Origin of the sequence: Streptomyces sp. NPDC020422, from assembly GCF_044386705.1 — a bacterium.
GTDB lineage: Bacteria > Actinomycetota > Actinomycetes > Streptomycetales > Streptomycetaceae > Streptomyces.
The window spans coordinates 171,767-227,474 of record NZ_JBIRVJ010000004.1 but is presented as its reverse complement, the minus strand read 5'-3'; the positions used below and the strand labels follow the sequence as shown (position 1 = coordinate 227,474).

Sequence of the window (55,708 nt, the reverse complement as noted above, 5' to 3'; positions counted from 1 at the left end):
GATCAGGGTCCAGGCCTTCTTCGCGGTGCTGTCGCCGGTGAGGGTGATGTCCTCCAGCAGCCAGATGGCGACTGCCAGGGCCCCCGCGTTCGCGAGCGTCTTGACTACGAAATTCTTCATGTGTCAGATCGTGGCAGACAAGATCGAGCCAAGGCAGGGGCGTACCAACCATGAAGGCATTCCGACTGGACGAGCTGGAGGCGGAGCGCGCCGCGAACGAGGGCGCGTACCTCCAGTTCCTGCGGGAGCGGAACATGTCCGTCGGCCTGTACGCGCTCGACGCGGGGCAGCTCGACCCGCAGCAGCCGCACGGGCAGGACGAGGTGTACTTCGTGGTGAGCGGCCGGGCCGCGATCACGGTCGGGGAGGAGACGACCCCGGTGGCGCGGGGCAGCGTCGTCTATGTGCCGGCCGGGGTGCCGCACAGGTTCCACCACATCACCGAGGACCTGCGGGTGATGGTGGTCTTCTCGCCGCCGGAGTCCTGACCCCGAGCCGGGAGCGGGAATCCGCCCTGACCCCCTAGGGGTCGGATCAGGGAAGAGCGGGGGCCCTGAGGCCCCCGTTCGCTTGGGTCGCGCACCTAGCATCGAGGGTGTCGGGCGCACCGGGCGCCTACAGCTCTTCGGGAGATGAGGTAAGCGCAATGGCGGTGAAGGAGATTCTCGCGGGGATGCCGTGGTGGGTGAAGTGGGTGGCCATACCCGTTCTCGCCCTCGTCGTCTTCGGTGGACTGATCACCAGCGTCCTGACCTTCGTGGTCGGCCTGCTGTTCAAGCTGCTGCTGTTCGTGGCGCTCGTCGCTGGTCTGATCTACGTCGTACGGAAGTTCACCTCGTCGTCCTCCTCGCGTGGGGACTGGTAGCACAAGTTACCCATCGGTATGAGCCGGTGGCCTGGGATTAGCCCGCCCGGGGGAACGCACCTGTTGAAACCCGGTGCGGCCGCAGGAGCTGCCATTAGAGTGGAAAACCTCTGCCGCCCCAGGAGCAACAGGCGTATACCTCCGCATCGAGCATGGTGGTAGGCCCTGTCCCGGACGGGTCCGCCAACCGGACCCCACTGGTCCAGGTCGCGGTGGGCGCGCGGGGGCGGCCCCCGCGGGCGGGTGTGCGTCACCCGTCGACTCGCCTGGGGGTGACCTTTGGCCACGGCTTCGCGGACCGCTGCTCCTACCCTGATCGGCTCGGTGCAGCGGGCGCTGAGACTACTGGAGGCCGTGGGCTCCCACGAGGACGGAGCCCCCGCCAAGCAGCTCGCCCGTGAAGCGGGGCTCCCGCTGCCCACCGCGTACCACCTGCTCCGCACCCTGACGCACGAAGGCTATCTACGCCGCGAGAAGGGTGTGTTCGTCTTCGGCGACGCCGCCGGCCGTCTGGTCGGCGGCGGAGTTCTGCAGAATCGTCGCACCAAGATCGAAGACTCTCTCGCGCACTGGCGCGACGCCATCGGCGTCCCCGTCTACTTCGCCATCTACCGCGAAGGCGAGATCGAGCTGGTCGCCGTCGCCGACACCCCCTCGTCCCCCGCCGTCGAGGAGTGGGCCGACTTCCGCGAGACCGGACACGCGCACGCCATCGGGCAGTGCCTGCTGAGTCAACTCGATCTGAAGAGCCGTCAAGACCACCTGAGGCGTCACCCGGTAGAAGCCATCACGCCGTATACGGTGCGTAATCAACGGTCCCTTTTGGACCGTTTGAGCGCTATGGGGCGAATGGAGCCCCTGGTAGAGCGGCAGGAATATGCGCTTGGCACGGTCTGTGCCGCCATCCCCATCACGGCGGGGTCCACGGCGGCCGCGATGGCCATTTCCCTCCCTCTTCACCAGGAAGAACGGTTGCTGCCAGCGATCGGTCAGCTACAGAACGAGATCGGAAGGCTCTTCAGCTCGCTCGCGTTCTCTATCAGTATCTGAAAAATCACTCCTTGTGATCTGCTAGCGCGTACAGCACGATTGCGTCAAGAGGGCCATGGGGGCTCATTCCTGGCCGTTTCGACCACAGCTTTCAGCAGCGTGTTTGCACAGCTGCTCATCTACTGCGGGGTACATGATGCGAGAGACGGTTCAGGCCGAGGTCCTGATGAGCTTCCTCGTCTCCGAGGAGCTCTCCTTCAGGATCCCGGTGGAACTGCGATACGAGGCCCGCGACCCCTATGCGGTGCGGATGACCTTCCACCTGCCCGGCGACGCGCCCGTGACCTGGGCGTTCGGCCGGGAACTGCTGCTCGACGGAATCAACCGGCCCAGCGGGGACGGCGACGTGCACATCGCGCCGACCGACCCGGACGGGCTCTCCGACGTGATCATCCGGCTTCAGGTCGGCGGCGACCGCGCGCTGTTCCGGGCGAGCGCGCCACCGTTGGTGGCCTTCCTCGACCGCACGGACAAGATCGTTCCGCTCGGTCAGGAACGGACCCTGGGCGACTTCGAGGACCACCTCGAGGCCGAACTCGGCCGGATCCTCGCGGAGGAGAACGCCGGCTGAGGGTACGGGTGCCGAGCTCGGCTCCCGTACCCCGCGGACCCGTCGGTCACTTGGCCCGTCGGCGGCGTCCGCCCCTGCCCGGGCGGCGACCAGCGGCCTCCGCCGGTCCCGGCCGGTCGGCGGAGACCACCAGGGCCGCGAGGCCGGTGGTGACCGGCACCGAGGCGACCAGGCCGATCGACCCGACGAGCATGCGCACGATCTCCTCCGCGACCAGCTCGCTGTTGGCCACCGTCCCCACGCTGCTCTGGGCGATCGAGAAGAGCAGCAGCAGCGGCAGGGCCGCACCGGCGTAGGCGAGGACAAGGGTGTTCACGACCGACGCGATGTGGTCGCGGCCGATCCGGATCGCGGCCCGGTAGAGCGCCCGCGGACCCATCCGCGGGTCGGCCTGGTGCAGTTCCCAGACCGCCGAGGTCTGAGTGACCGTCACGTCGTCGAGCACACCGAGCGAGCCGATGATGACGCCGGCCAGCAGCAGACCGGACATGTCGATGTTCGGGTAGAGGCCGTGGATCAGGCCGGTGTTGTCGTCCGTGTTGCCGGTCAGCGAGGCCCAGCCGATGAAGAGCGAGCCGAGCAGGCCGATCAGCAGCAGCGAGACCAGCGTGCCCAGCACCGCGACCGAGGTGCGGGCCGAGAGCCCATGGCACATGTAGAGCGCGATGAGCATGATCGCGCTCGATCCGACGATGGCGACCAGCAGGGGATTGGAGCCCTGGATGATCGCCGGGAGGATGAAGAAGGTCAGCACCAGGAAGCTGATGGCCAGCGCGATGAGCGCCATCACCCCGCGCATCCTGCCGACGGCCACGACCACCAGCGCGAAGATGCCGGCGAGCAGGGCGAGCGGCAGCTTACGGTTCACGTCGGTGACCGAGTACTGGAGGTCGCGCGGTGCGTCCGGCGCGTAGGCGACCACGACGCCCTGCCCCTCGTGGAGCTGACGCGGAGCGTCCGGCTGCACGATCTCGGTGAAGGTGCGGCCCTTGTCGGGGCCGGTGGTGACCTCGATCGTCGCCTTCTCGCACTGACCCTGCTGCGCGTTGACCGCCTCGCGCCCCTCCGGTGTCGAGGTGTCGCCGGTCGGCGGGACCTGGGCGGCGTTCACCTCCTTGCAGTCGACGCGCTCGACGGCGACGACCCGGCCCTGCTCGGTCTGCCGGTCGAAGCCGACCCCGGTGCGCTGGTGGCCCGGCGTGCCACCGGGCCACAGCACCAGGAGCCCGACCACCACGGCGGCGGCGAAGGGGATCAGGACCGCGGCGATGACCTTGCGCAGATGACGCGAGACGGGCGCGGCCGGTCCATGGCCATGGGCGTGCGCATGGCCGTGGCCGCCGCCACCGCCGTGACCGGAGCCGTGACCGGAGTCGTCACCGGTGCCGTGGCCGTCGCCGCCATGGCCCTCGTGGCCGCCGTGGCCGTGCTGTTCGGGGGTCTGCTGCGTGGGAGTCACCGACCGATCATCGCAAGAACGCCGGGGGACCCACTGTTCAGCACGCCAGCGATGGCGCTAGCGTGGTGACACCTTTGCACACGCGGGAGCTCGGAGCACCGGGCTGAGAGGGCGCTGATCACCGTACGCGCGTACTGGACGTACGTACGGGAGGAGGCTGCGCCGACCGCCGAACCTGTTACCGGGTAATGCCGGCGTAGGGAGATTCGGTCTCATGACCATTCAGGATGCACGCACGCCTGCCTCCGACCAGAACGGCCCGCAGGAGCGCACGCCGGGCTGGCACAAGGGATACGTCGAGGGCTCCCGCCCCGACCTCCGGGTGCCCGTCCGCCAGGTGCACCTCACCAACGGCAAGGACGTGACGCTGTACGACACGTCCGGGCCGTACACCGACCCCACCGTCGAGACCGACGTCCGCCGCGGCCTGCCGCCGCTGCGCGAGAACTGGATCATCGCGCGCGGGGACACCGAGGAGTACGCGGGCCGCCCGGTCCGCCCCGAGGACGACGGCATCAAGCACACCTCGCCGCGCGGCGGTGGCCTCAAGAACCTCGACGCGGTCTTCCCCGGCCGCCCGCGGCTGCCCCGCAGGGGGCGTTCCGGCCAGGCGGTGACGCAGCTCGCGTACGCGCGCCGGGGCGAGATCACCCCGGAGATGGAGTACGTCGCGATCCGCGAGAACGTCTCCCCCGAGGTGGTCCGGGAGGAGATCGCGGCGGGTCGCGCGGTGCTGCCGGCCAACGTCAACCACCCGGAGATCGAGCCGATGATCATCGGCAAGCGGTTCCTGGTGAAGGTCAACGCCAACATCGGCAACTCCGCGGTCACCTCCTCCATCGAGGAGGAGGTGGAGAAGATGACCTGGGCGACCAAGTGGGGCGCCGACACGGTCATGGACCTCTCCACCGGCCGCAACATCCACACCACCCGCGAGTGGGTGCTGCGCAACTCCCCCGTCCCGATCGGCACCGTGCCGCTCTACCAGGCCCTGGAGAAGGTCGACGGCAAGGCCGAGGAGCTGACCTGGGAGATCTACAAGGACACGGTCATCGAGCAGGCCGAGCAGGGCGTCGACTACATGACCGTCCATGCCGGCGTGCTGCTGCCGTACGTGCCGCTGACCGCCCGCCGCAAGACCGGCATCGTCTCGCGCGGCGGCTCGATCATGGCCGCCTGGTGCCTCGCGCACCACAAGGAGAACTTCCTCTACACGAACTTCGAGGAGCTCTGCGAGATCCTCGCGGCGTACGACGTGACCTACTCGCTCGGTGACGGCCTGCGGCCCGGCTCGATCGCGGACGCCAACGACGCGGCGCAGTTCGCGGAGCTGAAGACGCTCGGCGAGCTGAACACGATCGCCAAGCGGCACAACGTCCAGACGATGATCGAGGGCCCGGGGCACGTCCCGATGCACAAGATCAAGGAGAACATCGACCTCCAGCAGGAGATCTGCGAGGAGGCGCCGTTCTACACGCTCGGCCCGCTGACCACCGACGTGGCCCCGGCGTACGACCACATCACCTCGGGCATCGGCGCGGCGATGATCGCCTGGTGGGGCACGGCGATGCTCTGCTACGTGACGCCGAAGGAGCACCTGGGCCTGCCCAACAAGGACGACGTGAAGACCGGCGTGATCACCTACAAGATCGCGGCCCACGCGGCGGACCTCGCGAAGGGACACCCGGGCGCGCAGGAGTGGGACGACGCCCTGTCGGACGCGCGCTTCGAGTTCCGCTGGGAGGACCAGTTCAACCTGGCGATGGACCCGGACACCGCGCGGGAGTTCCACGACGAGACGCTGCCCGCGGAGCCCGCGAAGACGGCGCACTTCTGCTCGATGTGCGGGCCGAAGTTCTGCTCGATGAAGATCTCCCAGGACATCCGGCGCGAGCACGGCGGAGACCTGAAGGCCGAGGAGATCGAGGCGGGCATGGCGGAGAAGTCGGCCGAGTTCGCGGCGGCCGGCAACCGCGTCTACCTGCCGCTGGCGGAGTAGCCGCCCACCTGCAGGGACCGGCCCGCGACCCATGGGGGGAGCCGCGGGCCGGTTCCCTTCTCCCCGTCTACTCCGGGCGGTGGTCCGGGGATCCGAAGTCCGGGCCGGTGAAGTCGGGACTGGAGTACGTCGGGCGCGGGGACGGGACGCCCTCGGACGGGCTGGTGAAGTCCGGGCCGCTGTAGCCGACCTTGGGGATCCGCCCGGCCGGCGGCTGGGGCCGCGGGACGCGCGGGGGCGGCGGGGCGGCGAGGGCGTCGCGGAGGAACGGAAGGATGCCGCGGTCCAGGAGGGCGCGACACCAGGCCTGGCGCGCGCGGGACAGCTCGTCGTCGGGGGCCTCGGCCGGGACCTCCGTGGCGCTGTTGCGCAGGGCGGTCACCAGCAGTCCCGCGGCCGCGCAGAGCAGCCCGGCCGCGGCGACGGCGCCGAACACGAGGCCGGCGGTCAGCAGGGTGTCGGCGAAGGCGGGCGCCGGGTCGAGCATCTTCAGGATGGCGCCGACCAGGAGCAGGATCACGGCCGAGGTGCCCGCGAGGATCGGCGCCAGGACGGTGACGATCGCTATGACTCCCGCGCCGCCCGCGCCGCCCAGGTCGGCCGCCGCCTCGCCCGTACCGCTGCCGGCGGCGCCGGCGCTCGCCGCGCGGAGCTGCTCGCGGACCTTCACGAAGTGGTCGTACTCGACCGCGGCGGCCGTGGTGATGAGCGCTGTCGCGTTCAGCGCCATCGAGCGCAGCTGTTCGGTCGTGAGCCGCTCGCCGAGCGCGGCGAGTTCCGGCCGGTCGTGCGCGGTGCGCAGTGCCTCGTCGAGGACGCGCTCGAACTCGGCGCGGTCCTCGGTCAGCAGGTGCGGAGCCACGTTCATGTGCATCCCCCGATGCTCCGTAGGGCCGCAACGGCCGTGGTGAGGCGGCCGATTGGGCGGAAACGGAGGAGAGCCTGCTACGGATGAGCCGATGGTATTGCGCTTACGGCACGCGGTGACAGGGTGTTTCGGGAAATCGACTTCCCCGGATGCGTACGGTTATGCGTCAGGCGGGCAGCGGGAGTTGCACGACCAGCAGTTTTCCGGCCATGGTCACTCCGCCGTCCATCGCGATCGCCAGTCCGTCCGCGTAGACGTGCGGACCCTCGACGGCCGGGCGCTCGCCCTCCTCCGCGTCCTCCGTGCCGACCTGGCCGAGGAGGTACGGGATGGGGCTGTGACCGTGCACGATCCGGCGGCCGCCGTAGGTGCCGAGCAGCTCCTGGACGGCCTGGGGGCCGGCGGCCTCGTCGCGGAAGGCGAAGCGCTTGGTGAACTTGCGGAAGAGGTCCCAGACCTCGTCCGCGTCGTTCCGGTTGAGGATCTCGTGGACGGTGTCGTTGACGTCCTCGATCGTGCCGCCGTACTCCAGATACGCGGTGGTGTCCGAGTGCAGCAGGAGGTGTCCGTCCTCCTCCACCACGGCGTCGAGCCGGGACATCCACTGCAGGTGGACGTCCTGGAGGCGGTCCATGTCGTGCTTCTGTCCGCCGTTGAGCAGCCAGGCGGCCTGGAAGGTGGCGGTGCCGGCGCCCGAGCTGACGGGGGTGTCGCCGAAGCGCTTGGCGCCGATGAGCAGCAGCTCGTGGTTGCCCATGAGGGCCTTGCAGTAGCCGCCGGCGGCGGCGGCCTCGGCGGACAGGCGCATCACGAGGTCGATGACGCCGATGCCGTCGGGACCGCGGTCGGTGAAGTCGCCGAGGAACCACAGGCGGGCGTTGCCCGCGGCCCAGCCGCCGTTCTCGTCGATGAGGCCCTGGGCGCGCAGGGCCTCGAGGAGCTCGTCGAGATAGCCGTGGACGTCGCCCACGACGAAGAGCGGGCCGGGGCCGTCGCCGGTGGCGGCGACGGGCTGCGGGACCGGGGTGACGTGCACCTGGAGCGTGTCGCCGCGGTTGATGACCGGGAGGTCGCGCTCGGTGGGGGTGTAGCCCTCGGGCGGCTCGGTCTCGGGGTAGGCGTTGCCGGGATGGCCGGTGGCCACGGCGACGATCGAGGAGCCCGCGTCGGCGCCCAGCTGGAGGGTGGCGTCGGCGGGCATCGGCTCGGGCGCGTCGCCCTGGACGGGCACCCGGGCGTACGGGGGTACACGGAAGTCACGCAACGTCGCCGTGCGCACCACGGGTTCCTGACCGGCCCCCTGTGTCATCGACCCCTCCACCACCGTCGCGATGCCCTGCACATCGCGGACCGTTCTGGTCGGGGCGGTCCGCGGTGTCGTCCGCCCATCATAGGAATGAGGGTCCTCCTGTGTGACGCACCAGGGGTGGTGAATCGGGGTCCACTCCGGGTTCACCGGTTGTTTCGCCCGAATTGGGAAGGTCCAGGCCAGGGAAGAGGCCGGGCCGCCCCGAGGTTTTCCCTCGAAGCGGCCCTCAAGGGCCGGGTGAACCGCTCGCCTCCCCTCCGGCCGGCGGTTCCCCGGGATCCCCCGGAATCAGTCCTTCGAGGGAGACCTGGGCGGGCTGACCGTCGTCCGCGGCGACCTTCGCTGGGAGGAGGTCCTGACGATCAGTTCCGTCGGTATCACCCGCTCGACCGGTCCGTCCGTCTCGATCCCCTCGATGGCGTCGATGAGGAGCTGGACGACGGCGGTGCCGATGCGGCGCGGCTTGAGCGAGAGCGTGGTGATGGGCGGTTCGGTGTTGGCGTAGACGGTCGACTCGCTGCAGCAGACCAGCAGCAGGTCGTCCGGCACCCGCAGCCCGTAGCGGCGGGCGGCCGCCAGGAGGTCGGTGCCGTTGGGGTCGAAGAGTCCGTACACGGCGTCGGGCCGGTCCGGGCGGGCGAGCAGCCGGTCGGCCGCGACGGCGCCCGCGCACGGATCGTGCGCCGGATAGGCCTCGTAGACGGGGTCCTGGCCGACCCGCTCGCACCAGTTGAGGTAGGCGGTGGTGGACAGGCGGGTGTAGGTGTCGGTGGTGGTGCCGGTGAGCAGGCCGATCCTGCGGGCGCCGGCGGCGGCGAGGTGGTCGAGCAGATCGAGGACGGCCGCCTCGTGGTCGTTGTCGACCCAGGCGGTGACCGGCAGGGTGCCGGCCGGGCGTCCGTCGGAGACGACGGGCAGCCCTTGGCGGACGAGTTCGGTGACGACGGGGTCGTGGTCGGAGGGGTCGATGACGACGGTCCCGTCCAGGGCGACGTTCGACCAGACGTCGTGGCGGGAGGTGGCGGGCAGGATGACCAGGGCATAGCCGCGCGCGAGCGCGGCCGAGGTGGCGGCTCTGGCCATCTCCGCGAAGTACGCGAATTCGGTGAAGGTGAAAGGTTCATCCCCGTACGTGGTCACGGTCAGGCCGATGAGTCCCGACTTGCCGGTACGGAGCGTGCGGGCCGCTGCGGACGGGCGATAGCCCAGCCGGTCTGCGACCTCGCGGACGTGACGGCGGGTGGCGTCCGGGAGCCGGCCCTTGCCGTTGAGCGCGTCGGAGACAGTCGTGATGGAGACCCCGGCGGCGGCGGCCACGTCCCGGATGCCCGCTCGGCCCTGCCGGCTTCCCCGGGTCTGTGCCCGGCTCACCTGGTGCTTCCCTGCTGCTGTCATGGCGAGCCGATAGTAGGGCGAGGGTGGTGGGTTGGGCCGGTCGCATATGCACGCGTTGACAGACACGTTTCTGCATGATCAAAAGAGCTCAACACCCTGGGAAACTAAGGGTGTTTGGCTTGAGGGCATGAGACCTATCGGTCCCGGTACCCATGAGCCTGTCGAGAGGGTCAGGTCTCGAAGAGGTCTCAACTCACCTCTACGGGGGATGCGCGCCACGGCGCTCGCCACCGGCGCGCGCCACCCCGAGGCGCGCTCCCCCCGTTTCCGCACCGTTGTCCACAGGCCATTCGCAGGCGGGCCGAATCCTCATAAGGTGAGGAGTATTGGCGGTACGGACGGTCGAGGAGGCCACACTGTGAGCGAGACCAGCGGGACGAGCACCGGCAGCCCGAAGCTGCGCGCCGAGCTGGACGGCATCCCCACCTACAAGCCGGGCAAGCCGGCCGCCACCGGCGGACCGGTCGCCTTCAAGCTCTCGTCCAACGAGAACCCCTACCCGCCGCTGCCGGGGGTCATGGAGAGCGCGGTGGCCGCGGCCGCCGCATTCAACCGCTACCCGGACATGGCGTGCACGGCGCTGACGGCCGAGCTCGCCGACCGCTTCGGCGTCCCGGTCTCCCACATCGCCACCGGCACCGGCTCGGTCGGCGTCGCCCAGTCGCTGATCCAGTCCACCGCGGGCCCGGGCGACGAGGTCATCTACGCCTGGCGCTCCTTCGAGGCGTACCCGATCATCACGCAGATCAGCGGCGCGACCTCGGTGCAGGTGCCGCTGACCGAGGGCGATGTGCACGACCTCGACGCGATGGCCGAGGCGATCACCGACCGGACCCGGCTGATCTTCGTCTGCAACCCCAACAACCCCACGGGCACCGCGGTGCGCCGGGCGGAGCTGGAGCGCTTCCTGGACCGGGTGCCCTCCGACATCCTCGTGGTGATCGACGAGGCGTACCGGGAGTTCGTCCGCGACACCGAGATCCCGGACGGCGTGGAGCTCTACCGCGACCGGCCGAACGTGGCGGTGCTGCGCACCTTCTCGAAGGCGTACGGCCTGGCCGGGCTGCGGGTCGGTTTCGCGATCGCCCACGAGCCGGTGGCCGCGGCGCTGCGCAAGACGGCGGTGCCGTTCGGCGTCAGCCAGCTCGCCCAGGACGCGGCGGTGGCCTCGCTGCGCGCGGAGGACGAGCTGCTGGGGCGGGTCGGCTCGCTGGTGGCCGAGCGCGAGCGGGTCCATGCGGGGCTCGTGGCCCAGGGCTGGACCGTGCCGGACACCCAGGCGAACTTCGTCTGGCTGCGGCTCGGTGAGCGGACGATGGACTTCGCGGCGGAGTGCGAGCGGCACGGCGTGGTGGTGCGTCCGTTCGCGGGTGAGGGCGTCCGCGTCACGATCGGTGAGTGCGAGGCGAACGACCTGTTCCTGAAGACGGCGGAGTACTTCCGCGGCCGGATCTAGGGCACAGGAGCCCGTCCGGTCCTAGCCGGCGAGTTCCACCCGGATCGGGTCGCCGTCCCGCACGGTGGCCAGGATCCGGGGGTCCCCGTCCAGCGCGCCCAGGATGTTGCACGGGCTGGCGAGCCGCGGCTCGTCGCCCTGCGAGATCGGGGTCGGGCCGTAGGGGAGGGCGAGTGCGTCGCCCTCCGTCCAGAAGGCCACCGTGCCCGGCGCGACCACCTGGCGCGCGCCGGACTCGACGGCCACGGAGACCGGAGTGTCGAAGTAGACCTCCTCGCCCCAGGTACGGGCGGTGGAGACGATCGGGAGAGCCCCCGCGAGCGCCTTGCTCGTGGGGGTTTCCTCGATGGTGGCGGTGGTGTGCCCGGCGGGCCAGGAGATGCGTATCCGAAGGGTCATGGCCGGGATTCAACAATATGTTGAAGGTCTTGGGAAGGGGTGACCTTCGGTAGGGGGACCCCCCGACTGACGGTACGGATTTCGTATGAGCCATAATGCTTGTGAATGTGAACGCGTTCACAAGCGTGTCCCTATTCCTCCCGAGATTGGTGGGATTAAAGGGGCAAACTGCCGTTGTGACCACGGCGATGTAAGGAGAAGACGACGTGGACCTCGCTTTGGCGCCGGAGACGCTGGCGCGCTGGCAGTTCGGCATCACCACCGTCTACCACTTTCTCTTCGTCCCGCTGACGATCTCCCTCGCCGCCCTGACGGCCGGTCTCCAGACCGCCTGGGTGCGCACCGAGAAGGAGAAGTACCTCAAGGCGACGAAGTTCTGGGGCAAGCTCTTCCTGATCAACATCGCGATGGGCGTCGTCACCGGCATCGTGCAGGAGTTCCAGTTCGGCATGAACTGGTCGGACTACTCCCGCTTCGTCGGTGACATCTTCGGCGCGCCCCTGGCCTTCGAGGCGCTGATCGCGTTCTTCTTCGAGTCCACCTTCATCGGCCTGTGGATCTTCGGCTGGGACAAGCTCCCGAAGAAGATCCACCTGGCCTGCATCTGGATGGTGTCGATCGGCACGGTCCTGTCCGCGTACTTCATCCTCGCGGCCAACTCCTGGATGCAGCACCCGGTCGGCTACAAGATCAACGCCGAGCGTGGCCGGGCCGAGCTCACCGACTTCTGGCTGGTCCTCACCCAGAACACCGCGCTCACCCAGTTCTTCCACACCATCACGGCGGCGTTCCTGGTCGGCGGCGCCTTCATGGTGGGCATCTCCGCCTTCCACCTGGCGCGCAAGCGGCACATCTCCGTGATGCGGACCTCGCTGCGGCTCGGCCTGGTCACCCTGATCATCGCCGGCCTCGGCACCGCGATCAGCGGTGACCTGCTCGGCAAGGTCATGTTCAAGCAGCAGCCGATGAAGATGGCCGCGGCCGAGGCGCTCTGGGACGGCCAGGCACCCGCACCCTTCTCCGTGTTCGCCTACGGCGACGTCGAGAAGGGCCACAACACGGTGGCCATAGAGATCCCCGGCCTGCTGTCCTTCCTCGCGAACGACGACTTCAGCTCGTACGTCCCGGGCATCAACGACGTCAACAAGGCGGAGCAGGAGAAGTTCGGCCCCGGCGACTACCGGCCGAACATCCCCGTCGCCTACTGGGGCTTCCGCTGGATGATCGGCTTCGGCATGGCCTCGCTGGCCGTCGGGGTCGTGGGTCTCTGGCTGACCCGCAAGAAGTTCATGCTGGCGCCGGGGCTGCGCACCGGGGACGACGAGGTGCCGCATCTGGTGCTGTTCCGGCGGAAGGCGCTCAGCCCCCGGCTGGGCAAGTGGTACTGGCTCGTCGCCCTGTGGACGATGGCCTTCCCGCTGATCGCCAACTCCTGGGGCTGGATCTTCACCGAGATGGGGCGGCAGCCGTGGGTCGTGTACGGCGTGCTGCGCACCCGTGACGCCGTCTCCCCCGGGGTCTCCCAGGGCGAGGTGCTCACCTCGATGATCGTGTTCACCCTGCTCTACGCCGTCCTCGCCGTGATCGAGGTGAAGCTGCTCGTCAAGTACGTCAAGGCAGGCCCGCCCGAGCTCACCGAGGACGACCTCAACCCGCCCACCAAGATCGGCGGGGACCGCGACCCCGACCGGCCCATGGCCTTCTCGTACTGAGGCTCAGGAGATCGAGGCATGGAACTCCACGACGTCTGGTTCGTACTCATCGCCGTCCTCTGGATCGGCTACTTCTTCCTCGAAGGCTTCGACTTCGGGGTCGGTGTCCTGACCAAGCTGCTCGCCCGTGACCGGACCGAGAAGCGGGTCCTCATCAACACCATCGGGCCCGTCTGGGACGGCAACGAGGTCTGGCTGCTGACCGCGGGCGGTGCGACCTTCGCCGCCTTCCCCGAGTGGTACGCGACGCTCTTCTCCGGCTTCTACCTGCCACTGCTGATCATCCTGGTCTGTCTGATCATCCGCGGTGTCGCGTTCGAGTACCGGGCGAAGCGGCCCGAGGAGAACTGGCAGCGCAACTGGGAGCAGGCCATCTTCTGGACCTCCCTCATCCCCGCGTTCCTGTGGGGCGTGGCCTTCGGCAACATCGTGCGCGGGGTGAAGATCGACCGCGAGATGGAGTACGTGGGCAACTTCTGGGACCTGCTCAACCCGTACGCCCTGCTCGGCGGCCTGGTCACGCTCACCCTGTTCACCTTCCACGGGGCGGTCTTCGCCTCGCTCAAGACGCTCGGTGACATCCGCACCCGGGCCCGGGCGCTCGCGCTCAGGCTGGGTCTGGTCACCGCGGTGCTCGCGCTGGTCTTCCTCATCTGGACCCAGGTGGACAAGGGAGACGGCTGGAGCCTGCTCGCCATGGTGATCGCCGCGGTCTCCCTGGTCGGTGCGATCGGGGCGATCAGGATCGGACGCGAGGGCTGGTCGTTCGCGCTCTCGGGCGTGGCGATCGCCGCCGCGGTGGCCATGCTCTTCCTGGCGCTGTTCCCGAACGTCATGCCGTCCTCGCTCGACCCCGCGTGGAGCCTCACCGTGACGAACGCGTCGTCGAGCCCGTACACGCTCAAGATCATGACGTGGTGCGCGGCGATCGCCACCCCGCTGGTGCTGCTCTACCAGAGCTGGACCTACTGGGTGTTCCGCAAGCGGATCGGCACGCAGAACATCGCCCAGGCCCACTAGCCGGACCCGCACCGGCCTTCTCAGGGGAGCATGTTTCACGTGAAACCGATCGACCCGCGCCTGCTCCACCACGCCCGCGCCACCCGGTTCTTCCTCATGGCGGTGGTCGGACTCGGCCTCGTCGGTGCGGTGCTGGTCATCACCCAGGCGATGCTCATCGCCGAGGTCGTGGTGGGGGCCTTCCAGAAGGGTCTGTCGGTCTCCGGGCTCACCACGCCCCTGCTGCTGCTCGCGGGAGTGGCGGCGGGGCGGGGGCTGGTCGCCTGGCTGACCGAGCTCGCCGCCCACCGGGCGAGCGCGGCGGTCAAGTCCGAGCTGCGCGGCCGGCTGCTGCGGCACGCGGCCGGCCTCGGGCCCGGCTGGCTCAGCGGGCAGAAGGCCGGTTCGCTGGCCGCGCTCGCGACCCGGGGCGTGGACGCGCTCGACGACTACTTCGCCCGCTATCTGCCGCAGCTGGGCCTCGCGGTGGTGGTCCCGGTGGCGGTCCTCGCCAGGATCGTCACCGAGGACTGGGTCTCGGCCGCGATCATCGTGGTGACGCTGCCGCTCATCCCGGTCTTCATGATCCTCATCGGCTGGTACACCCAGGCCCGGATGGACCGTCAGTGGAAGCTGCTCTCCCGGCTCTCGGGACACTTCCTGGACGTGGTGGCCGGCCTTCCCACGCTCAAGGTCTTCGGCCGGGCCAAGGCCCAGGCCGAGAACATCCGGTCGATCACCGCCCAGTACCGGCGGGCGACCATGCGGACACTGCGAATCGCGTTCCTCTCCTCGTTCGCCCTCGAACTGCTCGCGACCCTCTCGGTCGCCCTGGTCGCGGTCACCATCGGCATGCGGCTCGTCCACGGCGAGCTCGACCTGTACACCGGCCTGGTCATCCTGATCCTGGCGCCGGAGGCCTATCTGCCGCTGCGGCAGGTGGGCGCGCAGTACCACGCGGCCGCCGAGGGGCTGGCCGCCGCCGAGGAGATCTTCGAGGTCCTGCAGAACCCGCCGCCGCGCGGCGGCACGGGGCCGGTGCCCGACTCCCCGCGGCTGGAGCTCGACCGGGTGACGGTACGGCACGCGGGGCGCGCCGAGCCCTCGCTGGACGCGGCCACCCTGACCGTGGAGCCCGGCGAGACGGTGGCTCTGGTGGGGCCGAGCGGGGCCGGGAAGTCGACCCTCCTCGACGTGGTGCTCGGTTTCGTCGCTCCCGAGGAGGGCGGTTCGGTCCGGGTCGGCGGCAGCGATCTGGCCTCCCTGGACCTGGAGGAGTGGCGGTCCAGGATCGCCTGGGTGCCGCAGCGCCCGTATCTGTTCGCCGGGACGATCGCCGAGAACGTGCGCCTGGCCCGGCCGGACGCCTCCGACGAGGCGGTGCGCCGGGCCCTGCGGGACGCCGGCGCCGAGGACTTCGTCGCCGAACTGCCGGAAGGAACGGCCACCGTCCTGGGCGAGGACGGCGCCGGTCTTTCGGCCGGACAGCGCCAGCGTCTCGCCCTCGCCCGGGCGTTCCTGGCCGACCGCCCGCTGCTGCTCCTGGACGAGCCGACGGCCGCGCTGGACGGCGAGACCGAGGCGGCCGTCGTGGACGCCGTCCGGCGCCTCGCGGCCGGCCGCACGGTCCTGCTGGTCGTCCACCGGCCGGCGCTGCTCGCCGTCGCCGACCGGGTGGTGCGGATCGCCGGTGCCCCGGTCGCCGACGCGGTCCCCGCCGCCGGCTCCCCCGTCGCCGCGGGCCGGCTCACCGACGGGCTCGGCGAGCCGCTCCCGGCGGGCGGGGGCGACGCGGCCGGGGCCACCGCCGCGGTGGCCCCGGACACCGCCACGGCCGCCGGCTCCCCCGCGCGCCCGGTCCTCGGCCGGGTGCGGGCCATGGCCGGGGAGCTCCGGGGGCGGATGGCACTCGCCCTGCTGCTCGGCAGCCTGGCGCTGGGCTCCGCCGTCGGGCTCATGGCGGTCTCCGGCTGGCTCATCTCCCGGGCCTCCGAACAGCCGCCCGTGCTCTATCTGATGGTCGCCGTCACCGCGACCCGCGCCTTCGGCATCGGGCGGGCCGTCTTCCGCTACGCCGAGCGGCTCGTCTCGCACGACGCCGTGCTGCGCATGCTGGCCGACCTGCGGGTGGCGGTCTACCGGCGCCTGGAGCGGATCGCCCCGGCCGGGCTGCGCCGCACCCGCCGCGGCGATCTGCTGGCCCGGCTCGTCCAGGACGTCGACGCCCTGCAGGACTACTGGCTGCGCTGGCTGCTGCCGGCGGGCGCCGCCCTCCTCGTGGGCGCCGGCTCCGTCGGGTTCACCACCTGGCTGCTGCCCGAGGCCGGGGCGGTGCTCGCGGCGGGCCTGCTGCTCGCCGGAGTGGCCGTGCCGCTGCTGGGCGGTCTGCTCGCCCGGCGGGCCGAGCGGCAGCTCGCCCCCGCGCGCGGCGCGCTCGGCACCGCCGTGGTCGACCTGCTGCGAGGCTGCGCGGAACTCACCGTCGCCGGCGCCCTGAAGGGCCGCGTCGAGCGGGCCGACGAGGCCGACCGGGAGCTCACCGGCATCGCCTCGCGGCAGTCCGCGGCGACCGCGCTCAGCGCCGGGCTCTCCGCCCTGGTCTGCGGCCTCAGCGTCGCCGGGGCCGCGCTCGTGGGCGTCCAGGCGGTGCGGGACGGGCGCCTGGACGGCGTCGTGCTCGCGGTCCTCGTGCTCACCCCGCTCGCCGCCTTCGAGGCCGTCACCGGGCTGCCGCTGGCCGTCCAGTACCGCCAGCGGGTGCGCCGCAGCGCCGAGCGGGTCTTCGACGTGCTCGACGCGCCCGTGCCCGTACACGAGCCGGAGTCCCCCGCGACGCCGCCGGCGGGACCGTTCCCGCTGGAGCTCGCGGGGCTCGGCGCCCGGCACGCCGGGCAGGACCGGCCGGCGCTCGACGGCTTCGGGCTGACCCTGGAGGCGGGCCGGCGGGTCGCCGTGGTCGGCGGCTCCGGCTCCGGCAAGACCACGCTCGCCCAGGTGCTGCTGCGCTTCCTGGACGCGGAGTCGGGCACGTACCGGCTCGGCGGCACCGAGGCGGCCGCCCTCGACGGCGACGAGGTCCGGCGCTTCGTCGGCCTGTGCGCCCAGGACGCCCACCTCTTCGACAGCACCATCCGCGAGAACCTGCGGCTGGCCAGGACCGGCGCGTCCGACGAGGAGCTGCGCGGGGCGCTCGGCCGGGCCCGGCTCCTGGAGTGGGTGGAGGGGCTGCCGGACGGGCTCGACACGCTGGTGGGCGAGCACGGTTCGCGGCTCTCCGGCGGCCAGCGCCAGCGTCTCGCGCTGGCCCGGGCGCTGCTCGCCGACTTCCCCGTCCTCGTCCTCGACGAGCCGGCCGAGCACCTGGACCTGGCCACCGCCGACGCGCTCACCGACGACCTGTTGCGGGCGACCGAGGGCCGCACGACGGTCCTGATCACCCACCGGCTGCACGGCCTCGAAGCCGTCGACGAGGTCCTGGTCCTGGACCGGGGCCGGACCGTGCAGCGCGGGGCGTACGCGGAGCTCGCGGCGGCCGAGGGGCCGCTGCGGCGGATGCTGGAGCAGGAGCGGGAGAGCGATCTGCTGCTGATCCCGGCCCCCGCACCCGGCCCAGCCCCGACTTTTCTCTCCAAATAGGACTTACTAGGCTCAGCCCATGACCGCCGCCGTGCCCGACGCCCCGGACCCGCTCGAAGCCGCGACCCAGGCCACGCGCAGCCTGCACGGCCTCTCCACGGAGCTCACCGCCCGGGTGCCCCAACTGCTGGAAGCCATGCGCTCGGTCGGCACCGGCCTGGAACTGCACTCCACGCTCGACCGGATCTGCGAGACCGCGGCCGAGCTGGCCGACGCCCGCTACGCCGCCATCGGGGTGGTCGACGAGGAGGGCGAAGGCCTCTCCGACTTCGTCACCTTCGGTGTCGGCGACGAGGTCGCCCGCCGGATCGGGCACCGTCCCGACGGGCACGCCGGGCTGCTGGGCGCGCTCATCCGGGACCCGCAGACGATCCGGCTCGCCGATCTGTCGGCCGACCCGCGGGCGGCCGGCTTCCCGCCGGGGCATCCTCCGATGCGGACCTTCCTCGGCGTTCCGATCCGGGTCCAGGGCGAGATCTTCGGCAATCTCTACCTCGCCGAGAAGAACGGCGGCGGCGAGTTCAACGACTACGACGTCCACATGGTCCGGGTGCTGGCCACCGAGGCCGGGATCGCGATCGGCAACGCGCGCCTGTACGAGGCCGCCCGGCAGCGCGAGCGCTGGATCGACGGCTCGGTCGCCGTCACCACCGCGCTGCTTTCCGGCGGCGACGCGGACGACGCCCTCACCGTCGTCGCCGAGCAGGCCCGACGGCTCGCCGACGCGGCCGCCGGCATCGTGCTGCTGCCCGCGGAGGAGGGCGGTCTGGAGATCGTCGCCGTCTCCTCGCCGCACCAGACGAAGTCGCTGGGGGTGGTGATCCCGCCGGAGAGCCCGGTGGTGGAGCGGCTGATGGAGGGCGAGGCGGTCTTCGTCGCGGACGCCTCCACGGACGTACGGATGGTCCACCGGCTCTCCGCCCAGTACGGGCCCGCCATGCTGCTGCCGCTGCAGAGCGGCGGCCGGGTCCTGGGCGCGCTCGCCACCCCGCGGGGCCGCGGTGCCCGGCAGTTCACGGAGGCCGAGCGGACCCTGGCCACCCAGTTCGCCTCCCAGGCGGCGCTCGCCCTGATGATGGCCGAGGCGCAGCGGGACCGGGAGCGGCTCGCCGTCTACGAGGACCGCGACCGGATCGCGCGCGATCTGCACGACCTCGTCATCCAGCGGCTGTTCGCCACCGGGATGATGCTGGAGAGCGCCCAGCGCAAGTCGGTCGTGCCGGCCGTGCAGGAGGGCGTCGGCAAGGCGGTGGAGGAGCTGGACGTGACGATCCAGGAGATCCGCACCGCGATCTTCGCGCTCCAGCAGGGTCCGGCCGAGGCCCCGTCGGGGCTGCGCACCCGGGTGCTGCGGGAGATCAACATGGCGGCCGTGCCACTGGGCTTCAAGCCCGCCCACCGCTTCCTCGGCGCGATCGACGCGACGGTGGGCGAGCTCACCGGCAAGAACCTCATCGCCGCTCTGCGCGAGGCGCTCTCGAACGCCTTCCGGCACGCGGAGGCCACCCGGATCGAGGTGGTCGTGGACGCCACCGTCACGCTGCCGGACGGCAGCCCGGGCGTGCGGCTCTCGGTCGCCGACGACGGCGTCGGCATCCCCGAGGGCGGCCGGCGCAGCGGCCTGCGCAACCTGGCCCGCCGGGCCGAGTCGCTGGGCGGGGCGAGCTGGTGCGGACCGGGGATCGGGGAGGACGAGGGCGGCACGACGGTGGTGTGGGAGGCGCCGCTGTGAATCCGGGAGCCCCAAGGTCCCGGGCCGTTTCCGCGGTCCGCGAGGCGCGGCCGCCCTGGGCGGCCGTGGCCGCGGTCGGCGACGCGGTCCTGGGCCCGGGGCCGGGTCCGTCTAGCGGCGGTCCTGGGTGGCCTCGGCGATGAGCTGTTCGATGATCACGGCCACGCCGTCCTCGTTGTTGCCGGTGGTCCGGCCGGAGGCGGCGGTGATCACGTCCGGGTGGGCGTTGCCCATCGCGTAGGAACGCCCGGCCCAGCTGAGCATCTCGATGTCGTTGGGCATGTCGCCGAAGGCCGCGACCTCCTGCGGTGTGATGCCGCGCTCGGCGCAGCAGAGCGCGAGGGTGGAGGCCTTAGAGACGCCGAGGCCGCTGATCTCGATGAGGGCGGTCGGGCTGGAGCGGGTGAACGAGGCGAGGTCGCCGGCGGCCTCGCGGGCGGTGGCGAGGAAGACGTCGGGGTCGAGCTCGGGGTGCTGGGCGAGCAGCTTGAGCACGGGCGCGGCGGCCCCGCGCGACTCCTCGAAGAGGAGCTTCTCGGCGGTGGCGACCGTGGCGCCGGGGTCGAGGAAGAACGGCGGGTAGTCGGGCTCGTAGTGGATCCCGGTGGTGAGCTCGACGGCGAACGAGGTGCCGGGTGCGGCGACCCGCAGGGCCCGTACGACCTCCAGCGCGACGGGCCGCTCCAGCGGCCTGACCTCCAGGAACGTGCCGCCCGCGTGCAGGTCCACGACGGCGGCGCCGTTGGCGCAGATGGCGAGGCCGTGGCCGTGCACATGGTCGCTGACGACGTCCATCCAGCGGGCGGGCCGCCCGGTGACGAAGAAGACCTCGATGCCCGCCCGCTCGGCGGCGGCGAGGGCCGCGACCGTACGTTCCGACACGGACTTGTCATCCCGCAGCAGGGTGCCGTCGAGGTCGGTGGCGATCAGCCGGACGGCGGGGGCTTCGGGGCGCGCGAGGTGGGGTGAGGTCACCGGCCCATTGTTCCGCACAACATGCACGGGCGTGCGAGGGGCCGCACATCTGAGTGCGGCCGGATGCGACGAGCCCCGCTCCGCTCGGCGGCGCGGGCGGAGCGGGGCCGCCGGTCAGGAGGAGAGGCGGTTCAGCGCCGCGCCGGCGATGCCCGCGAAGGAGCTCGGGGCGTAGGCGGGCCGGCCGCTGAGCTCGACGACGGCGACCTTGGTGCCGCTGCGCAGCACCGCGACCCCGCCGCTGACGGTGCCGTCGCCGTTGTGGGCCGGGTACCAGCGGGCGGTGCCGGCGGGGGTGGTCAGGGTGTGGGCCGCGCCGTAGTACCAGTGGCCGGCAGGCTCGTCCTGGCAGTCCTGGACGAGCGAGACGAGCTGCTTCTCCCAGGTGGCCGCCGCCGTCTTGGTGGGCGCGCTCGCGGCCGACTCGGTCAGCAGGCCGTCGGTGGCGAAGGTCCAGGTGACGGACGCGTAGGCGGCGGCCTTGCCCTTGGTCAGGTCGCGCATCGTCTCCTCGCCGGAGCACGCGGACAGCGCCTGGCGTCCGGTCAGCGTCACGGTCGCGCCGACCGGCTTCAGGCCCCGCCGGGCGTAGTCCTCGCTCTGGAGGAGGTCGGCGGAGCCGAGCCCGGGCGCGGCGACCGCGACGGCGGCCGGGCGGGCTCCGGCCGCGGTGCGGTGGGCGGCCGCGTCGGCGCTGGCCGACTGGGTGCCGACGACGGTGGCCGCGACCACTGCGGCGGCGAAGCAGGCCGCGGCGGCGAACCGGTTGCGGCGGACGGACTTCTGCTGGACGGTCTGGTTCTCGGTCATCTGGTCCCCCTGCTGGTCGGGACGCCTGCTGCGTCCTCGTACAACCGGGGGAGATGCCGCCGGGGAGCGGAAAGTTGGAGCGCCGACCGCCTGTTTCACAGCTGTGACAGAGCGGTCCTGACGACGCGGTCCATCGCGGCCGTCCCCAGGCAGGCGTTGACCTCCAGCACGCCGTAGTGGGTGCCGCTGCGCAGCACGGCGATGCCGCCGCAGGGCTCCTTGCCTTCGGGCGCCGTGCCGGTGGTGTTGAGGGATCCCTGGTAGGCGCCCATCCAGCTCGCGGTGACGTCCGGGCCGAGCCGCAGGGTCCGGGTCGGTCCGTAGACCCAGTGCCCCGGCGTCTCCTCCTGGCAGGGCACCTGCTCCAGTAGCAGGCGCTGGGCGAAGTTCTGCGCCAGGGAAGCGCTCCGGGCCTCGGCGGCGACCTCGCGGGCGACCTGGTCGGCGCCGTCCAAGGAGAGCGTGGGGTCGCTCGGGTTGGTGCGGGGGCTGGTCATCAGCCCGCGGAAGTGGGCACCGGGCCCGCCCAGGGTCTCCTCGAGGGTCTTCTCCCCGGTGCAGGCCGCGTTGGCGTAGTGCCCGTCGCCGAAGCGGTCGGTGACGTAGATCCTGCCGAGGGCGTCCGGGCCGAACGCCGAGGGTGCCAGGAGGTTCGCCTTCGTCAGCGGCCCGGTCGCACCGGTCGCCGCACCGGAACCGGAACCGGAACCGGGGCCGGAAGCCGAGCCCGGGGCCGAGCCGGAGGCCATGGGCGCGGGCGTCGGGGTGGACGCGCCGGGGGGCGAGGGCAGGACGAACCGGCCGGTCAGGAGACCGAGCGCGGCGGCTGCCAGCAGGGCGGCGACGGCGGACCGGGGCCGGACGGCGACGCGTCCGCCGCCCCTCGCGGGACCGCCCATCACGGACCGGTGACCAGGCGCTCGCGCATGAAGCGGCGGGCCCGGTGGATACGGTCCTTGACCGTGCCCAACGGGGTGTCCAGCTGCTCGGCCACCTGGTCGTAGGTCAGGTCGCCCAGGTCGCGCAGCACGAAGGACTCGACCAGGGCGGGGTGCTGCTGCTCCAGCGCGGCCAACGCCTCCATCAGGTCGAGCCGGCTTCCGGCGATGACGCTGGTGGTGCGCGGGTCGAGGGACTCGGGCAGCTCGGCGTGGCTGTCCTCGGCGCGTCGGCGCATCGAGCGGTAGGTGGACCGGGCGGCGTTCGAGGCGATCACCGTCACCCAGCCCAGGAAGGAGCCGTGGCCGCCGTACTCGCGCAGGTGCGTGCTGACGGCCAGGAGGGCGTCCTGAGCGGCCTCCTCCGCGTCGGCGTGGTGGGGGAGGAAGCGCGAGCAGCGGCGCAGCACCATGGGCCGCAGCTTGGCCAGCAGGTACTCCATCGCCCCGGGATCCCCCGCCTGGGCAGCCGCCACGAGCCGTTCCAGCTCGCCGTCCTCGAACACCCGGATCCCCCCGTTTCGTCCTGTCCGGCACCCCGCCCGCCGAACGCGAGTTCCCCGCATGCCGTCGACTCCGGCAGAATGCTGCCACATGCGCAAGCTCGGCCGTTACCTCCTCCTGGAGCGGCTCGGAGCCGGCTCCTTCGCGACGGTCTGGAAGGCCTACGACCCGGAGCTCGACACCGAGGTCGCGGTGAAGGTGCTGGCCGACAACTGGGCCGCCAACGCCGATGTGCGCGAGCGGTTCCTGGCGGAGGCGAGGCTGCTGCGCCGGATCGCCAGCCCGCGGGTGGTCCGCGTGCACGACGTCGGGGTGCAGGAGGACCGGCCCTACTTCGTCATGGACTACGTGCGCGGCGGCACCCTGGAGGACCTGGTCGGCCGGTGCGAGCCGCAGGAGGCGTTGCGGCTGGCCGCGGAGGCGGGCTACGCGGTCCAGGTCCTGCACGAGGCGGGTGTGGTGCACCGCGACGTCAAGCCGTCCAACCTGCTGCTCGCCGACGGCCCCGCGCCGGCCGCGGTGCTGGTGGCGGATCTGGGCAGCGCGAAGCAGCTGGCCGACGCGTCCGGCCTGACGGTGACCACGGGCACGCCCGCGTACATGGCACCGGAACAGGCCTTCCAGACCGGCGGTTTCGACGGCAGGGCCGATGTGTACGCGCTGGCGGTCGTGGCCTACGAGCTGCTGACCGGGAAGAAGCCGTTCGGCCCGGGCGGGCGTGCCACCGCGCTGATGACCGAGCAGCCGACCGCCTCGACGCTGCCGGCGCTCCCGGCCGAGGCGCAGCTCCCCCCGAACGTCGCCCTGCTGCTGCGGGCGGCGATGTCCGTCGAGCCCGCGGACCGTCCGCCGACCGCCCGGGCCTTCGCGGACGCGCTGCTGGCTCCGGCGCCGCAGTCCCCGCCCGCGGCGGGCCCCGGGCTGCTGACCCCGCGCGCGGTCGGTCTGGCGTCGGGCGCGGTGTTCACGGCGACGGCCCTGCTGAGCTGGCTGCTGCGCTGAACCCGACGGTGGGGCGGGCCGTGCCCGTCGGCGCCCTGACTCTGCGCCGACGGTTCCCGTAGGGTCGGTGGTATGCGTCTGAGTACGGTGATCCTTCCCATCCACCGGTGGTCCGAGGGACAGAAGATCTGGCGGCGGGCCGAGGACCTCGGCTTCCACACCGCGTACACCTACGACCACCTGTCCTGGCGGAGCTTCCGGGACGGCCCCTGGTACGGGGCCCTCCCGACGCTGACCGCCGCCGCCGGGGCCACCGAGCGGCTGCGCCTGGGCACGCTCGTCACCTCGCCGAACTTCCGGCACCCGGTCACGCTCGCCAAGGAGCTGATCGCGCTCGACGACATCTCGGACGGGCGGATCACCCTCGGCATCGGCGCGGGCGGCAACGGCTTCGACGCGACGGCCCTGGGCCAGGAGGCGTGGACGCCGAAGGAGCGGGCGGACCGGTTCGCCGAGTTCGTGCCGCTGCTGGACCGGCTGCTCACCGAGGACGTGGTCTCGGAGCGCGGCACGTTCTACTCGGCGGACGAGGTCCGCAACATCCCCGGCTGTGTGCAGCGGCCCCGGCTGCCGTTCGCGGTGGCGGCGACGGGCCCGCGCGGGCTGCGGCTGGCCGCGCGGCACGGGCAGGCGTGGGTGACGACGGGGGACCCGAAGCTGTTCGAGGACGGCACCCCGGAGCAGTCCCTGGAGGCGCTGCGCGGCCAGATCGCCAAGCTGGGCAAGGCCTGCGCGGAGATCGGCCGGGACGTCGAGCCGATGGAGAAGGTCCTGCTCACGGGATTCACCCCGGACCGTCCGCTGGACTCCTTCGACGCCTTCGTGGACTTCGCGGGCAAGCACTTCGAGCTGGGCTTCACGGAGCTGGTCGTCCACATGCCGATCGCGGACTCGGTCTTCGCGGCCGACGAGTCCGTCTTCGAGAAGATCGCCACGGACGCGCTGGACCAGCTGCGCTGAGGGGGCGCCGGCCGGGTCAGCGGACCTGGCGGGACATCCAAGGCGTCAGCGAGACCCCGGTGACGAGCTCCTTGTAGGTCTCGTCGCCGGGGAGCGGGACGATCAGCCACCAGCCGGGCGGGAAGAAGCGGCCCTTCACATAGGCGAGGCCGCCGTGGGCGGAGCGCAGGAAGGCGGGGACCGCGTCCCGGGGGACGTCGGCGAACGCGATGCCCTCGACGGTGATCTCCGCGTCGTCCTCGGGGTAGAGCCGGACGCTGATCGAGGGGGAGCCGCCGAGCTCGACGTAGGCCTCGTGGGGGAGCGAGCCGTCCGGGTCGAGGACGGTGAAGGCGCCCGCGGAGGTGCGGCGGGAGGTCCGGTCCGCGCCGATGTCGTCGGTGACGGTCATCTCCAGGTGGAATTCCCGGGCGATCTCGCGGATCGCGGCGACGGCCGACTCGGTGGTGGGCAGGTGCGGGTGCTGGTGTCCCATGGGGACGATCATGCCTCAGCCGGGGAAGCGGATGTACCGCGGCGGCACGGCGTCGGTCAGCCACACGCCGTTGGCGCTGACGTGGAAGAGATGGCCGGCCCGGTGCATCGCCCCGGCGTCGACGCTCAGCACCACCGGCCGGCCGCGGCGGGCGCCGACCCGGGTGGCGGTCTCCCGGTCGGGCGAGAGGTGCACATGGTGCCGGGCCATGGGGCGCAGGCCCTCCGCCCGGATGGCGGGCAGCACGGCGGCGACCGTACCGTGGTAGAGGTACGCGGGCGGTTCGGCGGCCGGCAGGTCCAGGTCCACCTCGACGGTGTGGCCCTGGCTGGCGCGGATGCGCGTCCCCTCGATCGCGAAGCGCTTCTTGTCGTTGACGGCGACGACGTGGTCGAGCTCGGCGCGGGTGATCGGGAAGCCGTGGGCGGCGGCGGCGCGCAGCAGGGCGTCGATCTCGGTCCAGCCGTGCGGGTCGAGGACGAGACCGATGCGTTCGGGCTGGTGGCGGAGGTGCTTCGAGAGGTATTTCGACACCTTCACGGTGCGTTTCTCGTCGTTCATGAATTCATTGAAGCCACAGGTTTGATCCACAGCCAAGTGGGTTTATCCACAAGCCAATTGACGATCCTGTGGACAACGCCGCTGAGAATCCTGCCTATTTGACCGATTTAGCTGTCTCCTGGGGTATTTGAGGCGAGCGCGTCCAATGCCCTCTTCTGCACCTCTCGTTCGGCTGCGGCGGCGATGAACGCCGAGACGTGCTGCGGCCCAACAAGGCGCTGAACGGCGCGAATCGTCTCGGGCGGAAGAGCCACGGCGCGCGGCTCGTCCCCGCGTGGCAGCGGGGTGTCCGCCGCAAGGTGCTGCTGGAGGTGCCGGGTGGCGAACAGGCGCATGGCGCGCGCCAGTTCGGCGTCCACCGTCTGCTGGGCGAGCGGGCGCAGCCGTCGCACCATGGTCGCCGCCTCGGCCGCGTCCGCGTCCGTCGGCGGTCGCTGCTCCAGATAGCGCGCGAACACGTGCTCGGTCGTGAACTCCAGGAAACGGGAGGCTATGTGCTCGACCTGCCCCCGAAGTTCCCTCAGGTGGCCCGTGATTGCCGCCAGCGGAACGCCCGCCGCAAACAACTCGGCAGCCACCGCGAGCTCTTGGGGGCTGGGGACGAGATACTCCTCGGTCTCACGGCCCGGGATGCGCTCCAGGACGCCGAGCTCGATCGCCTCCCTGACCGCCTCCTCGTCGGGCCGACCGCCGAAGCGCGCGTCGAGCTCGGCCCGGGAGATCCGGTCGGCCTCCTCGTCCGTCCACGGGCCGTCGACCTCCGCGACCAGACCGAGCACCCCGCCCAGACCGCGGCCGGCGTCCCAGGCCTCCAGGAGCTCCTTGATGGAGGCCAGGGTGTAGCCGCGGTCCAGCAGGTCGGCGATCTGCCGCAGCCTGGCCAGATGCGTGTCCCCGTACACGTTCGACCGGCCGCGCCGCTCCGGGCGGGGCAGCAGACCGCGGTCCTGATAGGCGCGGATCGTCCGGACCGTGGCCCCGCTGTGATGGGCCAGATCCTCGATCCGGTACTCCGGATGTGCTGCCTGCTCCGACGAATGCACCGACGAACCCACTCCCACCGACCGCTCCCTTCTGCCCCCGAGGGATGGTACGACCGCCCCGCCCCGCCGCTACGCCGGCGGCTGCCAGCGGGCCAGCGCCCGCAGCGCTCCCGGGGCCAGCCGGGACGCCAGGTGCGCGCCCCGGGCCTCGGGGGTCACCGGGACCACGGCCTGGTTGCGCACCACCGCGCGCAGGATCGCGTCCGCGACCTTCTCCGGCGGATAGTTGCGCAGCCCGTACAGCCGGGAGGCCTTCTTCTGGCGGCGCTTCTCCTCGGCCTCGTCCGTGACGCCGGCGAACCGCGCGGTGGACGTGATGTTGGTGTTGACGATGCCGGGGCAGATCGCCGAGACCCCGATGCCCTGGTCCGCGAGCTCGGCCCGCAGGCACTCGCTCAGCATCAGCACCGCCGCCTTCGACGTGCTGTACGCCGGCAGCGCGCGGGAGGGCTGGAAGGCCGCCGCGGAGGCCGTGTTGACGATGTGGCCGCCCTGGCCGCGCTCGGCCATCTGCGCGCCGAAGACCCGGGAGCCGTGGATGACGCCCCACAGATTGACGTCGAGGACCCGCTTCCACTCCTCGCTCGTCGTCTCGAAGAAGGAGCCGGTGAGACCGATGCCCGCGTTGTTGACCAGCACGTCGACCACGCCGTACTCGCTCGCCACCTTCGCGGCCAGCTTCTCCATCGCCGCCTCGTCGGAGACGTCGGCGGTCTCCCCCCAGGCCGCGGGCGCGCCGATCAGCCGGGCCATCTCGGCCGTACGGGCCGCGCCCTCGGCGTCCCGGTCCACCGCCACGACCCGGGCGCCGGCCTCGGCGAAAGCGAAGGCGGTGGCCCGGCCGATGCCGCTGGCCGCGCCCGTCACCAGGACCAGCTGGCCGCCGAAGCGCTCCGCGTACTCCGGGCGCACCCCGCTCCTGGCCGCCGGTTTCGGCGCGCGGGTCGCCGGGTCCTCGTTGGCCTCGACGAACTCGGTTATCCAGGAGGCCAGTTGGTCGGGGCGGGTGCGCGGGATCCAGTGCTTGGCCGGCAGCGTCCGCCGGGTCAGGTCGGGCACCCAGTGGGCCAGGTCGTCGTAGAGCCGCTCGGAGAGGAAAGCGTCGCCGGTCGGGGTGATCAGCTGCACCGGGGCGTGCGCGTAGGCGTCGGCCCGCGGGCGGGAGAGCCGCGCCCGGACGTTGTCCCGGTAGAGCCAGGCGCCGTGCGCCGCGTCGCTCGGCAGCGAGGGCGTCGGGTAGTCGCCCGCCGGGATCCGCTCCAGCCGCTCCAGGAGGCGCGGCCAGTGCTTGCCGAGCGGCCCGCGCCAGGCGAGCTCGGGGAGCACCGGGGTGTGCAGCATGTACACGTACCAGGACTTGGCGCCCTGGCCGAGGAGCTGGCCGACCCGGCGCGGGGTGGGCCGGGTCATCCGGCTCTTGATCCAGTGCCCGAAGTGGTCGAGGGAAGGGCCGGACATCGAGGTGAAGGAGGCGATCCGGCCCTCGGTGCGCGGCACCGTCGCGAACTCCCAGGACTGCACCGAGCCCCAGTCGTGGCCGACCAGGTGGACCGGGCGGTCCGGGCTGACGGCGTCGGCGACGGCCAGGAAGTCGTCCGTCAGCTTCTCCAGCGTGAAACCGCCGCGCAGCGGGGTCGGCGCCGTCGACCGGCCGTGGCCCCGGACGTCGTACAGCACCACGTGGAAGCGCTCGGCGAGGCGGCCGGCCACCTCGGACCAGACCTCCTTGGAGTCCGGATAGCCGTGGACGAGCAGCACGGTCGGCCGGCCCTCGTCGCCCAGCTCGGCCACGCACAGCTCTATCCCGCCCGTGCGGACCCAGCGCTCGCGCACCCCGTCGGTCATCACGCCGCCACCTCTTCCTCGTTCCAGCGCCGCACGTGCGGCAGGTCGTCGTCCAGCCAGAACGCGCTCTGCTCGGGGTCCCGGGAGTCGGTGACGACCAGGATCTCCTCGAACTTCGCGCCCGTGCCCCGGAATCCGAGGTGCGGCTCGACCGCCCACAGGCCCGGCTTGGGCGGGTGGTCGGAGAACCTGTACGGCGACCAGAGCGGCGACCAGCCGTCCCGGTGGCCGTGCAGGGCGTCGCTCGCCAGGCCCTTGAGCGACTGGGTGCCGAAGCCGAAGAGCGTCGGCGACCAACGGCGCTCCTTCACCCGGTCGATCTTGTGGGCGATCACGCCGAAGGGATAGGCCCGGTGCCGGTTGGCGTACCCCTGGCGGACCATGAGTCGGTCCACGTCCTCGTAGATCTCCCGCAGCGTCCGGCGCTCGCGCACCTCGCGCAGGATCAGCTCGCGGTGCTCCTTCAGATCGGCCAGCAGCTTGTCGTGCAGCGGGTCGAGGCCCAGGCAGCCGGAGTAGCCGATGTCCGCGGTGTAGCCCTTGTAGACGGGCGCCATGTCCAGGATGAACGGCATCCCGGCCTCCAGGCGCCGGTTGGTCGGGAAGAACTGGAGCGGGATCCGGAAGTCGACGAAGGCCGTGCGGTCGCCGAACCAGGCGAACGGGCGGTGGAACCAGTCCCGCACGCCCCGCTCGTACAGCCACTCCCGCTGCATCCGCGCCGCGTCCCGCTCGGTCACGCCCGGCTTGAGCTGCGCCGCGACGGCCTCGGCGCACTCGTACGAGAGGCGCTGGACTTCTCTGAATCCGCGCAGCTCCGCGGTGAGTTCGCGTGTCACCGCCGTGCCCGCTGCCGTGCCTGCTGAGGTCATGCCACCCGCCCGTTCCGTGTGAGCGCCCGGCGACGCTACGCGTACGTAACTTGACATCGATGAATGTGACAATGCCTGGCGGCTGCGTCAAGGGGTCCGGCACAGCCTGTGGAAAACCATGGCCGGAACGACTTTGGTCTCGATTCCCCTACGGGCTTGTACGTCTGGAGTCGGAGACGGATCGAGCCGTTGGGCTGACGCCCGACTGTGGCGCACGCCACTACCGTCGAAGGCGTGACTGTGATCGCGACCGAAAGCCTCAGCAAGCGGTTCCCCCGGGTGACCGCTCTCGACCGGCTCTCCCTGGACATCGGGCCCGGTGTGACCGGACTTGTGGGTGCCAACGGAGCCGGCAAGTCGACCATGATCAAGATCCTTCTTGGTCTGTCCCCGGCCACGGAGGGCCGCGCCGAAGTCCTCGGACTCGACGTCGCGACCTCCGGTGCCGAGATCCGCGAGCGCGTCGGCTACATGCCGGAGCACGACTGCCTGCCGCCGGACGTCTCGGCGACCGAGTTCGTCGTGCACATGGCGCGCATGTCCGGCCTGCCCGCGACCGCCGCCCGCGAGCGGACCGCGGACACCCTGCGCCACGTCGGCCTGTACGAGGAGCGCTACCGCCCCATGGGCGGCTACTCGACCGGCATGAAGCAGCGCGTGAAGCTGGCCCAGGCCCTGGTCCACGACCCGAAGCTGGTCCTCCTCGACGAGCCGACCAACGGCCTCGACCCGGTCGGCCGCGACGACATGCTCGGCCTGATCCGGCGCGTGTGGACCGACTTCGGCATCTCGGTCCTGGTCACCTCGCACCTCCTCGGCGAGCTGGAGCGCACCTGCGACCACGTCGTCGTCATCGACGGCGGGCGCCTGCTCCGCTCCAGCTCCACCAGCGACTTCACCCGCACCACCACGACCCTCGCGGTCGAGGTCACCGACTCCGACGCCCACCCCGACGGCACCGAGGCGCTCCGCGCCGCCCTGACCGCCGCCGGAGCGACCCTGCACAGCGGCGTGGAGGAAGGGCTGCCGGGCGCCGGGCACATCCTGCTCCTGGAGGCCCACGGCGAGGAGACGTACGACCTCGTCCGCGACACCGTCGCCGGTCTCGGTCTCGGCCTCGTGCGCATGGAGCAGCGCCGTCACCACATCGCCGAGGTCTTCAAGCCGCAGCAGCAGGAGGAGGTGCCGACGCGATGAGCTCCCAGACCACCGACAGCTCGGCGAACACCCGCATCCACAACATCGGTTACCGCGGCTACGACGGGCCGCGCCTGGGCCGCCCCGCCGCACGCCGGGCGCTGTTCTCCCAGTCGCTGCGCGGCGCGTACGGACTGGGCCGCAGTGCCAAGTCCAAGGTGCTGCCGATGCTGCTGTTCGCCGTGATGTGCGTGCCCGCGCTGATCATCGTCGCGGTCGCGGTCTTCACCAAGTCCTCGAAGCTGTCGATCGAGTACACGCAGTACGCGATCTTCCTCCAGATGGTGATCGCCATCTTCGTGGCCGCCCAGGCCCCGCAGTCGGTCTCCCGCGACCTCAGGTTCCGCACCGTCCCCCTCTACTTCGCCCGCCCCATCGAGCGCCTGGACTACGTGCTCGCGAAGTACGGGGCGATGGCCTGCGCGATGTTCATCCTCACCGCCTCGCCGCTGCTGATCCTCTTCGTCGGCGCGCTGCTCGCCAAGATGGACTTCGCCGACCAGGCGCAGATGTTCGGCCAGGGGCTCGTCTCCGTGGCGCTGCTCTCGCTGCTGTTCGCCGGCATCGGCCTCGTCATGGCGGCCCTCACCCCGCGCCGCGGTTTCGGCGTCGCCGCCGTCATCGCCACCCTGGTGATCTCCTACGGGGCGGTCTCCACGCTCCAGGGCATCGCCTACGGCACCGACAACGTCGGCGCGGTGAAGTGGATCGGCCTGTTCTCGCCGATCACCCTCATCGGCGGAGTGCAGGACGCCTTCCTCGGCGCGCCCACCGCCGCCCCCGGCGGGGAGGCCGCCGCGCCCGGCACCGCGGCCGGCGTGGTCTATCTGCTGGTCGTCCTCGCGCTCATCGCCGGTTCGTACGGCGTGCTGATGCGCCGCTACCGAAAGGTCGGGCTGTGACCTCGATCCACATCGACCACGCCTCGCGCTGGTTCGGCAACGTCGTGGCCGTCAACGACGTCACCATGACCATCGGCCCCGGGGTCACCGGTCTGCTCGGCCCCAACGGCGCCGGAAAGTCGACCCTCATCAACATGATGGGCGGCTTCCTCGACCCCTCCACCGGCACCGTCACCCTCGACGGGCAGACGATCTGGCGCAACGAGTCGGTCTACCGGCAGATCGGCGTCGTCCCCGAGCGGGAGGCGATGTACGACTTCCTCACCGGCCGCGAGTTCGTCGTCGCCAACGCGGAGTTGCAGGGCCTCGGCGACGAGGAGGCCCGCCGGGCCCTCGCCACCGTCGAGATGGAGTACGCCCAGGACCGCAAGATCTCCACGTACAGCAAGGGCATGCGGCAGCGCGTGAAGATGGCCTCGGCCCTCGTCCACGAGCCGTCCGTGCTGCTGCTCGACGAGCCGTTCAACGGCATGGACCCGCGCCAGCGCATGCAGTTGATGGACCTGCTGCGCCGGATGGGCGCCGAGGGCCGTACGGTCCTGTTCTCCTCGCACATCCTGGAGGAGGTCGAGCAGCTCGCCTCGCACATCGAGGTGATCGTGGCCGGCCGGCACGCGGCCTCCGGCGACTTCCGCCGCATCCGGCGCCTGATGACGGACCGGCCGCACCGCTATCTCGTCCGCTCCAGCGACGACCGGGCCCTGGCGGCGGCGCTGATCGCCGACCCCTCGACGGCCGGCATCGAGGTCGAGCACGGGGCCGAGGGCGGACTGCGCGTCCAGGCCGTGGACTTCGGCCGCTTCACCGAACTGCTGCCCAAGGTGGCCAGGGAGCGGGGCATCCGGCTGCTCACGGTCTCGCCCTCGGACGAGTCCCTCGAATCCGTCTTCTCGTATCTCGTAGCGGCCTGAAAGGAGCCCGACCGATGTACAACCCCACAGTCGCCCGGCTCACCTACCGGGCCCTCCTCGGCCGCCGACGGGCGCTGATCCTGTTCCTGTTGCCCGCCATGCTGATCGTGATCGCCGCCGCGGTCCGCCTGTTCAACGGCGCCGACGACCAGGTCGCGGCCGACGTCCTCGGCGGTTTCGCGCTGGCGACGATGGTGCCGCTGATCGGCGTGATCGCCGGCACCGGCGCCATCGGCCCGGAGATCGACGACGGTTCGATCGTCTATCTGCTGGCCAAGCCGGTGAAGCGGCCGACGATCGTCTTCACCAAGCTGATCGTCGCCGTCGCCGTCACGATGGTCTTCTCGGCCGTGCCGACGCTGATCGCCGGATTCGTCCTCAACGGCAACGGGCAGCAGGTGGCCGTCGCCTACACCGTGGCGGCCCTGGTGGCCTCCATCGCGTACAGCGCGCTGTTCCTGCTGCTCGGGACGGTCAGCCGCCACGCGGTCGTCATCGGCCTGGTCTACGCCCTGGTCTGGGAGGCGCTGTTCGGCTCCCTCATCGAGGGCGCCCGCACCCTCAGCGTCCAGCAGTGGGCCCTCGCACTCGCCGAGAAGGTCACCGGCGAGGGCCTGATCAGCTCCGACGTGGCGCTGCCGACGGCGGTGGTGCTGCTGGTCGCCGTGACGGTCGGAGCGACCTGGTACGCCGGCCGGAAGCTGCGCGGCATGACCCTGGCGGGCGAGGAGTAGGAGCCGTGCGGGCCCGGGCCGGCACACGTCCCCGGGCCGGCACGCGTCCCCGGAACCGTACGCGTCCCCGGAACGTACGCGTCCCCGGAACCGCACGCGTCCCCGGAACCGTACGCGTCCCCGGAACCGTACGCGTCCCCGGAACGCACGCGTCCTCAGACCGTGCGGTTCCGGGCCGCCAGCAGGCCCACCGCGAGCGCCGTCGCGCAGACGCCGAGCACGGCCACGATCGGCACCGTCCAGGAGCCGGTCGCCTGGTGCAGGGCGCCCGCGGCCAGCGGACCGGCCGCGGCCATCAGATAGCCGACGGTCTGCGCCATGCCGGACAGCCGGGCCGCCGTCACCGCGTCGCCCGAGCGCAGCACGATCAGGGTCAGCGCCAGACCCACCGCGCCGCCCTGGCCCACGCCCAGGACCGCCGACCACAGCCAGGCGCCCTCCACGGGGGCGAGCATCAGCCCGGCGTAGCCGGCCGCGACCAGCGTCGTCACCAGGGCGACCAGCGGCCGCTGGCTGCGCATCCGGCCGGCGAGCAGCGGCACGGCGAAGGCGCCGGCGACCTGGATCAGGTTGTTGAAGGCGAAGACGACGCCGGCCGTGGAGCGGCTCATCCCGTGGTCGGTGAAGATCGTCGGCATCCAGGCGATCAGGACGTACGACCACAGCGACTGCAGCCCCATGAACAGGGTCACCTGCCAGGCCAGCGCCGAGCGCCACACGGACCGGGCGGGAGCGGCGCCGGGGGCCGCGGCCCGCACCTCGTGCCCGGTGCGGCCCCGCGCGATCAGCACCTGCGGCAGCCAGGCCAGCGCCGCCACCGCGGCGAGCAGCGACCAGAAGCCGAGCGAGGCCTGCCAGCCGCCGAGCGCCCGCTCCAGCGGCACGGAGGAGGCCGCGACGACGGTGGCGCCCGCGATCATCGCGCCCGTGTAGACGGAGGTCATCGAGGCGGCCCGGTCCGGGAAGTCCCGCTTGATCAGGCCGGGCATCAGGACGTTCAGCAGGGCGATGGCGGTGCCGACCAGGACGCCCCCGCAGTACAGCGCGGTCGCCGACGGCAGCACCCGCACCAGGATCCCGCCGCCGAGCAGCAGCAGGGCCGCGAACAGCACCCGCTCCGCGCCGAAGCGCCGGCCGAGCCAGGGCGCCACGAGAGCGCCGAGGCCCAGGAAGAGCACCGGCACCGAGGTCACGAGCGACGAGGCCGCCGACGACAGGCCGTACGCCTCGGATATCTCGCTCACCAGCGGCGAGACGCTCGCCAGCGCGGCCCGCATGTTCAGCGAGGCCAGCACGATTCCGACGAGGAGCAGCGCCGGGTGGGCGAGCAGCGCCCGCCGGGCCGCCCTCCCCGCGGCGGAGACCCGGACATCGGCCTCCGCGTCGACGAGCACGGGCGCCGTGGAGGTCGCCCGGGGGGTCGCGGAGGTCGCGCCGTGCGCTGTGGAGGTCGCCCGGGGGGTCATGGAGGTCGCGCCGTGCGCTGTGGAGGTCGCCCGGGGGGTCGCGGAGGTCGCGCCGGGCTCCGTGGAGGTCGTGCCGGGGGTCACGGGGGTCGTGCCGGGGGTCAGGGAGGTCTCGCTCGTCACCGGGACTCCTCCGTCAGCGCCGTGACCGCTTCCATCGGCACCCGCAGCAGCTCGCGTGCCTGCGCCTCGGCCGCCTCCGGGTCCGCCGCCTCGATCGCGGCGACCAGGGCCTCGTGCGCGTCGATGTCGACGGGCGGCATCGCGCGGTCGCCCAGGGCATCCACCAGGGACTCGTGCACCTGCGTGGAGAAGAAGCGGTAGACCTCGCGGAAGGCCTCGTTGTGGGTGGCCTCGACGACCGCCCGGTGGAAGGCCACGTCCGCGTCGGCGTCCCGGTCGCCCTGCTCGCGCAGGGTGGTCAGGGCCGCTCGCAGCCGCAGCAGGTCGTGGGTGTCCCGGCGGGCCGCGGCGAGGCGCGCCGCCTCGGTCTCCAGGGCGACGCGCAGCTCCAGGACGTCCCGTGCGCCGGCGTGGCGCACCCCGCGCAGGACGGCGGCCGGGTCGGCGGTGGACCGGACGAAGGTGCCGTTGCCCTGCCGGGACTCCAGGAGCCCCGCGTGGACCAGGACGCGGACGGCCTCGCGGACGGTGTTGCGCCCCACGCCGAGCTGCTCGGCGAGCTCGTGCTCGGTCGGGATGCGGTCGCCGACGGCCCACTCGCCCTCGGCGAGCTGCGCCCGCAGCTGCTCCACCGCGGAGTCCACCAGCGAGATCCGTCCCGCCGCCTTCAGCGCCATCACCGCTCCTTGATTCGCCCGGTTGCCCAGTCATCCTACAACTGGAGTTCCCGCTGCTCCGGCCGGCCCGGAGCGGCGGGACTACTGTGGGCTCGTACGTGGACTCGTACGTGGACCGAACACCCTCACCACCCTCGGGAGTCAGTCATGTCAGACCGCTTCGACGTCGTCGTACTCGGAGCTGGCCCCGGCGGCTACGTCGCCGCCATCCGCGCCGCCCAGCTGGGCAAGCGGGTCGCGGTCGTCGAGGAGAAGTACTGGGGCGGTGTCTGCCTGAACGTCGGCTGCATCCCCACCAAGGCGCTGCTGCGCAACGCCGAGCTCGCCCACATCTTCAACCACGAGGCCAAGACCTTCGGCATCAAGGTCGACGGCACCGTCTCCTTCGACTACGGCGAGGCGTTCCGCCGCAGCCGCTCGGTCGCGGACGGCCGCGTCAAGGGCGTCCACTTCCTGATGAAGAAGAACGGCATCACCGAGTTCAACGGCCGCGGCACCTTCGTGGACGCGAACACCCTCCAGGTGGCCAAGTCCGACGGCACGTCGGAGACGATCACCTTCGACAACTGCATCATCGCCACCGGCGCCAGCCCGCGGCTGCTCCCGGGCACCTCGCTCAGCGACCGGGTGGTCTCGTACGAGCAGCAGATCCTCGCCGAGGACGCCCCGAAGTCGATCGTCATCGCCGGCGCGGGCGCGATCGGCATCGAGTTCGCGTACGTGCTGAACAACTACGGCACCAAGGTCACGATCGTCGAGTTCCTCGACCGCGTCGCCCCGCTGGAGGACGAGGAGGTCTCCAAGGAGCTCGCGAAGCAGTACCGCAAGCTCGGCATCGACGTCCTGACCTCCACCCGTGTCGAGGCCATCGACGAGTCGGGCCCCCAGGTCCGCGTCACCGTCACCGGCAAGGACGGCGTCCAGAAGGTGCTGGAGGCCGACAAGGTCCTGCAGGCCATCGGCTTCGCCCCGAACGTCTCCGGCTACGGCCTGGAGAACACCGGTGTCGCCCTGACCGAGCGCGGCGCGATCGACGTCGACGGTCGCTGCCGCACCTCCGTGCCGCACATCTACGCCATCGGCGACGTGACCGCGAAGCTCATGCTCGCGCACACCGCCGAGGCCATGGGCGTCATCGCGGCCGAGACCATCGGGGACGCCGAGACGATGGAGCTCGACTACCCGATGATCCCGCGCGCCACCTACTGCCAGCCGCAGATCGCCAGCTTCGGCTGGACCGAGGCGCAGGCCCGCGAGAAGGGCTACGACGTCAAGGTCGCCAAGTTCCCCTTCGTGGCCAACGGCAAGGCCCACGGCCTCGGCGACGCCACCGGCTTCGTCAAGATCGTCGCCGACGCGAAGTACGGCGAGATCATCGGCGCCCACCTCATCGGCCCCGACGTCACCGAGCTGCTGCCCGAGCTCACCCTGGCGCAGCAGTGGGACCTCACCGTCCACGAGGTCGCCCGCAACGTCCACGCGCACCCGACGCTGGGCGAGGCCGTCAAGGAAGCCATCCACGGCATCGCCGGACACATGATCAATTTCTGAGGTTCCTCACGGGTGTCACCCGGCTTCGGGTGATAGGCACGCATATGTGCCACGCGAAACCTCTTCCCATGCGCCGGGTGGCGAGCCGTCCCGACCGATCAGGTCGTGGGTGCGTTCGTCACCCGGTACGCATGTCTGGCTGGCCGTCATCGCGGTCACCAGCCTGTTCATCGCGCTCTCCCCGGACGGCCTGGAGCGCTATCTGCTGCACCGCAACAGCAGCAATCTCTACGAGCTCTCCCGCCACCCCATGGAGGCGCTGCTGGGCAGCGCGTTCTGGATCGAGAACCCGGCGAGCCTGCTGCTCTACGCGGTCCTCTTCGAGGTCTTCCACGCCCCGGTCGAGCGCTGGCTGGGCACGGCGAAGTGGCTGGTCGTGGTGGCGACCGCGCACATCGCGGCGACCCTCATCAGCCAGAAGGTGGTCCTGGAGGCGATCCAGGACCACGACGTGCCGCGCAGCATGGCGCACGTCGTCGACATCGGGGTGAGCTACGGCCTCGCCGCCTCGGTCGGCATCCTGACCTACCGGCTGCCCGGGCCCTGGCGCTGGTTCTATCTCGCGGGCGCGGTCGCCTTCTTCGCCGTACCGCTGGTCAGCAACCACACGTACACCGACCTCGGGCACGCGATCTCTCTGGTCATCGGGCTCGCCTTCTGGCCGCTGACCCGGCACACACCGGATAAACCGGTGGTCCGCGCGGGGAGCACCGACGCACACTAGGGGTACGGAAACGGGGCGGCCGCTTCGAGCGCGCGGGGGCGAACCGCGCGGGCCGCCCCGCTTCTCACGCCGCGCCGGCACCGAGCTGCCGGGACCGGACCGAGCTGCCGGGACCGGACCGAGCTGCCGGGACCGGACCGAGCTGCCGGGGCCGGACCGGGCTGCCGGGGGCCGGACCGGGATGCCTCGGCCGACGGAGGTGCCCCGGTGGACGGAGGCGCCCCGGCCGACGGAGGCGCCTCGTGGGACAGAGCCGCCTCGTCCGCTACGCGCCGAGCAGGCGCTCCAGGACGAGCGCGATGCCGTCCTCCTCGTTGGAGGCGGTCACCTCGTCGGCCACCGCCCGCAGCTGCTCGTGGGCGTTGCCCATCGCCACGCCGTGCGCTGCCCAGCCGAACATCGGGATGTCGTTGGGCATGTCGCCGAAGGCGATCGTCTCCGCGGCCTTCACGCCGAGCCGGCGCGCGGCGAGCGAGAGGCCGGTCGCCTTGCTGAGGCCGAGCGGGAGGACCTCCACGATCCCGGGGCCGGCCATCACCACGTCCACCAGACCGCCGACCGTCTCGCGCGCGAGACGGGTCAGCTCGTCGTCGCCGAGCGTCGGGTGCTGGAGGTAGAGCTTGGTCAGCGGGGCCGCCCAGATCTCGGCCGGGTCCTCGTACGGCACATAGGGCAGCGGACCCTCCTGGACCCGGTAACCGGGGCCGATCAGGACGTCGCCCTCCAGGCCGTCGCGGCTCGCGGCGAGGGCCAGCGGGCCCACCTCGGCCTCGATCTTCGACAGGGCGAGCCCGGCGAGCTGCCGGTCCAGGGTCAGCGAGGTCAGCAGCCGGTGCTCACCGGCGTGGTAGACCTGCGCGCCCTGGCCGCACACCGCGATGCCCTCGTAGCCGAGGTCGTCGAGGATGTGCCGGGTCCAGGGCACCGCCCGGCCGGTGACGACGATGTGCGCGGCGCCCGCCTCCGTGGCGGCGGCGAGCGCGTCGCGCGTACGGTCCGAGACGGTCTCGTCGGCCCGCAGCAGCGTGCCGTCGAGGTCCGTCGCGACCAGGCGGTACGGGAAGGTGCTCACTTGGAGATCGGCTCCAGGACCTCACGGCCGCCGAGGTAGGGGCGCAGCACCTCGGGCACGCGCACCGAGCCGTCCGCCAGCTGGTGGTTCTCCAGGATCGCCACGATGGTGCGCGGTACGGCGCACAGCGTGCCGTTCAGGGTGGCCAGCGGCTGCACCGTCTTCTTGCCGCCCTGCTCCTCGCGCATGCGGACGGACAGGCGGCGGGCCTGGAAGCCGTCGCAGTTGGAGGCGGAGGTCAGCTCGCGGTACTTGCCCTGGGTCGGGATCCAGGCCTCGCAGTCGAACTTGCGGGAGGCGGAGGCGCCCAGGTCGCCGGTGGCGACGTCGATCACCTGGAACGGCAGCTCCAGGGAGGTCAGCCACTGCTTCTCCCAGTCGAGGAGCCGCTTGTGCTCGGCCTCGGCGTCCTCCGGCGCGACGTACGAGAACATCTCGACCTTGTCGAACTGGTGGACGCGGAAGATGCCGCGGGTGTCCTTGCCGTACGTGCCGGCCTCGCGGCGGAAGCACGGCGAGAAGCCGGCGTAGCGCAGCGGCAGCTTGTCGGCGTCGATGATCTCGTCCATGTGGTACGCGGCGAGCGGGACCTCGGAGGTGCCGACCAGGTAGTAGTCGTCCTTCTCCAGGTGGTACACGTTCTCCGCGGCCTGGCCGAGGAAGCCGGTGCCCTCCATGGCGCGCGGGCGGACCAGCGCGGGGGTGAGCATCGGGATGAAGCCGGCCTCGGTGGCCTGCGCGATCGCCGCGTTGACCAGGGCGAGCTCCAGGAGCGCGCCCACGCCGGTGAGGTAGTAGAAGCGCGAGCCGGAGACCTTGGCGCCGCGCTCGACGTCGATGGCGCCCAGCGCCTCGCCGAGCTCCAGGTGGTCCTTGGGCTCGAAGCCCTCGGCCGCGAAGTCGCGGATGGTGCCGTGCGTCTCGAGGACGACGAAGTCCTCCTCGCCGCCCACGGGGACGTCCGGGTGGACGATGTTGCCGAGCTGGAGGAGGAGCGCGCGGGCCGTCTCGTCGGCCTCGTTCTGCTCGGCCTCGGCGGCCTTGACGTCGGTCTTGAGCTGCTCGGCCTTCTGCAGGAGCGCGGCGCGCTCCTCGGGGGAGGCCTTGGGGATCAGCTTGCCGAGCGACTTCTGCTCGGAACGGAGCTCGTCGAAGCGGACGCCGGACGACCTGCGCCGCTCATCGGCGGAGAGCAGGGCGTCGACGAGGGCGACGTCCTCTCCACGGGCGCGCTGGGAGGCGCGAACACGGTCGGGGTCCTCACGGAGCAGGCGAAGGTCAATCACCCCACCAGGCTACCGGTGCGGCACACAGGCCCCTACCCGATATAGGTTTGCGTGTCGCTTTGCCCGAATTGCTTGGCTTTCCGGCAATTTCCATATTCCGGACTCCACAGGGTTATCCACAGGGTGTGCGAAAGATCTGTGGATGGCAGCCGCCGTCGATCTTTCCCCGCTTTTCCCCACCCTTTCGAGTGGGAATTGTTCTCCTGACGAGTGGGGTCCCGGAGCAGGGGTGACGACGATTTGTCGACCTGGGAGGCGGCCGGTCGCCGTGCTTGTCGACTTGTCCCCAGGTAGAGAAGCGAGCCTGTGGATAACTCAGGCCCGGCCGTCCTGGGCCCGCGCCAGCCAGTCGGAGGCGTCCGTGAACTCCGCGTCCGAGGTCCCGCGGCGCAGCGGCAGCACGTCCTCGACCGCCACCCCCGCCCGCGGATACGAGCCGAGGAAACGCACCTTCGGGCAGATCCGCTTCAGCCCCATCAGCGCCTCGCCGACCCGGCGGTCGGAGATATGGCCCTCGGCGTCCACGGCGAAGCAGTAGTTGCCGATCCCGGCGCCCGTGGGGCGGGACTGGATCAACATCAGATTGACCCCGCGCACGGCGAATTCCTGGAGGAGTTCGAGGAGCGCACCCGGGTGGTCGTCGCCCAGCCACAGCACGACCGAGGTCTTGTCCGCACCCGTCGGCGCCGCCGGCCGGGCCGGCCGGCCCACCAGCACGAAGCGCGTCTCCGCGTTCTCCGCGTCGTGGATCTCGGTGACCAGGGCCTCGAGGCCGTAGGTCGCCGCCGCGAACTCACCCGCGAAGGCCGCGTCGAAGCGCCCCTCCTGGACCAGGCGCGCCCCGTCCGCGTTGGACGCCGCCGACTCCCACACCGCCTCCGGCAGATGGGCCCGCAGCCAGTTGCGCACCTGCGGCTGGGCCACCGGGTGGCCCGTGACGGTCTTGATCTCCGACAGCTTCGTCCCGGGCCGCACGAGCAGCGCGAAGGCGATCGGGAGGAGCACCTCGCGGTAGATCATCAGCGGCTCGCCCGAGGCCAGCTCGTCCAGGGTCGCGGTCACCCCGCCCTCGACCGAGTTCTCGATCGGCACCAGCGCGGCGGCGGCCTCCCCGTTCCGTACGGCGTCCAGTGCCGCCGGGACCGAGACCATCGGGACCAGCTCCCGCGTCGCTGCCTCGGGCAGCGTACGCAGCGCGGCCTCCGTGAAGGTGCCTTCGGGACCGAGATACGTATACCGGGTGGCTGACATACGGTCACCCTAATGGCAGCGGGTCCCCCGCGACGTGCCTACGCCTCCAGGAGCCGCTGGCCCACGTACTCGCCCTCCGCCGCCCCGCCCGGCACCGCGAACAGGCCGCTGGACTCGTGCCGGATGAAGGTGGACAGGGCGTCGCCCCGGTCGAGCTTGCGCTGCACCGGCACGAAACCGCGCAGCGGATCGGCCTGCCAGCAGACGAAGAGCAGACCGGCGTCCGGGGTCCCGTCGCTCCCGATCCCGTCGTGGAAGGAGAAGGGGCGGCGCAGCATCGCCGCCCCGCCGTTCTGTTCGGGGGCGGAGATCCGGGCATGGGCGTTGTCCGGGATGACGGTCCTGCCGTCCGGGCCGATCTTGTCCAGATCCAGCGGGGTGGTCTCGGTCCCGCCCGACAGCGGCGCGCCGTCCGCCTTCCGCCGGCCGATCACCTTCTCCTGCTTGTCCAGGGAGAGCTTCTCCCAGTCGTCGAGGAGCATCCGGATCCGCCGGACGACCGCGTACGAGCCGCCGGCCATCCACTCCTGGGTGCCCGCCGTGCCCCGGGCGGCCTCCGGGACGAAGATCCGCCGGTCGAAGTCGGCGTCCGTCGGCTTCGGGTTGTTCGTGCCGTCGACCTGCCCCATCAGATTGCGGGCGGTCATCGGCCGGGCCGTGGCGCCGGCCGAGCGGTTGAAGCCGTTCATCTGCCAGCGCACCCGCGCCGTGCCGTCCGCGTCCTTCTGGACCGCGCGCAGCGCGTGGAAGGCGACGAGCGCGTCGTCCGCGCCGATCTGCACCCACAGGTCGCCCTCGGAACGCTTCGGGTCGAGCGCGTCGGAGGAGAAGGCGGGCAGCGGGTCCAGCTGCTGCGGACGGCGCGCGGTGAGCCCGGTGCGGTCGAAGAAGGTGCGGCCGAAGCCGAAGGTCAGGGTCAGCGAGGACGGCCCGGCGTCGAGCGCGATCCCGGTGTCCGCGGTCGAGGGCCGGCCCGCCATCAGCGCCTTCGCCGTGGCCGACCAGCGGCGTAGCAGCGCCGCGGCCTCCTTCCGGCCCGCGCCCGGGATGAGGTCGAAGGCGACCAGATGCCCGCGGGCCTGAAGCGGAGTGGTGATCCCCGCTTGGTGTTTCCCGTGAAACATCACCTCGGTCGCGCCCACCGAGGCCAGCGCGGCGGAGCCGGCCGCGCCGGAGTCCTCCCCGGCCGACGCGACCCCCACGCCGCCGGCCGCGCCGATCACCAGACCGGCCGCGCCCGCGGCGCCGACGGTGCCGAGCAGCCGCCGTCGGGAGATGTCGAGGTTGTCGTTGCTCACGGGGTCGTTCACGGAGTCAGCCGATCTTCACGTTCTTGTCGATGGTGGTCTGGTCGATCTCGGAGGTGCGCACGGTCACCTGCATCTGCCACTCCCCGGACATCGGGAGCTGGACGCCGGTGGCGGTCCAGTGCCCGGTCTGGACCCGGTCGGGCAGCACGGGCAGCGGGCCGATCTGCTTCGCCTTGAGGGTGAAGGAGACCTTCACCTCGGGCACGTCCAGGGCCCGGCCGTTGGGCCGCAGCACGAAGATGTGCAGCGCGTTGGCGCCGGTGCGGCCGGGGGAGAGGGTGAGCTGCACGGTGCCCTTGCCGTCCACGCCGCCGGTGTCGAAGGGCAGCCGGACGTCGATGGGGCGGTTGGGGACGGCGGCGGAACCGGAGGCCGCCTTGAGACGGCCCGCCTCCTCCTCCGTACGGGCCGGCTCGGTCGAGGTCAGCACGGTCGTCACGGCGAGGAGCACGACCGCGACGGCGGCCTCGGTCAGCACCGAACGGCGCAGCCCGGCCCGCTCGGGATCGGCGTCCCGCTCGCGCTTGCGCCGCGCGGTGGCGACGGCGGCCTGCTGCCGCGCGAGCTGCGCGGCGCGCTCGGGGTCGACGCCGTCGGAGCCGCCGCCCCCGTCGGCGTCAGCGCCCTCGTGGGAGCCGTCGGAGCCGCCGACCTCGTCCGAGGCAGCGCCCTCGTGGGAGCCGTCGGAGCCGCTGCCCACGTCGGCCCCGTCGGTGGCGTCAGAGCCGTCGGCGCCCCCGGAGGTCTCCGGAACGGCCGCCTCCGAGGACTCCGCGTCCCCGGACACCCGAGCCCCGTCCGCCAGTCGCCGCACCCACCGCCGTGACACCCAGGCGATGCCCACGAGCACGGCCACCAGGCCGATCTTCACCAGCAGCAGCTGCCCGTAGCGCGTGTCCGTCAGCGCCGACCAGGTGCCGACCTGCCGCCAGGACTGGTAGACCCCGGTGGCGGCGACCACGACGACGGCGCCGAAGGCCAGCTTCGAGTAGCGCTCGACCGCCGCCCGCTCCACCGAGGGCTCCCGGTACAACGCGACGAGCAGGGTGGTCAGGCCGCCGAGCCAGACGGCGACCGCGAGCAGGTGCAGGATGTCGACGGGCATGGCGACGCCCGGCTGCAGTCCGGTCGAGGCGTGCTCGGCGAGCGCCCAGGTGCCCGCGATGCCGGCCGCGACGACGGTGCCGCCGAGGGCGAGGCCGAAGGTCAGGTCCTTGTGCTCGTCCTCGTCGGTCCGCCGGGCGTACGCGCCGAACAGCACGGCCACGAACAGCGCCGCCGCACCCAGGAGCAGCAGCCGAGAGGAGAGCGCCGCCCCCGTCTTCGTCGCCAGGACGGCCTGCAGCCCGCCCAGGTCGAAGACGTCGGCGAGCTTCCCCGAGCCGGTGTACGGGGAGCGGAGCAGCAGCATCGCCAGGGTGGCGCCGGTCAGCGTGAGCCAGCCGCGGACCACCAGGCGCTGCACCGGGCGCACCCGGGCACCGCGCGGCCAGCAGGCCAGGACGAAGGCGCCGCCGCCGACGAGGACGACGAAGCCGGCGTACGAGAGGTAGCGCGCGATCCCGTACAGCGCGCCGACGATCCCGCCGCCCGCGGTCCGGTCGGGCAGGGCCACGGTGGTCGTGGAGGGGGCGCCGACGGAGAAGGTGAAGGCTCCGGCGACGGGGTGGCTGTCGGCGGAGACGGTCTGCCAGGCCACCGTGTAGGTGCCGTCGGGCAGTCCGGGCAGCAGCTCGACCCCGTACCGGACGATCGAGCCGGAGCACATGTCGCGGAGTTCGCCGGTGTCGACCCGCTTCCCCGACGGGTCGAGGACCCTGATCGAGTCGCTGCTCATGGCGACCTGCTCGGAGAAGGTGAGGTTGACGTCCTTGGGGGCGGTGGCGACCACCGCCCCGTCCTGCGGGTCGCTGCCGGTCAGGGCCGCGTGCGCGGACGCGGGGCCCGCGGTGGCGAGCAGCGCACCGAAGAGCGCGGCCACGACGAGCAGCAGCCGGGCGAAGGCCGGAAGCCCGAGGCGCGGGGCGGTGGTTGTCATCGTCCTGACTCCCTCAAGTAGCTCAGTGCTGCTTCGGGTCGTGGTTCGGCGCCTCGACGGGAAGGTCGACCTTGATGGGGTCGGACTTCTCGAAGTGGAGCTCGATGCTCACCTTCTCGCCCTGCTTCGGCTGCTTCTTCAGCTCCATGAACATGAGGTGGTTGCCACCGCGTTCGAGCTTGAGCTCGCCGTTCGCCGGGATGTCGAAGGCCTTCACCTGCTGCATCTTCTGGTTCTTCGTCTCGTGCATCGTGACGTCGTCCGAGAGACCGCTGGTGACGGAGGTGAGCTTGTCGGCGACGTCGCCGCCGTTGGTGATGGTGAGGAAACCGCCGGCCATGTCCATCACCGGCTGCGGCATGAACGCGCCGCTCACCTCGAGCTCCGGGGCGTCGGAGGACGAGGACCCCGAGGCGGACGAGCAGGCCGTCAGCGCGAGCGCGGCGCAGAGCGCGACGGCGGCGGACAGGGCGGTGGTGCGGCGGGTCACGGGTTCTCCCCCTTGATGAGCTTCGGCAGGTCCTTGGCGTAGTCGTCGGCGCTGGTGTTCTCGCCGTACAGGACGTAGCCCTGGTCGGTCGTCGGCGAGAACGCGATGACCTGCGCTCCGTGCATGGAGACGACGGAGCCGTCCTTCTCCTTCTTCGCCGGGTCGATGCCGATGCCGATCGAGCGGGCGCCCGCCTGGATCGTCTTGAAGTCGCCGGTGAGGCCGACGAAGGACGGGTCGCCGGCGGCCGGCAGCCACTTGCCCAGCTCGGCCGCGGTGTCCCGCTCGGGGTCGGTGGTGACGAAGACGACCTGGAGCTTGTCCTGGTCCGCCTTGGGGAGCTGCTTGCGGGCGATGGCGATGTTGCTCATCGTCAGCGGGCAGACGTCGGGGCAGTGGGTGTAGCCGAAGTACACGAGCGTCGGCTTGCCCTTGGTCGCCGCGCGCAGGTCGTACTTCTCGCCCTTGGTGTCGGTGAGGACGAGGTCGGGCTTGGTGAACGGCCGGTCGAGGACGGTGGCGGCCTTGTCGTTGTCGGTGCCGCCGGAGACCTCGGCGACCGCGCCGCCCTTGGTGCCGGGCGCGGTGTCGTCGCCGCCGAGGCCGACGGCGGCCGTGATCCCGAGGGCCGCGACGATTGCCACCGCGGCGGCGATCAGCGGGGCACGGCGGCCGGGGCGGCCGCCGTCCTGGTCAGCTGTCTTCTTGTCGGACATGGTGTTTCTTTCGGGAGAGGGAACGGCCGTCAGGCCGAGCGGCGGCGTCCGGCGAGGACACCGAAGGCGATGCCGGCGAGACCCACGAGGATGCCGACGACGCCGAGCACCCGGGCCGCGTTGTCGGTGGAACCGGCGGCCTCCTCGTGGCCCTTGTCGTCGTGGTCGGCGGCCTTCTCGTCGTGCTCGGCCTTGTCGTCGTCGGCCGGGGTCGCGCCGCCGCCGTGGTGGTCGTCGGTCGCCGCGGACAGCTTCAGCACGGGGGCGGGGTTCTCGGGCTCCGGCGCGCCGTCCTTGGGCTCCTCGATCCAGCGCACGACCTCGTTGTTGTCGTAGGTCTGGATGGCCTTGAGGACGAGCTTGTCGGTGTCCTCGGGCAGCTGGCCGAGCGAGAGCGGGAACTGCTGGAACTGGCCGGGGCCGATCTTCGAGCCGTCCGCGGTCCAGGTGACCTTGGCGACGGCCTCGTTGATCTTCTTGCCGTGCAGCTCCAGCGGCTTGGCGAGCTTGGCCTTGGTGACCTCGACCTTCCAGCCGGGGACCGGCTGCGGCATCACGGAGGCCAGCGGGTGGTCGGTGGGGAAGTTGACCTCGACCTTCACGGTGGAGGCGTTGTCCCGCTCGTTCGGCACCTTCACGTTCACGGTCGCGTAGCCGCCCTTGGCGGCCGTGCCCTGCGGCTGCACGCCGACGTGCGCGGAGGCGGTGCCGGACAGCAGCAGCACGGAGGAGAGGGCGGCACCGCCGGCGAGGACGGCGCGGGTGAGGTGGGTACGGGAGACGCTCATGGCAGAAGACACTCCAGCTCGGAGAAGAGGTCGGATGCGGACGACGTGACACGTCGTCGGGTCGTCCGCGCGCGCGGACGACCGCGGATCCGCTCCCTGCGAGCGGTCCGCGTCAGGCTGCGAGGACGCAGTCGGCGGCCGGCGGGCCGCGCCTGATCACGGTGTGCTGGAGCGCCTCGGCCACCGGCGGCGGCGAGGAGTCGAAGGCGGTACGCGCGGGCCCGCGCGGTCCGGTGGCGGGAGCCCCCGGCAGTCCGGCGAGCAGGGCGCGTACGAGGAAGAGCGCGGCGCGCAGGGAGCGCACGAGCGCGCACTCGGCGAGCTCGGCGGCGCCCTGGGCGGAGAGCCGGACCAGCCGGCCGATCGCGAGGTCGCCGCGGCGCAGCAGCCAGCCGGTGGCCAGCGCGGCCAGCAGATGGCCGAGCAGCATGGGCAGGCTCGGCAGCAGTGCGGCGGCCTGGACGGCGGTCGTCGTCCCCCCGGTCATGCCGGCCATGCCGGTCATGCCCGCCATGTGGCCGTGCCCGGCGGCGACGGGGGCGAGCCCCGCGTCGGTGACGATCCGGGCCGCGTCGGCCGGGCTCAGGGCGGCGCCGCCCTGGCCGCAGACGAGCTTGGCGGCCATCCGGACGAGGGCCTGGTCGGCCTCGGAGCCCAGGGTGAGCCGGCGCTGGCCGAGCCCGAACAGGGCGTGCAGACCGAGCTGGCCGGCGGCCAGCGCGCCGACGATGGCGGGCAGCGAGCGCTCGCGACCGGTGAAGAGCACCGTGATCCCGAAGACGCCGAGGAAGCCGGCGGCCATCGACCACAGCGCGATCCCCGCGCACGCGGCCAGCGCGTGGCCGGTCGCGGACAGCACGACACAGACCGCGGTGAACACCGCGGCCCTCAGCATGCGTGGCGCGAGCGGGGCAGACATGGCGGCCCCATCATCGCACCAGCCCCACCCCCTCCATACGGCAGGTCCGGAAGGTCGCCCTTGGGGGTCTTCGCGGCGACATACACCGGGGTGCGGTGCGCGTGCATCCGCCGAACGGGCGCTCTCCGGGCGGCTCGGGGCTTATGGACCACGCCGTACGGCAATACGTATCGGTATGTCGTGCCGCAGCATGTCGAGCCGCAGCCAGGAGGCTGGAGCATGAGCATCTGGTGGTCCCTGCATCTGCGGCGCGAGGCTGCGAGCGTGCCGCTCGCCCGGCGGCTGCTGCTCGGCACGATGGAGACCGCGGGCGTCGACCCGGACGTGTCGTACGAGCTGTCCGTGGCCCTGACCGAGGCCTGTGCCAACGCCGTCGAGCACGGGGGCACCCCCGGCCCGGGCGAGGCCTCGGAGGCGTACCGGGTCACCGCCTATCTCGACGGCGAGACCTGCCGCATCGAGGTGGCCGACTCCGGGCCCGGCTTCACCCCGCTCCCCGAGCGCCCGAGGGCGGCGGCCGACGCCGAGAACGGGCGCGGCCTGCGGCTGATCGAGGAGCTCGCCGACCACGTGCACTTCGGGCGCACGGGTCGGGGCGGCGCGCTGGTCAGCTTCGACAAGATCGTCAAATGGCGCCCGGACGCCCCGCTCGCGCTGACGTAGACGTGGCCGCGGCCGTAGGCGTGGCCGTGGACCCGGGCGTACACGAAGGGCCCCGCCGACACGGAGTCGGCGGGGCCCTTCGCGGGTGCCTCGGGCGGGTACGGATCAGCCCTTCAGGCCGGCCATCCACGCCTCGACCTCGTCGGACCGGCGCGGCAGCGCGGCCGAGAGGTTCCGGTTGCCGTCCTCGGTGACGAGGATGTCGTCCTCGATCCGGACGCCGATGCCCCGGTACTCCTCCGGCACGGTCAGGTCGTCGGCCTGGAAGTAGAGCCCCGGCTCCACGGTCAGGCACATGCCCGGCTCCAGGGTGCAGTCGACGTACGTCTCGGTGCGCGCGGCGGCGCAGTCGTGGACGTCCATGCCGAGCATGTGGCCGGTGCCGTGCAGGGTCCAGCGGCGCTGGAGGCCCAGCTCCAGGACGCGCTCGGCCGGGCCCTCGACGAGACCCCACTCGACCAGCTTCTCGGCCAGCACGCGCTGGGAGGCGTCGTGGAAGTCGCGGTAGGCGGCGCCCGGCTTCACCGCGGCGATGCCCGCCTCCTGCGCCTCGTAGACCGCGTCGTAGATCTTGCGCTGGATCTCGGTGTACCGGCCGTTGATCGGCAGGGTGCGGGTGACGTCGGCGGTGTAGAGCTCGGTGGTCTCCACGCCGGCGTCGAGCAGCAGCAGGTCGCCGGAGCGGACCGGGCCGTCGTTGCGGACCCAGTGCAGGGTGCAGGCGTGCGGGCCGGCGGCGCAGATGGAGCCGTAGCCGACGTCGTTGCCCTCGACCCGGGCGCGCAGGAAGAAGGTGCCCTCGATGTAGCGCTCGCTGGTCGCCTCGGCCTTGTCGAGGACCTTGACGACGTCCTCGAAGCCGCGGGCGGTGGAGTCGCAGGCCTTCTGGAGCTCGGCGACCTCGAACGCGTCCTTCACGAGGCGGGCCTCGGAGAGGTAGACGCGCAGCTCCTCGTCGCGCTCGGCGGTGACCTTGTCGACCAGGGCGGCCTCGATGCCGGCGTCGTGGCCGCGCACGTTGCGGACCGGGCCGGTGGCCTCCTTGAGCGCGTCGGCCAGCTGCCGGACGTCCTTCGCCGGGATGCCGAGCAGCCGCTCCGCCTCGGTGAGGGAGTGGCGGCGGCCGACCCACAGCTCGCCCATGCCGTCCAGCCAGAACTCGCCGTTCTCGCGGTCGGAGCGGGGCAGCAGGTAGATCGTGGCCTGGTGGCCGTCCTCGACCGGCTCGAGGACCAGGACGCCGTCGTGGGTCTGGTCGCCGGTGAGGTACGCGTACTCGGTGGAGGCGCGGAAGCTGTACTCGGTGTCGTTGGACCGGGTCTTCAGGTTGCCGGCCGGGATCACCAGGCGCTCGCCGGGGAAGCGGGCGGACAGCGCGGCACGGCGGGCGGCCGTGTGGGCGGCCTGGGGGATCGGGGCCAGGTCGTGCAGCTCCGTGTCGGCCCAGCCGGACCGCATGTTCTCGGCGAGCTCGTCGGAGACGCCCGGGTACAGGCCGTTCTTCCGCTGCTTGATCGCCTGCTCTTCGGACTCCTCCGGGGTCTCCGGGTTGCCCGGCGTGAGCTCATCCGCCACGGGTCTGCCTCCTCTGGTACGACACTGAACCCTCCCCATCGTACGGTCGTGCGGAAGGGGGCCCAGAGGCGGAAGACCCATTACCGGTGGGTCACGACGGTGGCGGTTCTCACGTGGAGCGCCCCGCGGACGCCGGTGCGCATCTCACTCGAAACGGGCGGCGAGCACCACCACGTCCTCGCCGTCGGCGGCCGGACCGTCGAGACCCTCGGGCAGCACGGTGCGCAGGACGTGGTCGGCGACGGCGCCCGGGTCCGAGCGGTCCGCCTTCGGTACGCCCGCGGCGGCGGCGTGCAGCCGGGCGAAGGCGCGGTCCATGGGGTCGCCGGTGCGGCGGAGCAGCCCGTCCGTGTACAGCAGCACCGTTTCTCCGGGCTGCGGCGAGAGCTCCACGCTCGGCGCCTCCCAGCAGGCCAGCATGCCCAGCGGGGCGGAGAGCGAGGTCTCGACGTACTCGGTGCGCTGCTCGCCGATGACCAGCGGCGGGGTGTGGCCGGCCCCGGCCAGCACGATCCGGCGGGCGGCCGGCTCGCAGAAGGCGAAGAGCGCGGTCGCCGAGCGGGCGGGCTCGGTCAGCCGGAGCAGCAGCTCCAGGTCGGAGAGGACCGCGACCGGGTCCTCGCCCTCCATCACGGCGTACGCGCGCAGCGAGGCGCGCAGACGTCCCATCGCGGCCAGTGCGCTCGGCCCGCTGCCGGTGACCGAGCCGACGGCCAGGCCGAGGGCGCCTTCCGGCAGCGGCAGCGCGTCGTACCAGTCGCCGCCGCCCCGGGGGCCGGTGCGGTGGCGGGCGGCGAGCTGGACGCCGGGGACCCGGGGGAGGCGGCTGGGCAGCAGCTCCTCGGCGATGGTGGCGACCCGGGTGCGGGCGCGCTCGACCTCCAGGAGCCGGGCGAGGTGCTCGGTGGCGAACCGGCCGTAGAGCTGGACGAGGTGGCGCTGGCGTTCGGCGGGCTCGGCCGGCTCGTCGTAGAGCCAGACGACGGCGCCGAGTCTGCCGGCCTGCTCGGTGGCCAGCGGCAGCGCGTAGCTGGCGGCGTAGCCGAGGCGGGCGGCGACCTCGCGGTGGCGCGGGTCGAGGTCCGCCTCGTCGCGCAGGTCGGGGATGGCGACGGGGCGGGGCAGCGAGCCCTCGGGCAGCGGGTCGAGGCCGTCGAGGATGCGTCCGTAGGAGGTGACGCTGCGCGGCACGGTCTCGATGGTGCCGAGGTCGGCGTGGGCGAGGCCGAGGCCGACGGTGGCGACCGGGCCGAGGCCGTCGGCGGGTTCGAGCACGGCCATGCCGCGGCGGGCGCCCACGAGGGCGGCTCCGGCGCGCAGCAGCTCGTGCAGGGCGTCGTCGAGGGAGCCGGTCCTGATCAGGGACTCGGTGAGTTCGTGGAGGAGGGTGAGGTCCGAGACCCAGCCGGCGAGGCGGTCCTGGAGGGGGCCGTCGGTCGGGACCGGCGCCATGGCGGCGGGCGCACCGAGCGGAGGAACGGCCGCAGTGTGCGGGGGTGGAGGAACCGTGGAATCGATTCCGGCCACTTTCGGCGCACGTGGCGTACTCATGGCACGCGGCTTTCCGACCTGCGCGTTTCATGCAATAGCATCGCAAACCCCCAAGTCATTCTGCGCCACTATCCATCGATCCACATCTACACGCACATGTAGATCGATGTCCAGCATTGTCACCATGGGACTTGTGGTGTCCGTGAGATACGGCGAGAGGGTTGAAGACTAGGGGAAGTTGGCTGAAAATTACCCCCGGTGTGCACCATTTGCGGTCGACTGGCGTCGTTTGAAAGCGCGTCATTTCGAGCGTGACGGGTACGTAATCGGTGACGGGCAGGGGCAGTTGGAGACGCCCCTGAATACGGACGCGGAACCCGAGCGTCCTCATCACCGCAGGCCGCACCCTCTACCCCGAGTGGCGGGAACGTCTTCCGCCAGGACCGGCCGGCAGCGGCGACTGCCGAGCCTGGATGCAGCTCGTACGCGCTGAGATGCACCTTGAGATGCACAGTGATACGCACGGTGAAGAGATCCGCACGTGGCGTGACGGCAGTGTGACGCCTACGTGGTGTGATGTGGATTCGGCGTTCAACGGAAAGGAACGAGCGCTCATGCGCGAGATCCTCGGAAGGCGACGCAGGCTCCGGTTCCGGCGCAAGAGGCGCGAGGAGCGCGCGGAGCGCGAGACGCAGGTCGTCGCACAGCTCGACGCGGCGCTGTTGTGCGCCACCGAATGGGACTGGCCCGTGCTGCCCGGCGTGGGACTGCGGGCCGCGAGGCCGCGGGGAGTGGGGGCGCGCGCCCTGCTGGGCGCGCCCGCCGCCGTGGCGTGCGCCTGCCCCGACCCCCAGTGCGTCGTTCCCGGTGCGCACCCCTTCGACCCCGGGCTGCTCGCGGCCACCACCGACGCGCGCATGATCCGCTGGTGGTGGAGCGGCCGGCCGGACGCGCCGGTCCTGCTGGCCACCGGCGGCCGGGCCCCGTGCGCGGTGAGCCTGCCGGCCGTCGCTGGCGCCCGCGCCCTCGCCGCGCTGGACGCGCTGGGGATGCGGCTCGGCCCGGTCGTCGCCTCGCCCACCCGGTGGGCGATCCTCGTCGCCCCGTACAGCCTCGAACGGCTCGGGGAACTGCTCTACACGAAGGACAGCGTGCCCAGTTCGCTGCGCTTCCATGGAGAGGGCGGCTATCTACCGCTGCCGCCCTCGACCACCGGGACCGGACAGGTCCGCTGGGAACGCGCGCCGCTGGCGGGATCGGCGCGGCCGTGGCTGCCGGACGTGGAGGCGGTCGTGGACGCACTGGTCGAGGCGAGCACGAGCCTGCCCGGCGGCGGCAGCAAGCTCGCGTACTGACGGGTGCCCCAGGGGGCGCGTTCGTTCACCCGAACGGGTGTGGCGCACCCCGGCATCCAGGGGAAACGGCGCGCGGCACGCCGCACGCGCGCCGGCCGCCGCTATCTTCGCCCCAGGGGACGTTCCGAAGGAGCAGGTGGCTGCGGCATGGGGCAGATGAGTCCGGCGAAGCTCCGTGCGATCGGGCTCGGGACGGCAGTGGCGATCGCCGTACTGGTGCCGATCGCGGCGACGGCGGGTCCTTCCGGCGGCGCATCCGCTCCGGCCGGGAAGGATCGGGCCGCCGCCGGTCGGACCACCACCGCTTCCGGTGGCGACGACGCGAAGCCGGAGGGGCTCCTCGCGGAGCTCGGGCTGGCACCCGGGCGTCCCGCCCCGGCCGCTGCCGCCGCCCCCGGCGCTCCCGCCGCGCTCCCTTCCGCCACACGGTGCGGACCCGAACTCGCCTCGCCCGACGGGGTCGAGGCGCAGACCTGTGTGGTGACCGAGGACGCCGGCATCCGGGCGCGTACGTACTACCGCAACGCCACCGGGCAGGAACTCGACGCCGTGCTCACCCTGATGGCCCCCGAGGGCCGCACCGTGCAGGTGCGCTGCGCGGTCGCGGCACAGGACGAACCGGGTACGTGCGAGACCCCGAGGGAGCCGCTCAAGGGGGGCCCCGAGGGCTATTCGGCGGTCTCGGAATTCGCCGGTGCGGGGGAGGGTGACAGCACTCCGCTGCTGCTGCGCTCGGGGAGCAACGCGGCCGGACCGGACGGTAGTTGAACCGTCCGCGGGCATGAGAAGGCCCGATCGCTGGCGACGGGGGATGCACCAGCGACCGGGCTTCTAGAACGGTAACAAGAGATCTGCCGTTCGCAAATTCGATCTCGGTTATTCGGACAGGGATTTAGGCCGCCGAACGAGGTCCTGTGGCGGAAGTCACCGACTGGTCGGTCTGGCCGTCACGGATACCGCCTGGGGTATCAGCTGAGCGTGACCTGACGGTTGGTGAGACCGCCGCGCGCCCGCCGCTCCTCGATGGTGAGCGGGGCGTCCGAGGCGAGCGCCTCGGCGAGCCGCTCGGCGAACTCGGCGGCCGGCTTCTCGCACTCCTCGGCCGTCATGGCGGTCGGCAGGTCCCACACCGGCACCATCAGACCGTGCGCGCGGAAGGAGCCGACGAGGCGGGTGTCCGGGCCGAGCGAGGTGCTGCCGGCGGCCTGGAGCCGGGCCAGCGCGTCGAGCAGCTTCTCCTCGGGGTGCGGCATGACCCAGCGCAGGTGGTTCTTGTCCGGGGTCTCGCACCAGTAGGCCGCGTCCACGCCGGTCAGCTTGACCGTGGGGATCGCGGCGGCGTTGGCGCGCTCCAGGGAGGCCGCGACCTCCGGGCTCGAATTGTCCGAGGACTCGGGGATCCAGAATTCGAATCCGGAGTGCACGACCGGCGCGAAATCGCCCTCGGGGTCGAGCAGGTCCTGGAGGCGCGGACCCTCGGGCGTCACGCGGCGGGGCTCGACCGGCGTGCCGGGCTCGGCCTCCAGGGCGCGCTGCAGGGTGTCGGCGAGGTCGCGGGCGAGGTCGCCGGAGGACGAGTCGTTCTGCAGCGCGAGCAGCACGGAGCCGTCGTCGCGGCGCAGCGCCGGCCAGGCCATCGGCAGCACGGTCGCCAGGGTCACCGACGGGACGCCCTCGGGCAGTCCGCCCTTGAGGGTGAGCGGCACGGTGGCGGCGGGCACCAGCTCGCGCAGCGCGACCCAGTCGCACTCGCCCGGCAGGCCCTCGAAGGGACGCTGGACGAGCTCGGTCACGGCGTGCGCCGCGGCCCGTCCGTGACACGCCTTGTAGCGGCGGCCCGAGCCACAGGGGCACGGCTCGCGCGCACCGACGACCGGGATCTCCCCGCTCGTGACCTGTGCCTGGCCGGCCTTGCCGGGCTTCGTCTGGGGGCGCTTCTTGGCCATGGTGTGGCTTTCTCCCGATCGCGCGGTGCTGTGTCGGGCGCGAGCCTAGCCGTACGGGATCCCGCATGCCGGGATCCCGCTGCCACCGGAAGCCGTCCGGGCCGGGTGCGGAGCCGGACCGCGGCCGGTACGGGGCGGCATCCGGACGGTCGCGCCGACCCGGACCGACAGGTCCGAGACGTCGTCCGGAGGGCTCCTCCCCAAGACGGGCCCGGTGCGGTGCTCCCGGGGCCGAGGGGCCTCGCGAGCCGCTGGAGGTCAGGCCGCGAGCGGCCCGGCCTCACTCCAACTCGTCGTAGGCGTCGAGGAAGTCGAGCCCCGAGCCGCCGCCGACCCGCGCCGCGAAGTCCTCGCGGCGATGGCCCTGGGTGACGACCGCCCAGACCGTGACCTCACCGGTCGCACTGTCCCGTACGCCCCAGTCCTGGGCGAGCGCGCTGATGATGTTCAGCCCACGGCCGCCGCGCGCGGTGACCGAGGGCGTGGCGGGAACGGGGCGGGTCGGACCACCGCCGTCCGTCACCTCGACCGTCAGGCCGCCGGATCCGTCGATGCTCCAGGCCGCCCGCACGTCGCCGTCGCCCACGTCCGCCCGGCCCAGCGGCCTGCCGTGCCGATACGCGTTGCTCAGCAGTTCGGAAAGGATCAGTACCGCGTCGTCGACGACCGTTTCGGACATCCCGCTGCGGTGCAACTGCTCCCGCATCCGGTGTCGCGCCTCACCCACGCCCGCAGGGCCATGGGGTACGGCCATGCTCGACGACGTGGGCACCTCCTGTGCCACCACCAACGCCACCCCCGAGACCTCCTTTGCCCCACGCCACGGTGTGGATGCCCCAATGGCCTGGACCGGAAACCGGCCAGACCAGGTCCGGTGACGCACTCGTGACGATCGCGTACGTCCCGAACGCGCCGGTGTACACCCCCGACCCCTGAGGCGGGTGGGACACAGGGGGTTAAAGGCGACCCAACTGGGACAGCACCCGCTTCGGGCTGTTGGTGATGATCGCGTCCACGCCGAGCCGCTCGCACAGCTCCACGTCCTCGGGCTCGTCCACGGTCCACACGTGCACCTGGTGCCCGGCCTT

52 protein-coding genes and 1 riboswitch (2 of these 53 cut by a window edge) are annotated in these 55,708 nt (G+C 72.0%); of the genes, 21 read left to right on the top strand and 31 right to left on the bottom strand.

Annotated features, from left to right (window positions below; translation table 11 throughout):
* Positions 1-120, bottom strand: partial view of a phage holin family protein gene (locus ACH414_RS11835; protein WP_382538968.1) — the 5' end (the start) only. It extends 258 nt beyond the left edge of the window; 120 of the gene's 378 nt are visible here — the first part of the coding sequence; it begins with the start codon at positions 118-120; the stop codon falls past the left edge of the window.
* Positions 121-170: 50 nt separating this feature from the next.
* On the opposite strand from ACH414_RS11835, the gene ACH414_RS11830 reads away from it, so the two are divergent.
* The 4 genes from ACH414_RS11830 (at position 171) to ACH414_RS11815 (ending at position 2,486) form a co-directional block, all read left to right on the top strand.
* Complete coding sequence (locus ACH414_RS11830; RefSeq protein WP_382538965.1) at positions 171-488, top strand: cupin domain-containing protein; 318 nt, start codon at positions 171-173, stop codon at positions 486-488.
* 158 nt (positions 489-646) lie between these two features.
* Positions 647-865, top strand: coding sequence for a DUF5326 family protein (locus ACH414_RS11825; protein ID WP_382538962.1), 219 nt, complete (start codon positions 647-649; stop codon positions 863-865).
* Positions 866-1,177: 312 nt separating this feature from the next.
* Positions 1,178-1,915: an IclR family transcriptional regulator gene (locus tag ACH414_RS11820; RefSeq protein WP_382539561.1), complete on the top strand. Its 738-nt coding sequence runs from the start codon at positions 1,178-1,180 to the stop codon at positions 1,913-1,915.
* A 136-nt stretch (positions 1,916-2,051) separates the two neighbouring features.
* A complete protein-coding gene (locus tag ACH414_RS11815) occupies positions 2,052-2,486 on the top strand; it encodes an SsgA family sporulation/cell division regulator (RefSeq protein ID WP_382539558.1) in 435 nt (144 codons plus the stop codon).
* Between the two features lie 46 nt (positions 2,487-2,532).
* Here ACH414_RS11815 and ACH414_RS11810 read toward each other — a convergent pair whose 3' ends face one another.
* Positions 2,533-3,945: a YibE/F family protein gene (locus tag ACH414_RS11810; protein WP_398941668.1), complete on the bottom strand. Its 1,413-nt coding sequence runs from the start codon at positions 3,943-3,945 to the stop codon at positions 2,533-2,535.
* 72 nt (positions 3,946-4,017) lie between these two features.
* A riboswitch (TPP riboswitch) is annotated at positions 4,018-4,165 on the top strand.
* Between ACH414_RS11810 and thiC the strand changes: the two genes are divergently transcribed.
* Positions 4,160-5,944 (top strand): phosphomethylpyrimidine synthase ThiC, encoded by a 1,785-nt coding sequence (thiC, locus tag ACH414_RS11805; protein ID WP_382538956.1) that lies wholly within the window; start codon positions 4,160-4,162, stop codon positions 5,942-5,944. It overlaps the preceding riboswitch by 6 nt.
* Before the next feature lie 67 nt (positions 5,945-6,011).
* On the opposite strand, the gene ACH414_RS11800 is transcribed toward thiC, so the two are convergent.
* From ACH414_RS11800 to ACH414_RS11790, 3 genes are all read right to left on the bottom strand, one after another.
* Complete coding sequence (locus ACH414_RS11800; RefSeq protein ID WP_382538953.1) at positions 6,012-6,818, bottom strand: hypothetical protein; 807 nt, start codon at positions 6,816-6,818, stop codon at positions 6,012-6,014.
* A gap of 160 nt (positions 6,819-6,978) precedes the next feature.
* Positions 6,979-8,121, bottom strand: coding sequence for a metallophosphoesterase (locus ACH414_RS11795; protein WP_382538950.1), 1,143 nt, complete (start codon positions 8,119-8,121; stop codon positions 6,979-6,981).
* A gap of 288 nt (positions 8,122-8,409) precedes the next feature.
* On the bottom strand, positions 8,410-9,516 hold the full coding sequence (locus ACH414_RS11790; protein ID WP_128975982.1) for a LacI family DNA-binding transcriptional regulator: 1,107 nt from the start codon (positions 9,514-9,516) through the stop codon (positions 8,410-8,412).
* Between the two features lie 358 nt (positions 9,517-9,874).
* Between ACH414_RS11790 and hisC the strand changes: the two genes are divergently transcribed.
* A complete protein-coding gene (hisC, locus tag ACH414_RS11785; RefSeq protein WP_382538947.1) occupies positions 9,875-10,972 on the top strand; it encodes a histidinol-phosphate transaminase in 1,098 nt (365 codons plus the stop codon).
* Positions 10,973-10,993: 21 nt separating this feature from the next.
* Here hisC and ACH414_RS11780 read toward each other — a convergent pair whose 3' ends face one another.
* Positions 10,994-11,371, bottom strand: coding sequence for a cyclophilin-like fold protein (locus ACH414_RS11780; RefSeq protein ID WP_382538944.1), 378 nt, complete (start codon positions 11,369-11,371; stop codon positions 10,994-10,996).
* Positions 11,372-11,577: 206 nt separating this feature from the next.
* Between ACH414_RS11780 and ACH414_RS11775 the strand changes: the two genes are divergently transcribed.
* From ACH414_RS11775 to ACH414_RS11760, 4 genes are read left to right on the top strand one after another with little or no spacing between them, the layout of a single operon-like run.
* Entirely contained in the window at positions 11,578-13,083 is a 1,506-nt protein-coding gene (locus ACH414_RS11775; protein ID WP_382538942.1) for a cytochrome ubiquinol oxidase subunit I, read from the top strand.
* 18 nt (positions 13,084-13,101) lie between these two features.
* Positions 13,102-14,103: a cytochrome d ubiquinol oxidase subunit II gene (gene cydB / locus ACH414_RS11770; protein WP_382538939.1), complete on the top strand. Its 1,002-nt coding sequence runs from the start codon at positions 13,102-13,104 to the stop codon at positions 14,101-14,103.
* A 39-nt stretch (positions 14,104-14,142) separates the two neighbouring features.
* Entirely contained in the window at positions 14,143-17,718 is a 3,576-nt protein-coding gene (cydD, locus tag ACH414_RS11765) for a thiol reductant ABC exporter subunit CydD (protein WP_398941665.1), read from the top strand.
* Between the two features lie 19 nt (positions 17,719-17,737).
* On the top strand, positions 17,738-19,450 hold the full coding sequence (locus tag ACH414_RS11760; protein ID WP_386563109.1) for a GAF domain-containing sensor histidine kinase: 1,713 nt from the start codon (positions 17,738-17,740) through the stop codon (positions 19,448-19,450).
* Positions 19,451-19,561: 111 nt separating this feature from the next.
* Here the strand turns inward: ACH414_RS11760 and ACH414_RS11755 are convergent, their stop codons facing one another.
* The 4 genes from ACH414_RS11755 to ACH414_RS11740 all read right to left on the bottom strand — a co-directional run bounded on the left by ACH414_RS11755 (position 19,562) and on the right by ACH414_RS11740 (position 22,679).
* A complete protein-coding gene (locus tag ACH414_RS11755; protein ID WP_382538930.1) occupies positions 19,562-20,425 on the bottom strand; it encodes a Cof-type HAD-IIB family hydrolase in 864 nt (287 codons plus the stop codon).
* 114 nt (positions 20,426-20,539) lie between these two features.
* A complete protein-coding gene (locus tag ACH414_RS11750) occupies positions 20,540-21,235 on the bottom strand; it encodes a hypothetical protein (RefSeq protein WP_382538927.1) in 696 nt (231 codons plus the stop codon).
* Positions 21,236-21,330: 95 nt separating this feature from the next.
* Complete coding sequence (locus ACH414_RS11745; RefSeq protein ID WP_398941662.1) at positions 21,331-22,134, bottom strand: hypothetical protein; 804 nt, start codon at positions 22,132-22,134, stop codon at positions 21,331-21,333.
* Positions 22,134-22,679, bottom strand: coding sequence for an RNA polymerase sigma factor (locus tag ACH414_RS11740; RefSeq protein WP_382538921.1), 546 nt, complete (start codon positions 22,677-22,679; stop codon positions 22,134-22,136). Before ACH414_RS11740 ends, ACH414_RS11745 begins: the two co-directional genes overlap by 1 nt.
* Positions 22,680-22,767: 88 nt before the next feature.
* Here ACH414_RS11740 and ACH414_RS11735 point away from each other — a divergent pair, with 88 nt between their 5' ends.
* The gene (locus ACH414_RS11735) at positions 22,768-23,679 is read left to right on the top strand and encodes a serine/threonine-protein kinase (RefSeq protein WP_382538918.1); all 912 of its coding nucleotides are present in this window, start codon (positions 22,768-22,770) and stop codon (positions 23,677-23,679) included.
* 72 nt (positions 23,680-23,751) lie between these two features.
* Entirely contained in the window at positions 23,752-24,639 is an 888-nt protein-coding gene (locus ACH414_RS11730; RefSeq protein WP_382538915.1) for an LLM class flavin-dependent oxidoreductase, read from the top strand.
* A 16-nt stretch (positions 24,640-24,655) separates the two neighbouring features.
* Here the strand turns inward: ACH414_RS11730 and ACH414_RS11725 are convergent, their stop codons facing one another.
* The 5 genes from ACH414_RS11725 to ACH414_RS11705 form a co-directional block, all read right to left on the bottom strand.
* A complete protein-coding gene (locus tag ACH414_RS11725; RefSeq protein ID WP_386563099.1) occupies positions 24,656-25,114 on the bottom strand; it encodes a hypothetical protein in 459 nt (152 codons plus the stop codon).
* A gap of 15 nt (positions 25,115-25,129) precedes the next feature.
* A complete protein-coding gene (locus ACH414_RS11720; protein ID WP_382538910.1) occupies positions 25,130-25,675 on the bottom strand; it encodes an RNA 2'-phosphotransferase in 546 nt (181 codons plus the stop codon).
* A 107-nt stretch (positions 25,676-25,782) separates the two neighbouring features.
* Positions 25,783-26,718, bottom strand: coding sequence for a MerR family transcriptional regulator (locus ACH414_RS11715; RefSeq protein WP_386563094.1), 936 nt, complete (start codon positions 26,716-26,718; stop codon positions 25,783-25,785).
* Between the two features lie 69 nt (positions 26,719-26,787).
* On the bottom strand, positions 26,788-28,563 hold the full coding sequence (locus ACH414_RS11710; protein ID WP_398941659.1) for an SDR family oxidoreductase: 1,776 nt from the start codon (positions 28,561-28,563) through the stop codon (positions 26,788-26,790).
* Complete coding sequence (locus ACH414_RS11705; protein WP_386563090.1) at positions 28,563-29,435, bottom strand: M24 family metallopeptidase; 873 nt, start codon at positions 29,433-29,435, stop codon at positions 28,563-28,565. The genes ACH414_RS11710 and ACH414_RS11705 overlap by 1 nt, the downstream gene beginning before the upstream one ends.
* A 240-nt stretch (positions 29,436-29,675) precedes the next feature.
* Here ACH414_RS11705 and ACH414_RS11700 point away from each other — a divergent pair, with 240 nt between their 5' ends.
* From ACH414_RS11700 to ACH414_RS11685, 4 genes are read left to right on the top strand one after another with little or no spacing between them, the layout of a single operon-like run.
* A complete protein-coding gene (locus tag ACH414_RS11700) occupies positions 29,676-30,632 on the top strand; it encodes an ABC transporter ATP-binding protein (RefSeq protein WP_382539556.1) in 957 nt (318 codons plus the stop codon).
* Positions 30,629-31,534, top strand: coding sequence for an ABC transporter permease (locus ACH414_RS11695; protein ID WP_382538899.1), 906 nt, complete (start codon positions 30,629-30,631; stop codon positions 31,532-31,534). Before ACH414_RS11700 ends, ACH414_RS11695 begins: the two co-directional genes overlap by 4 nt.
* Positions 31,531-32,445 (top strand): ABC transporter ATP-binding protein, encoded by a 915-nt coding sequence (locus ACH414_RS11690; RefSeq protein WP_382538896.1) that lies wholly within the window; start codon positions 31,531-31,533, stop codon positions 32,443-32,445. The genes ACH414_RS11695 and ACH414_RS11690 overlap by 4 nt, the downstream gene beginning before the upstream one ends.
* A 14-nt stretch (positions 32,446-32,459) precedes the next feature.
* Positions 32,460-33,179, top strand: a complete 720-nt coding sequence (locus tag ACH414_RS11685) for an ABC transporter permease (RefSeq protein WP_382538893.1) — start codon at positions 32,460-32,462, stop codon at positions 33,177-33,179.
* Positions 33,180-33,334: 155 nt separating this feature from the next.
* Here ACH414_RS11685 and ACH414_RS11680 read toward each other — a convergent pair whose 3' ends face one another.
* A complete protein-coding gene (locus ACH414_RS11680; protein ID WP_382538890.1) occupies positions 33,335-34,768 on the bottom strand; it encodes an MFS transporter in 1,434 nt (477 codons plus the stop codon).
* Positions 34,765-35,445 (bottom strand): FadR/GntR family transcriptional regulator, encoded by a 681-nt coding sequence (locus tag ACH414_RS11675; RefSeq protein WP_398941656.1) that lies wholly within the window; start codon positions 35,443-35,445, stop codon positions 34,765-34,767. The genes ACH414_RS11680 and ACH414_RS11675 overlap by 4 nt, the downstream gene beginning before the upstream one ends.
* A 147-nt stretch (positions 35,446-35,592) precedes the next feature.
* Between ACH414_RS11675 and lpdA the strand changes: the two genes are divergently transcribed.
* Positions 35,593-36,996: a dihydrolipoyl dehydrogenase gene (lpdA, locus tag ACH414_RS11670; RefSeq protein WP_382538884.1), complete on the top strand. Its 1,404-nt coding sequence runs from the start codon at positions 35,593-35,595 to the stop codon at positions 36,994-36,996.
* A 109-nt stretch (positions 36,997-37,105) separates the two neighbouring features.
* Entirely contained in the window at positions 37,106-37,720 is a 615-nt protein-coding gene (locus ACH414_RS11665; protein ID WP_382538881.1) for a rhomboid-like protein, read from the top strand.
* 265 nt (positions 37,721-37,985) lie between these two features.
* Here ACH414_RS11665 and ACH414_RS11660 read toward each other — a convergent pair whose 3' ends face one another.
* The 9 genes from ACH414_RS11660 to ACH414_RS11620 all read right to left on the bottom strand — a co-directional run bounded on the left by ACH414_RS11660 (position 37,986) and on the right by ACH414_RS11620 (position 47,590).
* Complete coding sequence (locus ACH414_RS11660; RefSeq protein WP_382538878.1) at positions 37,986-38,792, bottom strand: HAD family hydrolase; 807 nt, start codon at positions 38,790-38,792, stop codon at positions 37,986-37,988.
* A complete protein-coding gene (serS, locus tag ACH414_RS11655; RefSeq protein WP_382538875.1) occupies positions 38,789-40,078 on the bottom strand; it encodes a serine--tRNA ligase in 1,290 nt (429 codons plus the stop codon). The genes ACH414_RS11660 and serS overlap by 4 nt, the downstream gene beginning before the upstream one ends.
* A gap of 315 nt (positions 40,079-40,393) precedes the next feature.
* Positions 40,394-41,329 (bottom strand): prephenate dehydratase, encoded by a 936-nt coding sequence (gene pheA, locus ACH414_RS11650; RefSeq protein ID WP_391769718.1) that lies wholly within the window; start codon positions 41,327-41,329, stop codon positions 40,394-40,396.
* A 38-nt stretch (positions 41,330-41,367) separates the two neighbouring features.
* Positions 41,368-42,639, bottom strand: coding sequence for an iron uptake transporter deferrochelatase/peroxidase subunit (efeB, locus tag ACH414_RS11645; RefSeq protein WP_382538869.1), 1,272 nt, complete (start codon positions 42,637-42,639; stop codon positions 41,368-41,370).
* Between the two features lie 4 nt (positions 42,640-42,643).
* Positions 42,644-44,677: a copper resistance CopC/CopD family protein gene (locus ACH414_RS11640; RefSeq protein ID WP_398941652.1), complete on the bottom strand. Its 2,034-nt coding sequence runs from the start codon at positions 44,675-44,677 to the stop codon at positions 42,644-42,646.
* A 22-nt stretch (positions 44,678-44,699) separates the two neighbouring features.
* On the bottom strand, positions 44,700-45,167 hold the full coding sequence (locus tag ACH414_RS11635) for a copper chaperone PCu(A)C (RefSeq protein ID WP_382538863.1): 468 nt from the start codon (positions 45,165-45,167) through the stop codon (positions 44,700-44,702).
* Complete coding sequence (locus ACH414_RS11630) at positions 45,164-45,883, bottom strand: SCO family protein (protein ID WP_382538860.1); 720 nt, start codon at positions 45,881-45,883, stop codon at positions 45,164-45,166. The genes ACH414_RS11635 and ACH414_RS11630 overlap by 4 nt, the downstream gene beginning before the upstream one ends.
* A 29-nt stretch (positions 45,884-45,912) precedes the next feature.
* Positions 45,913-46,671, bottom strand: a complete 759-nt coding sequence (locus ACH414_RS11625) for a YcnI family protein (protein ID WP_382538857.1) — start codon at positions 46,669-46,671, stop codon at positions 45,913-45,915.
* A gap of 112 nt (positions 46,672-46,783) precedes the next feature.
* Positions 46,784-47,590 (bottom strand): hypothetical protein, encoded by an 807-nt coding sequence (locus ACH414_RS11620; RefSeq protein ID WP_382538855.1) that lies wholly within the window; start codon positions 47,588-47,590, stop codon positions 46,784-46,786.
* 219 nt (positions 47,591-47,809) lie between these two features.
* On the opposite strand from ACH414_RS11620, the gene ACH414_RS11615 reads away from it, so the two are divergent.
* Positions 47,810-48,253, top strand: coding sequence for an ATP-binding protein (locus ACH414_RS11615; protein ID WP_382538852.1), 444 nt, complete (start codon positions 47,810-47,812; stop codon positions 48,251-48,253).
* A gap of 105 nt (positions 48,254-48,358) precedes the next feature.
* Here ACH414_RS11615 and ACH414_RS11610 read toward each other — a convergent pair whose 3' ends face one another.
* Together ACH414_RS11610 and ACH414_RS11605 are read right to left on the bottom strand one after the other, a co-directional pair.
* A complete protein-coding gene (locus ACH414_RS11610) occupies positions 48,359-49,867 on the bottom strand; it encodes an aminopeptidase P family protein (protein ID WP_382538849.1) in 1,509 nt (502 codons plus the stop codon).
* Between the two features lie 105 nt (positions 49,868-49,972).
* Positions 49,973-51,280 carry a PP2C family protein-serine/threonine phosphatase gene (locus ACH414_RS11605; protein ID WP_382538845.1) on the bottom strand — a complete coding sequence of 436 codons (1,308 nt, stop codon included), beginning with the start codon at positions 51,278-51,280 and terminating at the stop codon, positions 49,973-49,975.
* Between the two features lie 653 nt (positions 51,281-51,933).
* Between ACH414_RS11605 and ACH414_RS11600 the strand changes: the two genes are divergently transcribed.
* Positions 51,934-52,674, top strand: coding sequence for a bifunctional DNA primase/polymerase (locus ACH414_RS11600; RefSeq protein ID WP_382538842.1), 741 nt, complete (start codon positions 51,934-51,936; stop codon positions 52,672-52,674).
* Between the two features lie 147 nt (positions 52,675-52,821).
* Positions 52,822-53,442: a hypothetical protein gene (locus ACH414_RS11595; protein WP_382538839.1), complete on the top strand. Its 621-nt coding sequence runs from the start codon at positions 52,822-52,824 to the stop codon at positions 53,440-53,442.
* Between the two features lie 200 nt (positions 53,443-53,642).
* On the opposite strand, the gene ACH414_RS11590 is transcribed toward ACH414_RS11595, so the two are convergent.
* The 3 genes from ACH414_RS11590 to ACH414_RS11580 form a co-directional block, all read right to left on the bottom strand.
* Positions 53,643-54,620: a DUF5926 family protein gene (locus ACH414_RS11590; RefSeq protein ID WP_386563066.1), complete on the bottom strand. Its 978-nt coding sequence runs from the start codon at positions 54,618-54,620 to the stop codon at positions 53,643-53,645.
* Between the two features lie 280 nt (positions 54,621-54,900).
* Positions 54,901-55,503, bottom strand: a complete 603-nt coding sequence (locus tag ACH414_RS11585) for an ATP-binding protein (RefSeq protein ID WP_382538833.1) — start codon at positions 55,501-55,503, stop codon at positions 54,901-54,903.
* A 73-nt stretch (positions 55,504-55,576) separates the two neighbouring features.
* On the bottom strand, positions 55,577-55,708 hold the final stretch of the coding sequence (locus ACH414_RS11580) for a glycerophosphodiester phosphodiesterase (RefSeq protein ID WP_382538830.1). The gene runs 690 nt beyond the window's last position; the window shows 132 of its 822 coding nt (coding positions 691-822); its start codon lies off the right edge, out of view; it ends in the stop codon at positions 55,577-55,579.

What these genes read in the sequence shown, in the direction of transcription:
- ACH414_RS11830 (WP_382538965.1), top strand. Translation starts at nt 171, where the DNA reads ATGAAGGCATTCCGACTGGACGAGCTGGAGGCGGAGCGCGCCGCGAAC.
- ACH414_RS11825 (WP_382538962.1), top strand. Translation starts at nt 647, where the DNA reads ATGGCGGTGAAGGAGATTCTCGCGGGGATGCCGTGGTGGGTGAAGTGG.
- ACH414_RS11815 (WP_382539558.1), top strand. Translation starts at nt 2,052, where the DNA reads ATGCGAGAGACGGTTCAGGCCGAGGTCCTGATGAGCTTCCTCGTCTCC.
- thiC (WP_382538956.1), top strand. Translation starts at nt 4,160, where the DNA reads ATGACCATTCAGGATGCACGCACGCCTGCCTCCGACCAGAACGGCCCG.
- ACH414_RS11800 (WP_382538953.1), bottom strand. Translation starts at nt 6,818, where the DNA reads ATGCACATGAACGTGGCTCCGCACCTGCTGACCGAGGACCGCGCCGAG.
- ACH414_RS11795 (WP_382538950.1), bottom strand. Translation starts at nt 8,121, where the DNA reads ATGACACAGGGGGCCGGTCAGGAACCCGTGGTGCGCACGGCGACGTTG.
- ACH414_RS11790 (WP_128975982.1), bottom strand. Translation starts at nt 9,516, where the DNA reads ATGACAGCAGCAGGGAAGCACCAGGTGAGCCGGGCACAGACCCGGGGA.
- ACH414_RS11780 (WP_382538944.1), bottom strand. Translation starts at nt 11,371, where the DNA reads ATGACCCTTCGGATACGCATCTCCTGGCCCGCCGGGCACACCACCGCC.
- cydB (WP_382538939.1), top strand. Translation starts at nt 13,102, where the DNA reads ATGGAACTCCACGACGTCTGGTTCGTACTCATCGCCGTCCTCTGGATC.
- ACH414_RS11760 (WP_386563109.1), top strand. Translation starts at nt 17,738, where the DNA reads ATGACCGCCGCCGTGCCCGACGCCCCGGACCCGCTCGAAGCCGCGACC.
- ACH414_RS11750 (WP_382538927.1), bottom strand. Translation starts at nt 21,235, where the DNA reads ATGACCGAGAACCAGACCGTCCAGCAGAAGTCCGTCCGCCGCAACCGG.
- ACH414_RS11745 (WP_398941662.1), bottom strand. Translation starts at nt 22,134, where the DNA reads ATGGGCGGTCCCGCGAGGGGCGGCGGACGCGTCGCCGTCCGGCCCCGG.
- ACH414_RS11735 (WP_382538918.1), top strand. Translation starts at nt 22,768, where the DNA reads ATGCGCAAGCTCGGCCGTTACCTCCTCCTGGAGCGGCTCGGAGCCGGC.
- ACH414_RS11730 (WP_382538915.1), top strand. Translation starts at nt 23,752, where the DNA reads ATGCGTCTGAGTACGGTGATCCTTCCCATCCACCGGTGGTCCGAGGGA.
- ACH414_RS11725 (WP_386563099.1), bottom strand. Translation starts at nt 25,114, where the DNA reads ATGGGACACCAGCACCCGCACCTGCCCACCACCGAGTCGGCCGTCGCC.
- ACH414_RS11720 (WP_382538910.1), bottom strand. Translation starts at nt 25,675, where the DNA reads ATGAACGACGAGAAACGCACCGTGAAGGTGTCGAAATACCTCTCGAAG.
- ACH414_RS11710 (WP_398941659.1), bottom strand. Translation starts at nt 28,563, where the DNA reads ATGACCGACGGGGTGCGCGAGCGCTGGGTCCGCACGGGCGGGATAGAG.
- ACH414_RS11705 (WP_386563090.1), bottom strand. Translation starts at nt 29,435, where the DNA reads ATGACCTCAGCAGGCACGGCAGCGGGCACGGCGGTGACACGCGAACTC.
- ACH414_RS11695 (WP_382538899.1), top strand. Translation starts at nt 30,629, where the DNA reads ATGAGCTCCCAGACCACCGACAGCTCGGCGAACACCCGCATCCACAAC.
- ACH414_RS11685 (WP_382538893.1), top strand. Translation starts at nt 32,460, where the DNA reads ATGTACAACCCCACAGTCGCCCGGCTCACCTACCGGGCCCTCCTCGGC.
- ACH414_RS11675 (WP_398941656.1), bottom strand. Translation starts at nt 35,445, where the DNA reads ATGGCGCTGAAGGCGGCGGGACGGATCTCGCTGGTGGACTCCGCGGTG.
- lpdA (WP_382538884.1), top strand. Translation starts at nt 35,593, where the DNA reads ATGTCAGACCGCTTCGACGTCGTCGTACTCGGAGCTGGCCCCGGCGGC.
- pheA (WP_391769718.1), bottom strand. Translation starts at nt 41,329, where the DNA reads ATGTCAGCCACCCGGTATACGTATCTCGGTCCCGAAGGCACCTTCACG.
- ACH414_RS11640 (WP_398941652.1), bottom strand. Translation starts at nt 44,677, where the DNA reads ATGACAACCACCGCCCCGCGCCTCGGGCTTCCGGCCTTCGCCCGGCTG.
- ACH414_RS11630 (WP_382538860.1), bottom strand. Translation starts at nt 45,883, where the DNA reads ATGTCCGACAAGAAGACAGCTGACCAGGACGGCGGCCGCCCCGGCCGC.
- ACH414_RS11625 (WP_382538857.1), bottom strand. Translation starts at nt 46,671, where the DNA reads ATGAGCGTCTCCCGTACCCACCTCACCCGCGCCGTCCTCGCCGGCGGT.
- ACH414_RS11620 (WP_382538855.1), bottom strand. Translation starts at nt 47,590, where the DNA reads ATGTCTGCCCCGCTCGCGCCACGCATGCTGAGGGCCGCGGTGTTCACC.
- ACH414_RS11615 (WP_382538852.1), top strand. Translation starts at nt 47,810, where the DNA reads ATGAGCATCTGGTGGTCCCTGCATCTGCGGCGCGAGGCTGCGAGCGTG.
- ACH414_RS11610 (WP_382538849.1), bottom strand. Translation starts at nt 49,867, where the DNA reads ATGGGGAGGGTTCAGTGTCGTACCAGAGGAGGCAGACCCGTGGCGGAT.
- ACH414_RS11605 (WP_382538845.1), bottom strand. Translation starts at nt 51,280, where the DNA reads ATGGCGCCGGTCCCGACCGACGGCCCCCTCCAGGACCGCCTCGCCGGC.
- ACH414_RS11600 (WP_382538842.1), top strand. Translation starts at nt 51,934, where the DNA reads ATGCGCGAGATCCTCGGAAGGCGACGCAGGCTCCGGTTCCGGCGCAAG.
- ACH414_RS11595 (WP_382538839.1), top strand. Translation starts at nt 52,822, where the DNA reads ATGGGGCAGATGAGTCCGGCGAAGCTCCGTGCGATCGGGCTCGGGACG.
- ACH414_RS11590 (WP_386563066.1), bottom strand. Translation starts at nt 54,620, where the DNA reads ATGGCCAAGAAGCGCCCCCAGACGAAGCCCGGCAAGGCCGGCCAGGCA.